Source organism: Bifidobacterium pseudocatenulatum DSM 20438 = JCM 1200 = LMG 10505 (assembly GCF_001025215.1).
Classification (GTDB): domain Bacteria; phylum Actinomycetota; class Actinomycetes; order Actinomycetales; family Bifidobacteriaceae; genus Bifidobacterium; species Bifidobacterium pseudocatenulatum.
The window spans coordinates 1-57,671 of the sequence record NZ_AP012330.1; the positions used below are offsets into that span (position 1 = coordinate 1).

At 57.3% G+C, this 57,671-nt stretch carries 44 protein-coding genes and 4 tRNA genes (1 of these 48 running past the window's edge); 22 read left to right on the forward strand and 26 right to left on the reverse strand.

The genetic code is table 11. The features are described 5' to 3' along the window. The 7 genes from dnaA to BBPC_RS00035 all read left to right on the forward strand — a co-directional run bounded on the left by dnaA (position 1) and on the right by BBPC_RS00035 (position 10,818). On the forward strand, positions 1-1,476 hold the full coding sequence (gene dnaA / locus BBPC_RS00005) for a chromosomal replication initiator protein DnaA (protein ID WP_033524155.1): 1,476 nt from the start codon (positions 1-3) through the stop codon (positions 1,474-1,476). Between the two features lie 561 nt (positions 1,477-2,037). Beyond that, on the forward strand, positions 2,038-3,162 hold the full coding sequence (gene dnaN / locus BBPC_RS00010; protein WP_022244988.1) for a DNA polymerase III subunit beta: 1,125 nt from the start codon (positions 2,038-2,040) through the stop codon (positions 3,160-3,162). 138 nt (positions 3,163-3,300) lie between these two features. Next, positions 3,301-4,560 (forward strand): DNA replication/repair protein RecF, encoded by a 1,260-nt coding sequence (recF, locus tag BBPC_RS00015; RefSeq protein ID WP_004222769.1) that lies wholly within the window; start codon positions 3,301-3,303, stop codon positions 4,558-4,560. After that, positions 4,560-5,045: a DUF721 domain-containing protein gene (locus BBPC_RS00020; protein ID WP_004222771.1), complete on the forward strand. Its 486-nt coding sequence runs from the start codon at positions 4,560-4,562 to the stop codon at positions 5,043-5,045. Before recF ends, BBPC_RS00020 begins: the two co-directional genes overlap by 1 nt. A 275-nt stretch (positions 5,046-5,320) precedes the next feature. Further along, entirely contained in the window at positions 5,321-7,438 is a 2,118-nt protein-coding gene (gene gyrB / locus BBPC_RS00025) for a DNA topoisomerase (ATP-hydrolyzing) subunit B (protein WP_004222776.1), read from the forward strand. Between the two features lie 53 nt (positions 7,439-7,491). Beyond that, a complete protein-coding gene (gene gyrA / locus BBPC_RS00030) occupies positions 7,492-10,206 on the forward strand; it encodes a DNA gyrase subunit A (protein WP_004222778.1) in 2,715 nt (904 codons plus the stop codon). 75 nt (positions 10,207-10,281) lie between these two features. Then, complete coding sequence (locus tag BBPC_RS00035) at positions 10,282-10,818, forward strand: DUF3566 domain-containing protein (protein WP_004222781.1); 537 nt, start codon at positions 10,282-10,284, stop codon at positions 10,816-10,818. Positions 10,819-11,440: 622 nt separating this feature from the next. Here BBPC_RS00035 and gdhA read toward each other — a convergent pair. Then, a complete protein-coding gene (gdhA, locus tag BBPC_RS00040; RefSeq protein ID WP_022244722.1) occupies positions 11,441-12,787 on the reverse strand; it encodes an NADP-specific glutamate dehydrogenase in 1,347 nt (448 codons plus the stop codon). 241 nt (positions 12,788-13,028) lie between these two features. Here gdhA and BBPC_RS00045 point away from each other — a divergent pair, with 241 nt between their 5' ends. After that, positions 13,029-13,532, forward strand: coding sequence for an MscL family protein (locus tag BBPC_RS00045; RefSeq protein WP_004222786.1), 504 nt, complete (start codon positions 13,029-13,031; stop codon positions 13,530-13,532). A gap of 408 nt (positions 13,533-13,940) precedes the next feature. On the opposite strand, the gene BBPC_RS00050 is transcribed toward BBPC_RS00045, so the two are convergent. From BBPC_RS00050 to BBPC_RS00060, 3 genes are all read right to left on the reverse strand, one after another. Continuing rightward, positions 13,941-14,013 (reverse strand) — tRNA-Ala (locus BBPC_RS00050). 1 nt (position 14,014) lies between these two features. Then, a tRNA-Ala gene (locus tag BBPC_RS00055) sits at positions 14,015-14,087 on the reverse strand. A gap of 39 nt (positions 14,088-14,126) precedes the next feature. Then, positions 14,127-14,200 (reverse strand) — tRNA-Ile (locus BBPC_RS00060). Between the two features lie 102 nt (positions 14,201-14,302). On the opposite strand from BBPC_RS00060, the gene BBPC_RS00065 reads away from it, so the two are divergent. Together BBPC_RS00065 and BBPC_RS00070 are read left to right on the forward strand one after the other, a co-directional pair. Beyond that, positions 14,303-15,079: a M48 family metallopeptidase gene (locus BBPC_RS00065; RefSeq protein WP_407921909.1), complete on the forward strand. Its 777-nt coding sequence runs from the start codon at positions 14,303-14,305 to the stop codon at positions 15,077-15,079. 318 nt (positions 15,080-15,397) lie between these two features. Next, entirely contained in the window at positions 15,398-16,381 is a 984-nt protein-coding gene (locus BBPC_RS00070) for an L-lactate dehydrogenase (RefSeq protein WP_033524156.1), read from the forward strand. 129 nt (positions 16,382-16,510) lie between these two features. Here BBPC_RS00070 and BBPC_RS00075 read toward each other — a convergent pair whose 3' ends face one another. From BBPC_RS00075 to BBPC_RS00095, 5 genes are all read right to left on the reverse strand, one after another. Continuing rightward, positions 16,511-17,833, reverse strand: coding sequence for a hemolysin family protein (locus BBPC_RS00075; RefSeq protein ID WP_004222793.1), 1,323 nt, complete (start codon positions 17,831-17,833; stop codon positions 16,511-16,513). A 149-nt stretch (positions 17,834-17,982) separates the two neighbouring features. Further along, the gene (locus BBPC_RS00080; RefSeq protein ID WP_004222795.1) at positions 17,983-18,678 is read right to left on the reverse strand and encodes a carbonic anhydrase; all 696 of its coding nucleotides are present in this window, start codon (positions 18,676-18,678) and stop codon (positions 17,983-17,985) included. A 384-nt stretch (positions 18,679-19,062) separates the two neighbouring features. Continuing rightward, entirely contained in the window at positions 19,063-19,218 is a 156-nt protein-coding gene (locus BBPC_RS10240) for a hypothetical protein (RefSeq protein ID WP_407921912.1), read from the reverse strand. A gap of 53 nt (positions 19,219-19,271) precedes the next feature. Next, complete coding sequence (locus tag BBPC_RS00090) at positions 19,272-20,201, reverse strand: hypothetical protein (protein WP_004222806.1); 930 nt, start codon at positions 20,199-20,201, stop codon at positions 19,272-19,274. Between the two features lie 761 nt (positions 20,202-20,962). After that, entirely contained in the window at positions 20,963-23,719 is a 2,757-nt protein-coding gene (locus BBPC_RS00095; RefSeq protein ID WP_004222809.1) for a phosphoenolpyruvate carboxylase, read from the reverse strand. Between the two features lie 361 nt (positions 23,720-24,080). On the opposite strand from BBPC_RS00095, the gene BBPC_RS00100 reads away from it, so the two are divergent. Beyond that, entirely contained in the window at positions 24,081-25,820 is a 1,740-nt protein-coding gene (locus BBPC_RS00100) for a threonine/serine exporter family protein (RefSeq protein WP_226555244.1), read from the forward strand. 177 nt (positions 25,821-25,997) lie between these two features. Beyond that, positions 25,998-27,626, forward strand: a complete 1,629-nt coding sequence (locus tag BBPC_RS00105; RefSeq protein ID WP_004222814.1) for a sodium/proline symporter — start codon at positions 25,998-26,000, stop codon at positions 27,624-27,626. A 120-nt stretch (positions 27,627-27,746) separates the two neighbouring features. On the opposite strand, the gene trpS is transcribed toward BBPC_RS00105, so the two are convergent. Further along, positions 27,747-28,847, reverse strand: a complete 1,101-nt coding sequence (trpS, locus tag BBPC_RS00110; protein WP_022245036.1) for a tryptophan--tRNA ligase — start codon at positions 28,845-28,847, stop codon at positions 27,747-27,749. Positions 28,848-28,974: 127 nt separating this feature from the next. On the opposite strand from trpS, the gene BBPC_RS00115 reads away from it, so the two are divergent. Beyond that, a complete protein-coding gene (locus tag BBPC_RS00115) occupies positions 28,975-29,355 on the forward strand; it encodes a DUF3073 domain-containing protein (protein WP_004222827.1) in 381 nt (126 codons plus the stop codon). A 111-nt stretch (positions 29,356-29,466) separates the two neighbouring features. Here BBPC_RS00115 and BBPC_RS00120 read toward each other — a convergent pair whose 3' ends face one another. After that, positions 29,467-29,904 (reverse strand): sterol carrier family protein, encoded by a 438-nt coding sequence (locus BBPC_RS00120; protein ID WP_004222830.1) that lies wholly within the window; start codon positions 29,902-29,904, stop codon positions 29,467-29,469. 354 nt (positions 29,905-30,258) lie between these two features. On the opposite strand from BBPC_RS00120, the gene BBPC_RS00125 reads away from it, so the two are divergent. Beyond that, the gene (locus tag BBPC_RS00125) at positions 30,259-32,703 is read left to right on the forward strand and encodes a glycogen/starch/alpha-glucan phosphorylase (RefSeq protein WP_004222834.1); all 2,445 of its coding nucleotides are present in this window, start codon (positions 30,259-30,261) and stop codon (positions 32,701-32,703) included. Between the two features lie 263 nt (positions 32,704-32,966). Here BBPC_RS00125 and BBPC_RS00130 read toward each other — a convergent pair whose 3' ends face one another. Next, the gene (locus tag BBPC_RS00130) at positions 32,967-33,188 is read right to left on the reverse strand and encodes a hypothetical protein (RefSeq protein WP_004222837.1); all 222 of its coding nucleotides are present in this window, start codon (positions 33,186-33,188) and stop codon (positions 32,967-32,969) included. 186 nt (positions 33,189-33,374) lie between these two features. Here BBPC_RS00130 and BBPC_RS00135 point away from each other — a divergent pair, with 186 nt between their 5' ends. Together BBPC_RS00135 and BBPC_RS00140 are read left to right on the forward strand one after the other, a co-directional pair. Next, positions 33,375-34,169 carry a rhomboid family intramembrane serine protease gene (locus BBPC_RS00135; RefSeq protein WP_004222842.1) on the forward strand — a complete coding sequence of 265 codons (795 nt, stop codon included), beginning with the start codon at positions 33,375-33,377 and terminating at the stop codon, positions 34,167-34,169. Between the two features lie 378 nt (positions 34,170-34,547). After that, a complete protein-coding gene (locus BBPC_RS00140) occupies positions 34,548-35,963 on the forward strand; it encodes a class I SAM-dependent methyltransferase (protein WP_004222847.1) in 1,416 nt (471 codons plus the stop codon). A 208-nt stretch (positions 35,964-36,171) separates the two neighbouring features. Here BBPC_RS00140 and crgA read toward each other — a convergent pair whose 3' ends face one another. Then, entirely contained in the window at positions 36,172-36,666 is a 495-nt protein-coding gene (crgA, locus tag BBPC_RS00145) for a cell division protein CrgA (RefSeq protein WP_072043183.1), read from the reverse strand. Between the two features lie 116 nt (positions 36,667-36,782). Here crgA and BBPC_RS00150 point away from each other — a divergent pair, with 116 nt between their 5' ends. From BBPC_RS00150 to BBPC_RS00165, 3 genes are all read left to right on the forward strand, one after another. Further along, positions 36,783-37,586, forward strand: a complete 804-nt coding sequence (locus BBPC_RS00150) for a DUF881 domain-containing protein (RefSeq protein WP_022245029.1) — start codon at positions 36,783-36,785, stop codon at positions 37,584-37,586. A 3-nt stretch (positions 37,587-37,589) separates the two neighbouring features. Then, positions 37,590-38,681, forward strand: coding sequence for a class E sortase (locus BBPC_RS00155; protein WP_004222854.1), 1,092 nt, complete (start codon positions 37,590-37,592; stop codon positions 38,679-38,681). A 245-nt stretch (positions 38,682-38,926) separates the two neighbouring features. Next, positions 38,927-39,571: an anthranilate synthase component II gene (locus BBPC_RS00165; RefSeq protein WP_022245027.1), complete on the forward strand. Its 645-nt coding sequence runs from the start codon at positions 38,927-38,929 to the stop codon at positions 39,569-39,571. 211 nt (positions 39,572-39,782) lie between these two features. On the opposite strand, the gene pknB is transcribed toward BBPC_RS00165, so the two are convergent. Genes pknB through BBPC_RS00200 form a run of 7 tightly spaced genes read right to left on the reverse strand, consistent with a single transcriptional unit; the run spans position 39,783 to position 48,651 of the window. Next, positions 39,783-41,870 carry a Stk1 family PASTA domain-containing Ser/Thr kinase gene (gene pknB, locus BBPC_RS00170; RefSeq protein ID WP_004222861.1) on the reverse strand — a complete coding sequence of 696 codons (2,088 nt, stop codon included), beginning with the start codon at positions 41,868-41,870 and terminating at the stop codon, positions 39,783-39,785. Further along, entirely contained in the window at positions 41,867-42,811 is a 945-nt protein-coding gene (locus BBPC_RS00175) for a serine/threonine-protein kinase (RefSeq protein ID WP_004222862.1), read from the reverse strand. The genes pknB and BBPC_RS00175 overlap by 4 nt, the downstream gene beginning before the upstream one ends. Continuing rightward, positions 42,808-44,274, reverse strand: coding sequence for a peptidoglycan D,D-transpeptidase FtsI family protein (locus BBPC_RS00180; RefSeq protein WP_004222865.1), 1,467 nt, complete (start codon positions 44,272-44,274; stop codon positions 42,808-42,810). Before BBPC_RS00180 ends, BBPC_RS00175 begins: the two co-directional genes overlap by 4 nt. Next, positions 44,271-45,794 carry an FtsW/RodA/SpoVE family cell cycle protein gene (locus tag BBPC_RS00185; protein ID WP_004222867.1) on the reverse strand — a complete coding sequence of 508 codons (1,524 nt, stop codon included), beginning with the start codon at positions 45,792-45,794 and terminating at the stop codon, positions 44,271-44,273. Before BBPC_RS00185 ends, BBPC_RS00180 begins: the two co-directional genes overlap by 4 nt. Continuing rightward, on the reverse strand, positions 45,791-47,395 hold the full coding sequence (locus BBPC_RS00190) for a PP2C family serine/threonine-protein phosphatase (RefSeq protein WP_033524170.1): 1,605 nt from the start codon (positions 47,393-47,395) through the stop codon (positions 45,791-45,793). Before BBPC_RS00190 ends, BBPC_RS00185 begins: the two co-directional genes overlap by 4 nt. Before the next feature lie 5 nt (positions 47,396-47,400). After that, a complete protein-coding gene (locus BBPC_RS00195; RefSeq protein WP_004222871.1) occupies positions 47,401-47,916 on the reverse strand; it encodes an FHA domain-containing protein FhaB/FipA in 516 nt (171 codons plus the stop codon). Between the two features lie 27 nt (positions 47,917-47,943). Further along, complete coding sequence (locus tag BBPC_RS00200; protein ID WP_004222873.1) at positions 47,944-48,651, reverse strand: FhaA domain-containing protein; 708 nt, start codon at positions 48,649-48,651, stop codon at positions 47,944-47,946. 208 nt (positions 48,652-48,859) lie between these two features. On the opposite strand from BBPC_RS00200, the gene BBPC_RS00205 reads away from it, so the two are divergent. After that, positions 48,860-51,262, forward strand: coding sequence for a prolyl oligopeptidase family serine peptidase (locus BBPC_RS00205; RefSeq protein WP_033524159.1), 2,403 nt, complete (start codon positions 48,860-48,862; stop codon positions 51,260-51,262). Between the two features lie 289 nt (positions 51,263-51,551). Here the strand turns inward: BBPC_RS00205 and BBPC_RS00210 are convergent, their stop codons facing one another. The 3 genes from BBPC_RS00210 to BBPC_RS09745 are packed head-to-tail and all read right to left on the reverse strand — an operon-like array spanning position 51,552 to position 53,647. Continuing rightward, positions 51,552-52,784 (reverse strand): sensor histidine kinase, encoded by a 1,233-nt coding sequence (locus tag BBPC_RS00210; protein WP_047749548.1) that lies wholly within the window; start codon positions 52,782-52,784, stop codon positions 51,552-51,554. 34 nt (positions 52,785-52,818) lie between these two features. After that, positions 52,819-53,475 carry a response regulator transcription factor gene (locus BBPC_RS00215; RefSeq protein WP_004222880.1) on the reverse strand — a complete coding sequence of 219 codons (657 nt, stop codon included), beginning with the start codon at positions 53,473-53,475 and terminating at the stop codon, positions 52,819-52,821. Positions 53,476-53,482: 7 nt separating this feature from the next. Then, entirely contained in the window at positions 53,483-53,647 is a 165-nt protein-coding gene (locus BBPC_RS09745) for a hypothetical protein (protein WP_155114916.1), read from the reverse strand. 141 nt (positions 53,648-53,788) lie between these two features. On the opposite strand from BBPC_RS09745, the gene BBPC_RS00220 reads away from it, so the two are divergent. After that, positions 53,789-54,859: an alpha/beta fold hydrolase gene (locus tag BBPC_RS00220; RefSeq protein ID WP_193345785.1), complete on the forward strand. Its 1,071-nt coding sequence runs from the start codon at positions 53,789-53,791 to the stop codon at positions 54,857-54,859. A gap of 98 nt (positions 54,860-54,957) precedes the next feature. Continuing rightward, complete coding sequence (locus tag BBPC_RS00225) at positions 54,958-55,941, forward strand: DMT family transporter (RefSeq protein WP_004222887.1); 984 nt, start codon at positions 54,958-54,960, stop codon at positions 55,939-55,941. A gap of 83 nt (positions 55,942-56,024) precedes the next feature. Here BBPC_RS00225 and BBPC_RS10245 read toward each other — a convergent pair whose 3' ends face one another. The 3 genes from BBPC_RS10245 to tgt all read right to left on the reverse strand — a co-directional run. Further along, positions 56,025-56,246 carry a hypothetical protein gene (locus BBPC_RS10245; protein ID WP_004222890.1) on the reverse strand — a complete coding sequence of 74 codons (222 nt, stop codon included), beginning with the start codon at positions 56,244-56,246 and terminating at the stop codon, positions 56,025-56,027. A 97-nt stretch (positions 56,247-56,343) separates the two neighbouring features. Continuing rightward, a tRNA-Leu gene (locus BBPC_RS00235) sits at positions 56,344-56,429 on the reverse strand. A gap of 465 nt (positions 56,430-56,894) precedes the next feature. After that, positions 56,895-57,671, reverse strand: partial view of a tRNA guanosine(34) transglycosylase Tgt gene (gene tgt / locus BBPC_RS00240; RefSeq protein ID WP_004222894.1) — the 3' portion only. It continues 591 nt past the right edge of the window; 777 of the gene's 1,368 nt are visible here — the last part of the coding sequence; its start codon lies off the right edge, out of view — the gene reads right to left on this strand; its stop codon occupies positions 56,895-56,897.

A 57,671-nucleotide genomic window follows, 5' to 3' on the forward strand; every position in this document is an offset into this window, starting at 1 on the left:
GTGGCCGACACGACAACTGACCCTCTCGAGCAGGCTCGGGGAGTCTGGTCCGACGCGCTGGCGTTGTTGCACCAGAATCCGGCGCTGTCCATCCGAGATAAAAGCTGGCTGGAAAACGTTTTTCCCGAAGGCATGTGGGGTCCTACCATTGTCTTATGCGTGCCAAGCGCGGCCGCACAGCAGACGTTGCAGAACGAATTGAACCAGCCCCTGCTGGAAGCCTTGCGGGAAGCCGCCGAACAGGATATTTTCCCCGCATTCAAGATTGTGGAAAAGAAGGAACCGGCCCAACCTGCCGTCGAGGAATACCCCCACTTCTCCCCCGCGCCACATGCGGAGGAAACCACGCAGGGGCAGCTGCCGATTCCGGTTGTCATGCCGCCGGAGCGCCACAACAACTTCCAACGCGGCCAAAACAGGCCTTTGCTGGATCCTAAGACCCATTTGAATAAGAACGCCACGTTCGACACCTTCGTTCCTGGCGATTCCAATCGTTTCGCACGTACCGTCGCGTTGGCCGTCGCGGAAGGTTCCGGTCACGATTTCAACCCGCTTTGTATTTACGGCGGATCAGGATTGGGTAAAACCCACTTGCTGAACGCCATCGGCAATTACGCACTGGTCAAGGATCCCACGCTGAAAGTCCGTTATGTGACCAGTGAGGAATTCACCAACGAATTCATCGAAGCGTTGGGTGACACCAACCAGAATTCCGGTCAAATCAAGGAATTCAACCGTCGCTACCGCGAAGTCGACGTGCTGCTCATCGACGATATTCAATTTCTGAGCGGCAAGGACGCGACGCTTGAACAGTTCTTCCATACATTCAATACCCTGCATCAGGCGAACAAGCGCATTGTGATCGCATCCGATGTGCCTCCGAAGGATCTGCAGGGATTCAACGAACGTTTGATCTCCCGTTTCGAATCCGGCCTGACCGTTGACGTCAAGCCGCCGGATCTGGAGACGCGCATCGCCATTCTGCGCATGATCGCCCACGGCACCAACGTTCAGGACGATGTGCTCAACCTCATCGCGGAGCGGTTCACCGAGAATATTCGCGAGCTGGAAGGCGCGCTGAACCGCGTGACCGCCATGGCATCGCTGAGCGGCCAGCCGGTGACCCGCGCGTTGGCGGAACAGACGTTGCAGGACTTTTTCTCGACCGATGTGGAGATCAAGCCCACCGACATCATCACCCAGGTGGCCAAGTACTTCTACATTACGTTCGATGACATTGTCGGACGTTCACGTACGAAGAAGATCGCGCTGGCGCGTCAGATCGCCATGTATTTGGTGCGTGAGCTCACCAGCATGAGCCTGAACGACATCGGCCAGGTGTTTGGCGGCAAGGACCACACCACGGTGATGCATGCATACACCCGCATCAGCGACGAGATGCAGGAAAAGCAGGAGATCTACAACTACGTGACGGAACTGACCCTGCAGCTCAAGCAGCGTTCCGGCGAAAAATAACGTTTTCTATGCGACTTTGCGCGTTTGCATGTGTTTTCGTGCGTCTCAAAAAAACGATTTTAGGCGTTTTCTGCCTTTCTCAGGCGATTTTCACAAGCCAAGTATGAGTATCAGTAAATTCTTTATCAGCTGTTTTACCGACCATCCTGACACGCCGGCCTGTGGAAGATTTTTATTGAAGTTATCCACATGGTTATACACAAATCAATGATTTCTCGGTGGAAAACCCGTTGGAAACGCCAGAATCGCCGGTGGATGAATTGTGGACTATCCACATGGTTTTGTGGATAACTTTTTCAAAGCGACGAGGCTGTGGATAACCCGATGATTTGTCCACACTTCGTCCAAAAGTTATCCACAAGCAATGAGATGTTGCGAGCCATTGCAAAACGTGGGGTCTGAGCACTTACCCACATTATCCACAGGCCTTATTATGACGAATGTAGGTTGTTATAAGAAATTCATCATCGTCGTCATAAGTGGGGAATTCCCCACGCTTCGTCAAACGCCGACAGTCTCGCTAGAATGACTTATGGACCGAACGAAACGAGGAAACTAGCCATGAAAGTTGAAGTCAATTCCCAAGCGCTGGCAGACGCAGTAGCCTGGACCACTCGCGTGATCGACGCTCGTCCTGCATCCCCCATTTTGGCAGGCATTCGCTTGGAGGCCATCGACGGCACCCTCCAGCTTTCCGCCTTCAATTACGCCATTTCCGCACGCCACCATATCGAAGCAGGCGTTGATGAAAGCGGATCCATTCTGGTGCTCGGCAAGCTGCTGGCAGATATCACCAAGTCGCTTCCCGCCGCGAAAACCTACCTGTCCACTGACGGATCCACACTGACCATCACGTCGGGCAAGTCCACCTTCACCATGCAGCTCATGCCGGATAACGAATATCCGGATCTGCCGGTGGTTCCCGCCAAACTGGGGCAGGTGGACGCCCAAACCTTCGCACAGGCCGTCGCCCAGGCGTCCGTCGCCGTTTCCCGCGAGGAGAACCGTCCGGTACTGACCGGCATTCGTGTGCAGTTCCAAGGCAACAAGGTGATCATGAGCTCCACCGACCGATTCCGCTTGTCGCGTTCGAGCTTCACCTGGACGCCGGAAAACCCGGACATCAACACCACCGCACTCGTGCGCGGCGCACTGTTGCGCGATGTGGCCCGTTCCTTGGACGAGCATCAAAACATCGTCGTGGATTTCGATCCGGAGAATCCGTCGCTGCTGGGCTTTGAGAACGCCGGACGCGTATCCACCTCGCAGCTGATCGACGGCGAATTCCCCGCGGTGGACCGCCTGTACGCTGACGAATACCCGATTCATGCGGTCATCAACAAGCAGGATCTCATCAGCGCCATCAAGCGCGTGTCCCTCGTGGCCGAACGCAACGCTCCGATCCGCATGGCCTTCACCAGCCAGGAACTCACGCTGACCGCAGGCTCGGTGGATGAAGCCCAAGCCAAGGAGATCCTCGACATCGACATGGATGGCGAAGACATCACCGTGGCCTTCAATCCCGCCTACCTGATCGAAGGCCTGAGCGCCATCAGCGAGCCGTTCGTACGCATGAAGATGACCACCGCGGTCAAGCCGGTGGAATTCAACGGCCAGCAGGAATCGAATTCCGAAGAATCCATGGACTACCGCTACCTGCTCGTGCCGATGCGCTTCAACAGCTGAACTAAGCTGACCTACACGAAAACGCGGATACATCGCAAAAAATAGGGCTGAACATGGCTGTTATTGCCAGTTCAGCCCATTTGCATGATTAATTGCGATTATTTACGTAAGAAATTCGCACTATCTCAAGGATCTTGCATGTATATTTCCCGACTGGCACTCGACCACTACCGATCGTGGGAACATTGCGTGCTCGATTTCAAACCGGGAATCAACATTCTGCAAGGTGCCAACGGACTCGGCAAAACCAATATCGTGGAAGCCATCGAAGTGCTTTCCACAGGATCCAGCCATCGCGCGTCATCATCACTGCCATTAATCGAAAAAGGGTGCACGTCGGCCACCATCCGAGCCAACGTGGAAGACGGTGAAACGCAGCACACCTACGAGGCGACCATCGTGGCACGGGGTGCTAACCGAGCGCGCATTGACGGCGGAAAATCTCAATATATGAGGGATCTCATCGGGCGCACGCCCTCCGTCTCCTTTACCCCCGAAGATCAACGTCTGGTAGCAGGGGATCCCGCAACCCGACGCAACTTCATCAACCAGGCCGCGTCTCTGCTGCTCCCCCACTATGCGCAGACCCTGCAACAGTTCACGCACGTGGCGAAACAGCGCACGGCACTGCTCAAACAACTCGGCGACGGCACGAATCTCGACCCGCAATACGGCCAGCAGGCGGTCTTAAGCGGGCTGGAAATCTGGACGGGGCAATTCATCGACCTCGGCATGCAGCTGACGCGGGACCGCAACAACGTGATCTCACGCTTGGAAGAGCCTTTTGCGCGGATCTACGCGTCTTTGGCGGGAGATGACGAACGGGCGGCGCTCGCCTACGAGCCGTCCTTCGACGAAGTGATGCTGTTCGACGATCCGGCCGCGGAGATCAGCCGCCATTTCCAACGCATCTACCCCGGCGAAGTGGCGCGTGGGCAGAATCTGATCGGTCCGCATCGCGACGACCTGACTTTGCTGCTCAACGATATGAACGCACGCGAATTCGCGTCCAACGGTGAGATGTGGACCATGGCTTTGGCGTTGAAAATGGCGCTATATGAGGCGGTTTCCGCACATTTTGAAAGCAAGCCAATCGTGATTCTCGATGATGTGTTCGCACAGCTTGACGAGGCCCGTCGTGGGCAGATCCTCGATTTTGCGATGCGGCAGGACCAGGTGCTGATCACCGTCGCCGCGGCAAGCGATATTCCGCGCATGGATGCTGGGCGCTTTCACGCGGACGCGCATGTGATCGACGTGGCCGCGTTGCGCAGGCAATCGCAAGATGGACAGCATGACGATTTGACGGCGATGATGGCGCAACTTGTCGCGGGACGGGAATCTGCAACGCAATCGTCTGCAGCGCAACAGTCGGTGAATCGACAGGAGCAGCGCTGATGCCGAATCCTCCAATCTGCGAAACATTGCATCTCGACCAACGCAAGTTGCCCGCCGAAGTATTCGAACGTATCAGCCGACGTGCCGGCCGATATAAGGAACGTGAGGAACGTGCGCGGCAGGCGTGGGAGAATTTCGGCAAACCCGGACGCGACCCGCAGACGGTCGGCAATATTTTCAACGTGATCGCAACGCAAGGTTCTTGGACGCCGCATCTGAAAATCGCGCAGATGCAGAATCATTGGGATCAGGTGGTCGGCGTCGAAAACGCGCGCCACTCCTACCCCGTCGACCTGCGCGACGGCATTCTGACGATCCGATGCGACAGCCCCGCATGGACCACCACCTTGACGTACATGATTCCGCTGCTGACCGACACCATTCGCCGTAGGCTCGAGGGGCTGACCATCAACGAGGTGCGCGTCACCGGCCCGCAACAACAGGGATTCAGCCGAGGACGAATGACACGAAGGCCGCGATATTAGCGCGACACCACGTGCTATCAGACGTTCGTTGAAGGCGCTTCGTCGAAGAATTCCCCCTGCGACGCTTCCAAGCGGGCCGTTCGCAACGGTCGAATGTTGTTTTCCGAAAGCGAAAAAACAGGGGTAAACGGCTGGATTTCAAGGATAAATGCCTCTGGCGCTCTGTCCCCCTCCATGAGTAGAATATCAAGCAGTGTATGTAAACGCCTAGAAGGGGCCTTTATTTGCGTTCTAGGTGGTATCACCTGCGTGAATGACCCTCATTGGCGGGAAAAATGCAGGAAGGAATCTCTGTGGCAGACCTTGATGCGGATTCGCTGAACGAATCAGCTGAAAACACGCAGGAAGATCAGATCCAGAACGATCAGCTCGAAGATGCGCAGCTCGATGACACCTTGGCTCCGGAGCATTACGACGCTTCCGATCTGAGGGTTCTGGAAGGCCTTGAGGCGGTGCGAATCCGCCCGGGCATGTACATCGGCTCCACCGGCCCCCGAGGCTTGCACCACCTGGTGTACGAGATCGTCGACAACTCCGTCGATGAGGCGCTGGCAGGCTACGCTTCGCACATCGAAGTGACGATTCTGCCGGACGGCGGCGTGCGCGTGGTGGATGACGGCCGAGGCATTCCGGTCGACGAAGTGCCGGGCGAAGGCGTTTCCGGCGTGGAAACCGTGATGACCAAGCTGCATGCCGGCGGCAAGTTCGGTGGCGGCGGCTATGCGGTTTCCGGCGGTCTGCACGGCGTGGGCATCTCCGTGGTGAACGCGCTGTCGACCCGCGTCAACATCGAAGTGCGCCGACAGGGCTTCCACTGGACCCAGACCTACATCGACCAGAAGCCGACCGCACGTCTTGCCAAGGGCGAGCCGATGGGCGAAGACGAGTCCACCGGCACTTCCGTGACCTTCTGGGCAGACGGCGCGATCTTCGAAACCACCACCTACGATTTCGAGACCCTGCGCAACCGCTTCCAGCAGATGGCGTTCCTCAACAAGGGGCTGAAACTGTCCCTGACCGATTTGCGCGAACCGGATCAGGCCGGAGACGAAGTCGCGGGCGAAAGCGACGACAATGCCGAACCGAAGCATCAGACGGTCACCTACCAATACAACGACGGCATCAAGGATTATGTCGATTACTTGGTGAAGTCCCGCAAGGCAACCCCCGTCGAACCGGACGTGATCGATTTCGAAGCGGAAGACCTGAAAATCGGCATTTCCGCGGAAATCGCCATGCAATGGACCACCGCATACTCCGAAGCGGTGCACACCTTCGCCAACACCATCTCCACCACCGAAGGCGGTACCCACGAAGAAGGCTTCCGCGCCGCGCTGACCTCGCTGGTCAACCGTTACGCCCGCGAGAAGAACATCCTCAAGGACAAGGATGAGAACCTCTCCGGCGACGACGTGCGCGAAGGCCTGACCGCAGTGGTGTCGGTGAAACTCACCACCCCGCAGTTCGAAGGCCAGACCAAGACCAAGCTCGGCAATTCCGAAGCGAAAACCTTCGTACAGCGTGTGATGACCGACAAGCTCGGCGACTGGTTCGATTCGCATCCTAGCGAGGCCAAGAACATCATCCAGAAGGCCATTGAAGCCTCCCGTGCGCGTCTTGCAGCCAAGAAGGCACGTGAGAATACCCGCCGTAAGTCAATCTTCGAATCTGCGGGCATGCCAGACAAACTGAAGGATTGCCAGTCCAACAATCCTGAAGAATGCGAACTGTTCATCGTGGAGGGCGACTCCGCAGGCGGCTCCGCAATTCAGGGACGCAACCCGATCACGCAGGCCATCCTGCCGTTGCGAGGCAAAATCCTTAACACCGAGCGTGCAAGCCTCGACCGCATGATGAAGTCCGAAACCATCGAATCGCTGATCACCGCGGTCGGCGGCGGCTATGGCGAGGATTTCGACCTGAACAAAGTCCGCTACCACAAGGTCATCATCATGGCCGATGCCGATGTGGATGGCGCGCATATCGCAACCCTGAATCTGACGCTGTTCTTCCGCTACATGCGCCCGATGATCACCGCTGGTTACGTGTATGTGGCCATGCCGCCGCTGTACCGACTCAAGTGGACCAAAGGCGCGCACGACTTCGTGTACACCGACGCCGAACGCGACCGCGTGCTCGCCGAAGGCAAGTCCGCCGGCCGTCAGCTGCCGAAGGGCGAAGGCATCCAGCGTTACAAGGGTCTGGGTGAAATGAGCTACCAGGAACTGTGGGAAACCACCATGGATCCTGACCACCGCATTCTGAAGCAGGTGCAGATCGAAGACGCGGCCGCAGCCGACGAAACCTTCTCCATGCTCATGGGAGACGAAGTCGAACCTCGCCGTCTGTTCATCCAGCGCAACGCCCGCAACGTCAGCTGGATCGACGCGTAGGGATTTCAAGGACTTCAGGCAAGGTTTCATAAGGATTTAGAAGGACTTAGAAGTTGGCAGACGAAAACAACAGCAACGAAGACGGCCAGTTCGTGCCTGACGGCTCCATGGAGCCGTTGAGCCCGCAGGAGGCCGACAACACCGATTACGGCCTGATGGTGGGCGAACGCATCCAGAAGAAGGATCTGCAGCAGGAAATGCGCGATTCCTACCTGGCGTACGCCATGTCCGTGATCGTGGACCGTGCGCTCCCGGACGTGCGCGACGGCATGAAGCCGGTGCATCGCCGTGTGATCTACGCGATGTACGACGGCGGCTACCGCCCCGACCGCGGCTACTCCAAGTGCGCCCGCGTGGTCGGCGAAGTGATGGGTAAGTACCATCCGCACGGCGATTCCGCGATCTACGACACGTTGGTGCGTATGGCACAGTCGTGGTCTATGCGCTACACGCTGGTCGACGGCCAGGGCAACTTCGGCTCCCCCGGCGACGATCCGGCCGCGGCAATGCGTTACACCGAATGCCGTATGGCTCCGCTCGCCATGGAAATGGTTCGCGACATCGACAAAGACACCGTCGATTTCCTGCCGAACTACGATGGCAAGACACAGGAGCCGACCGTGCTTCCGGCACGATTCCCGAACCTGTTGTGCAACGGTTCGTCCGGTATCGCCGTCGGTATGGCCACCAACATTCCTCCGCACAACATGCGCGAGGTGGCCGAAGGCGTGCATTGGGCGCTCGACCACCCGGACGCAAGCCGCGAAGAGCTGCTCGAAAACCTGATCCGCATCATCAAGGGACCGGACTTCCCTACTGGCGCAACGATTCTCGGACATAAGGGCATCGAACAGGCCTACCGTACCGGCCGTGGTCTGATCACCATGCGCGCGGTGGTGAACACCGAAGAGATCAAGGGTCGCATGTGCCTCGTGATCACCGAGCTGCCGTACCAGGTGAACCCTGACCGACTGGTCGTCTCCATCCGCGAAGCGGTGCGCGACGGCAAGATCCAGGGCATCGCCGACATGCGCGACGAAACCTCCGGTCGTACCGGTCAGCGTCTCGTGCTCGTGCTCAAGCGCGACGCCGTGCCGAAGGTCGTGCTCAACAACCTGTACAAGCACTCCCAGCTGCAGCAGACCTTCGGCGCCAACATGCTGGCGCTGGTCGACGGTGTGCCGCGCACGCTGTCTTTGGATGCCTTCATCCGCCATTGGGTGGGCCACCAGCTGGAAGTCATCGCACGCCGTACCGCATACCTCAAGCGTGAGGCGGAGGAACGCGACCACATTCTGCAGGGCTATCTGAAGGCCCTCGACATGATCGACGAGGTCATCGCGCTCATTCGTGCTTCCGAATCCGCGGAAACCGCGCGCACGGGCCTTATGGACCTGCTGGACGTGGATGAAGTGCAGGCCGACGCCATTCTGGCCATGCAGCTGCGCCGACTGGCCGCATTGGAACGTCAGAAGATCCTCGACGAGCACAACGAACTGATGCGTCGCATCGCCGACTACAACGACATTCTCGCCAAGCCAGAGCGCCAGCGCAAGATCGTGGGCGACGAGCTTGACGAAATCGTGTCCAAGTATGGCGACGAACGTCGAACCAAGATCCTGCCGTACTCCGGCGAAATGAACGTCGAAGATCTGATCGCGGAAGAAAACGTGGTCGTAACCGTTACACACTCCGGTTTCATCAAGCGTACCAAGGCCGACGAATACCGTGCGCAGCATCGCGGCGGCAAGGGCATCAAGGGCGCCAAGCTGCGCGAGGACGACGTGGTGGACCACTTCTTCCTCACCAGCACGCACAACTGGCTGCTGTTCTTCACCAACAAGGGACGCGTGTACCGCCTGAAGGCGTACGAGCTGCCGGAGGGATCGCGCGATTCCAAGGGACAGCATGTGGCCAACCTGCTGCAGTTCGGGCCGGACGAGACGATCCAGACCGTGCTGTCGATTCCGAACTACGAAGTGGCCAAGTATCTGGTGCTCGCCACCCGTTCCGGCAAGGTCAAGAAGACCGCGCTCGCCGAATACGATTCCCCGCGTCAGGGCGGCCTGATCGCAGTGCGCCTTATGACCGGCGAGAACGGCGAGAACGCCGACGAGCTGATCGGTGCCGCACTGTGCAACGCCGAGGATGACATCATTCTTGTGTCGAAGCTGGGCATGAGCCTGAAGTTCCAGGCCAACGACGAGCAGCTGCGCCCGATGGGCCGTCAGACCGCAGGCGTGCAGGGCATGAAGTTCCGCGAAGGCGACGAGCTGCTGGCCATGGACGTGGTCTGGGGCGATTCCGACAAGGATCTGTTCGTGGTCACCAACGAGGGCTTCGCCAAGCGCACCGCCATCAGCGAATACCGTTTGCAAGGCCGTAACGGCTTTGGCGTCAAGGCCGTGCAGCTCGCCGAAGGCCGTGGCTCCCTCGTGGGCGCGGTGATCGTTGAGGAAGATGACCAGATCATGGCCATCATGAAGTCCGGCAAGGTCATCCGTTCCAACGTCGACGAGGTCAAGCGCACCGGCCGCACCACCCAAGGTGTGACGTTCGCCAAGCCGGACAAGAACGACGAGATCATCTCCATCGCACGCAACGAGGAGAAGGATGACGAATCCGCGGAATCTGGCGAATCTGTGGAAAAAACGGAATCCGCGGAACATGGGACGAACGCAACCGTGAACGAGGGTGCTTCGGCATCGTCTGAAGCCGCTACTGAAGCCAACGCTGGCAACGGCGATGGCGAGAATGTAGAGGCATGAAGACAAGACAGGCAATCGTCTGCGAAAACTGGTAGCCTCAGCTAAGAACTGGGCACAATCTTGCAAGGAGCAACGATGAGCGAGAACATCGAAGGACAGCAAATGCCGGAGGTTGGGCAGGCACCGCGCGTGGCACGTTCCGCTTCCAGCCAGCCGCTGATTGGTGCGGATCAGGTTCAGGCGCACGAGGGTGCCTCCTCCGCTTCCGGCGGTGTGAAGGTCCGTGAGAAGCGTCGCGGCGGCGCTCCGCGTGCACGCCGTATGAGCCTGTCTCTGACGCGTATCGATGCATGGTCGGCCGCCAAGGTGGCGTTCATGCTTTCCATCGCGGGAGGCATCATTCAGATTGTCGCGGTGGCTTTGCTGTGGGGCATGCTGAACGTGGTCGGCGTGTTCGACCAAGTTACGCAGATTGTGTCTTCCACTGGCTTGGACGCTGGCGGATTCGACCTGACCAACGTGTTCTCGTTGGGCACTGTGCTGAGCGCCGTCACCATCTTCTCCATTGTGGAAGTGGTGCTGATCACCGTGCTCGTGGTGATTTTCACGCTGCTGTACAACGTGGTGAGCACCCTCGTCGGTGGCATCCACGTCACGCTTGGAGATGATTAATAGCGCAGTGCGCTATTAATGGCAGCGAGCGGCGATAGCGTCCGCGAGCGTCGCATGCAATGCTGAAATAGCGCAGTGCGCCGTCAGTAGCGGCGATAGCAAACTCAAACGCAACAAGACGGTCTGTGTCGTGATTCCCATCACGACACAGACCGTCTTCGTATTTTCTAGACCAGTCTGTCTCTTACCGTACGCCAAACCCTATCTGCCTCTCCCCTGCCTGCAATCTGCCCATATCTGCCCTATATATGGCAGATTTTGCCTTCCGACCTGTACCATCTCGCTTATATATGGCAGGTCAACTTGCGAAAAAGCCAGTTCGGGGGTATATTTTGGGTCATTTTTCCTACCAAATCTGCCATATATAAGCGAGATAGCGGAGCTGCGCGAGAGGAAGTTGCGGTTATAGCTGAAACTATTGCGATTTTTAGAGATAGTTTCAGTTATAACCGGAACTATCGTGATTTTGAGTGATTGTTTCAAATGTAACTGCAACTAGATTGGGTGCGCTGAAGTACGTGTTGAAATACGAAAAGAGGGCCTGTCTGGAATGAAACCAGACAGGCCCTCAATGTATTTCGATGAGCCAGCCGTATTGGCTAGATTGGCTAAAACGGCTAGATCAGAGCACGCCCTGGGCGACCATGGCGTTGGCGACCTTCACGAAGCCGGCAGCGTTGGCGCCGAGCATCAGATCACCCTCGTGGCCGTATTCCTTGGCGGCTTCCAGAGAGTTGGCGACGATGTTCTCCATGATGGACTTGAGCTTGCCGTCAACCTCTTCAAAAGTCCAGGAAAGGCGGTAGGAGTTCTGGCTCATCTCAAGGCCGGAAACCGCCACGCCACCCGCGTTCGCGGCCTTGGCGGGGCCATAGAGCACGTTGTTGGCCTGGTAGACGGCGATTGCCTCCGGAGTGGAAGGCATGTTGGCGCCTTCGCACACCACGGTGCAGCCGTTGGCGACGAGAGCCTTGGCGGATTCCTCGTCGATCTCGTTCTGGGTGGCGCACGGCAGGGCGATATCGCACGGAACGGTCCACACGCCCTTGCAGCCCTCGTGATATTCGGAGCCCGGCACACGCTCGGCGTATTCCTTGATGCGGCCGCGGTGGCCCAGCTTGATGTCCTTGACCACGTCGAGCTGAATGCCGTTCGGATCGTAGATGTAGCCGTTGGAATCGGAGGCGGTCACAACCTTCGCGCCGAGGGCCTGAGCCTTCTCGGTGGCGAAGATGGCCACGTTGCCGGAGCCGGAGATGACCACGGTCTTGCCTTCGAAGGAATCGTTGCGCAGCACGCGCATTGCCTCGGCGGTGTAATAGCACAGGCCGTAACCGGTGGCTTCGGTACGAGCCAGGGAGCCGCCGAATTCGAGGCCCTTGCCGGTCAGCACGCCGGAATACTCGTCGCGGATGCGCTTGTACTGGCCGAACAGGTAGCCGATCTCGCGGCCGCCCACGTTGATATCACCGGCCGGGACGTCGGTGAACTGGCCGATGTGACGGCACAGTTCCGTCATGAAGGCCTGGCAGAAACGCATGACTTCGGCGTCGGACTTGCCCTTCGGGTCGAAGTCGGATCCGCCCTTGCCGCCGCCCATCGGCAGGCTGGTCAGGGAGTTCTTCAGGATCTGCTCGAAGCCGAGGAACTTGATGACGCCCTCGTTCACGCTCGGGTGGAAGCGCAGACCGCCCTTGTACGGGCCGATCGCGGAGTTGAACTGGATGCGGTAACCGCGGTTGACCTGCACCTTGCCCTCATCGTCGGTCCATGCGACGCGGAACTTCACCACGCGCTCCGGCTCGACGATGCGCTCAAGCACGCCCGCCTTCTCATATTCCGGATGCTTCGCAACCACCGGCTCGAGGCTTTCGAAAACCTCGCGAACGGCCTGCAGGAACTCCGGCTGGTCGCCGTCGCGCTTCTCGACCTGCGCGTACACGCGCTTGACGTACTCGTCAGTGAGCATATTCTTCCCCTTCGGGATAGTTGGGTTACCAATAGACGGTCTCATTCTATGTGCACGAATATGGACGGCACAAGACCTTGTTCAGGATTTGGAGACGCTTTTTGCGAGTGCTGGTTCTGAACCTGCTTCTTTTTACGGGATTGCCGTGCCTTGTGTTGCCTATAGGATGGAAATGCGGAAAGCGTGGGAGAGAGTACGTCCGCAATAACATCTCACGATCTCACATAATGGGAGAATCATCATGATTGAAGGATTTAAGAAATTCATTGCACGCGGCAACATGATCGACATGGCGGTCGGTGTCGTCATGGGCGGTGCCGTCACCACAGTGGTTAACTCTATTGTCAACAATGTGATTAATCCGTTCATCGCCATGATTTTCGGCAAACCGAATATGGATGGTCTGCTGGCAATCACATTCAATAATGCGACGGTTTCGTTCGGCGCGGTACTTGGCGCGATATTGAATTTCCTGATTATCGCGGCGGCCGTGTATTTCTGCATTCTCGTGCCGATCAACAAATTCCGTGACGTGACCGAGGCGTTGCTCGCCAAAACCAAGCTTGCGGAAGAACGGAGCAAAGCCGAGGAGGAAGCTGCCAAAGAGCCGGAAATCTCCACCGAAGAGCAGACGATCCTGCTGTTGCAGCAAATCCGCGACGAACTTGCCAGGCAGAATGCACGGAATACACAGAACGTGCCGAACGATTCCGACACTGTTGCCGGTGCAGTCGCAGTGCGGTAGTCATCGCAAGCGATCGTAATAATCAATAATTCAAGGACGTTTCAAGCGGTGACGCAAGCCCCGCCTGAGACGGCCTTTTGCAATGGTCTTTCAGCGGGGTGATTCTTCCATGCGCTGGAATAATACGGACTCTGGAAGGTGCCTCAGCGGGTCATATGTTCCAGTGACTGGAGGGATCTGGACTGTGAGGTGCCTGGCTGCGTCTAGTTTTCTCCAGTGACTGGAGGTTTTGGGATGCTGGGAGGCTTGTTGGTGGGAGGATTCCTCCACTCGGTGGAGGTTTTTGGACTGTGAGGTGCCTGGCTGCGTCCGGTTTTCTCCAGTGACTGGAGGAATTGGGATGCTGGTTTGGATTTCGGATTTGGGTATGAAAAAAGGGTTTCCGGAAATCACTGGAAACCCTATCTGTGGAGCTAAGGGGATTCGAACCCCTGACCCTCTCCATGCCATGGAGATGCGCTACCAGCTGCGCCATAGCCCCGTGGAGCTAGCCGGGTTCGAACCGGCGACCCTCTGCTTGCAAAGCAGATGCGCTACCAGCTGCGCTATAGCCCCATAGTTGAAAAAAAGCGGCCGCGCCGCTCTTAATCACCGTGGGCCCGGGAGGACTTGAACCTCCGACCTCATCCTTATCAGGGATGCGCTCTAACCACCTGAGCTACGGGCCCGTTCCTGCTGCACTGTTAAGCACAACGAATTGAAATAATACGCGAATTTCAGAGAAAGTCAATACAAGGTGTGTCTTCGGCGTGTCGTGACATAATGCAGACATGCCGAACAATCATCGTAGCCAGCGTAACAATAGTGGGAGAGCCAGCAGGGGAGTGCGCAACCGTAATCGCACGCTATCCGAAGAAACCACGCAAATCGCTGGAATGACGGTGACCATCGTGCGTAAAGCCATCAAAAACATGTACCTGCGCATCAAACCGCCGAACGCGCAAATCGTCATCTCCGCACCTTCTCGCATGTCGCAAGCGGCAATCGCACGATTTGTGACGGAACGCAAACCATGGATCGAACGTGCGCGACGCACCATGCTGCAAGCCAAGGATGAACAGATCCGTCAAAGCGATTTCAATGGTTTGGACCGTGTGAATGGTTCGCATGGTCCGGATAATCTGAATGGCCTGGAAAATTCGGGCGGCGTGGGCGATCGAAACAATCCAGGCGATCCCAATAGCTTGAATAATCCGCGCGTTTTCGTGTGGAACGACGCGGCGAAGGAACGGGCCGTATGGGCCATCAATGCGCAACTGCCGGTGCTGCTTGCGAAATGGTCGCCGATTATCGGGCGGAAGCCGACGCATGTCACGTTACGCATCATGACGTCGCGATGGGGGTCATGCACGCCGAAAACCGGCCGCATCCGACTCAACCTGCAACTTGGTCTTATGGATCCCAGATTCCTGGAATACGTGCTTGTGCACGAAATGACGCACCTGTGGGAAAACGGGCACGGAGAGGACTTTCAGCGGCGTATGAGCGCATATTTGCCGCAATGGAGGCAATTGCGGCGGGAGCTGAACCGTCATGTTGTGTTGTGATGCTCGCGATGCTGTTGCGTTCGCTGTCACGCTGCCATGCTGCGATGAGCTTGCGTAGGGCGATGTTGTTGCGTTGCCTGTGATGTTGAAATACTTGCGATATCACGCCACTGCCGTCACATTGCGCGGATTGCAATGACTAGCCACGGCTTACGCACGTTTGATAACGACGTATAGGTGATTCGTATAGCTTTTTGTTCATAAGATGTACAGAACGCTTAACATCCGCGATTTGCAAGCCTACAATCGTGACGACTGAAACGTTTGCGTGCAAACAGTCCACGCAGAAAGATCGAATAAGTGAGGGAGGGGTCGATTGTGGCTGTATTGAGAAAAGTCGGCATTATCGGCATCGGACACGTGGGCGCGCATGTCGCAAATGCCGTGCTTTCCGCAGGACTGGCCGAAGAACTGAAGCTGTGCGACATCAACGAGCAAAAAGTAGTCAGCGAATGTCAGGATTTAAGTGACACGTTGGGTTTCTATCCGCATAACTGCGTGATCGGCAACTACGGCACGCAATACGAGCAGCTAGCCGACTGCGACGTGGTAATCAACGCTGCCGGCGACGTGAAAACCAGCGCCAAAGATCGTGACGGCGAACTGTTCGTCACCACCGACATTGCACGCACCTGGATCTCCCGACTGTTCAATGCAGGCTTCCACGGTGTGATCATCACCATCTCAAATCCGTGCGATGTGGTCGCAACCGAAATCTGGCACATCACCGGCTACGATCCGCGCAAAATAATCGGCACCGGAACCGCGTTGGATTCCGCACGACTGCGCAACGCCATCGCGAAACGCGTCAACGTGGATCAGAAATCAATCGGCGCATACATGCTGGGGGAGCATGGCAATTCGCAGTTCGCCTATTGGTCGAACGTGAACATCGCAGGCAAGCCGCTTGATCAACTCGCACAAGACGATCCGCAACGATTCGCCCTCGACAAGGACGAAACCGAGCAGGACGCCCGTCGAGGCGGATACCGCGTGTACGCCGGCAAAGAGTGCACGGAATACGCTATTGCAGCCACTGCGGCACGCCTTACGCAGGCTGTGCTCTGCGATGAACACTATGCGACCGCCTGCTCCACGCTGCTTACCGGCGAACAAGGCGAAAGCGGCAATTACGCCAGCCTGCCGTGCATCATCGGAGCGAACGGCGTTGAAGAAGTCCTCAGTCCCACACTCACCGAAAGCGAACAGGCCAAATTCCATGCGTCCTGCGAGCATATCCGCGCCAATATCGCGCAGCTTGCATGGTGGAACGACGAATGCCATCCCATGCTGCGCGGCTGAATCTGCAATAACTCAGCGGATTTAATAACAGAGCAGACTTGCGATTACTGATGTTGATTGTGTAAAAAATCAGCATTTACATAATCGCAAGTCTGTTTTATTTTCATTTTATTTTCGTTTTATTTTTGATTATTTCGTAGCTTTCGCAGCATCGACGTCAACAGTATGCTTGCGGATTTCCAACGTTTCGATACGACGGCCGTCCACTTGCGTGACGGTCATGTCATAACCGTCGTCGGAAGGCAGCACGTCGCCGATTTCGCCCATCTTTCCAGTATGCGCCAGGAAATAGCCGGCAACCGTCTCGTACGGACCGTCTTCCAGCTCAATACCGGTCAAATCGGCGAAATCCTCAATCGTCATGCCGCCTTCGATCGTGGCGACGCCATTGACGAACGTGGTACGTTCCGTGCGTTCGCCGCCTTTCTCTTCCGGCAGATCATATTCGTCGCGAATATCGCCGACCAGTTCCTCCGTCATATCTTCCAACGTGACGATGCCGTCGGTACCGCCATATTCGTCGATGACCACCGCCAGATGAATGCCGCGCTTACGTAGCAGCTCAAGGCTTGGCAGCAGTTTCGACGTGCCCGGCAGCGAAATGCCCTCGCGCGTCACGTCGGCAACCGTCTTCGCCTCGGGATCGCGAATGTCAAGCAGGTCGCGCACATGCACGAAACCAAGCACATCGTCGAAATCCTTGCCGGTCACCGGATAGCGGGAATACGGCATTTCTCTCACATATGCGGCCGCCTTCTCAATCGGCATATCGCCATCCAAAAAAACCACGTCGGCACGCGGGCGCATCACTTCGGCCACAATCGTTTCGGACGCGTCGAACACGTCGTCGAGAATCGTGCGTTCGTCCTTGCTCAAGTTCGTATTGGTGTTGACGAGTACGCGCAGCTCTTCGTCGGACACTTCGCTGTCGGTTTCGTTCGGGTCGAAACCAAGCAAGCGCACGATAATGTTCGTGTTCTTGCCGATCAGCCAAATAATCGGCTTGCACACCTTCGCAAACACATGAATCGCAGGTACCACGGCACGCGCGATCTGCTCGTTGCGTTGCATGGCGATACGCTTCGGCACCAACTCCGAAATCACGATCGAACAGTACGAAATGATCAACGTCAGCACAATGGTGGTCAGGGGAGCGGCCACACTCGTCGGCACGCCCCAACTTTCAACGATCGGCACAATATAAGGCGAAATCGACGATTCGCCGAACGATGCGGAAAGGAAACCGCTCAACGTCACGCCGATCTGCACGGTCGACAAAAACGTGTTCGGATCTCGCGCGATCTGTGCGACGCGCTTGCCGCGGGCATCCTCCTGTTCCATCTGGTCGATCTGCGATCCACGCAGGCTGACCAACGCCAGTTCGGTGCCGGCGAACACCGATCCGAGCAACAGAAAAACGAAAATCAGGAGAATGTTCAAACCTAGAGACATGGTTCCACTCTATCGGGGCGGTATGTCAAAGTGTCTGTATCTCCTGATTTTCTTGGATTTTCTCAATTATTCTTAGATTGCTTAGCTTCGGATTGTTCTTTTTTGGATCTCTGTTTTGCAAATCTCCGTTTTCCGAATTGTAATCCGTTTCAGAAGCTAAGAACCTCGACTTTGCCGGAGTCCAGCTGGTACCTTGCGCCGACGATCATGAGTTTGTCGGATGCCAGCGCCTGCTGGATCGCTTCGGATTGTTCCACCAAGAGTTCGATGGTGCGCGCGATGTGCACGCGTTCGAAATCCTCGCTGGATTCCAATTCCGACTCGTGCGCCTGCCAGATTGAGAAACCGACGGTGCGCATCATGAGCGAATCCGAAGCGCAGATGCGTTCGTCGATGTCGGCAATGCTGTCGGCGGCCATCAGCGAATCCTCGGCATCGGCGGTCAGTTTGTGCAGTAACGCCTCGTAATCCTTGGAAGCTTGCTTGATCGCACCGCAATTCTGGTGGCCGAGCACCACCAGCAAACGTACGCCGAGCACGGTCACCGCGTATTCTAGGGACGCAATCACGGCTTCGTCGATGATTTGACCGGCCGTGCGAACCGTGAACAGGTCGCCAAGACCGGAATCGAAAATAATATCCGGGCTTACTCGCGCGTCGGAGCAGCTCAGTATGGCCGCTTCCGGTGCGTGTGTGTCCACAAGTGCCTCGCGTGCTTCAGCGCCACGATTCGGATGTTCCGGTTTGCCCTCCGCAAACCTGCGATTACCTGCCAGCATGCGGCTCCAAACGCCGCTTGCCGTGCCTTCGACCTCGTCTTGGTCTACAAACAGTTCGTCTGCCATTGACTCCACCCCTCATTGTTCAGGCTAGCCAACATCATACGTTTTGGTCTGACCGTTCGCTGGGAAATAGAGCGATATCTCGCTTATGTATGGCAGATTTCGTGTTCTGTCCGGTGATATTTCGCTTATGTATGACAGTCCCAAAGGTGAAAAACCGGAAAGATGTACCCCCGAAGTGGGTTTTTCGCATGATGGCCTGCCATATATAAGCGAGAAGGCTCATGACAAGGCTCCGATTCTGCCATATATAAGGCAGATATAGGTATGAAAAAGGGTCCCCGATCGGCAGTGCGAACGGGGACCCTGAAAGAAACTGGCTACAATCAGCCGGTGTTCTGCAAGCCTGCTGCGACACCCGACACGGTGCACAGGATCAGGTAGGTGTTACTGCAGTCTGCAGAAGATGAAAAGAATAAGAGCTAAAACAAGAAAGGCGGCACCGCTTATTCTCATTAAGGATGTGTATAGATTGCTCGGATCTCCTTTTTGAGTCCAGAGGAAATTGCTTATTTTCCAGAGTTGCCTTGGAGAAATAAGCATACATAATCCTAGCAGGGCAAGTGCTGTGAGATATATGTACTGCACTGTTCTCCTTATTTTAGGTAGTCGGAGATGCAAGGGTATGGTCCTTGTTTATTTATTCCGTTGCTTGAATCTTTGAAGAAATCGATACTCTCAAATGTAATCCCTTTATATTGCTTCACGGTAATTACTTTAAAATGAAGGTTAATTCTGTCTTCTTTCTTGTACTTGTTGGTGATATTTCCATTAAATTTCCATTCAATATATTCGTTGTCTAATAAAAAGAAGAGTGATGTATTGTTTTCATTGGGATTGAATTGAATTTTATCTATGATATCTTCAAAAATAATATCATCTCCTGTATTGTAGTCGCGAAGATAATCGACTGATATACCACTTTTTTCGTCATAAAATTGATTGTTAAGTTGTTTGATGTCAAGGGTTGGGGCTTTTGTTGTTCTTGGTTGATCTGGGTTGGCGTTGTATCGGAACGTGGTGCCATCGTTAGCCAGGTAGTCGATTAGATTGGTATTTGGGACGTCGATGATCGTTGGAAGACTTCTTCCATTGCCGTAATATTGGCGGTAATAACACTGCCAATTTTTCCCGCTGTCATCTTCGGTGAAACGAGCGTCCCATGTTCCGGTGCCATCGCTGCTTGATCTGGTGTATGAGACATACTGGTTTGTCCCTACTGTTTTATTGATAACCCTTTTGCCTGAGGTTGTGGACAAGGCTAGAACTATATTGGCTCCAAAATCGACGGGGTTAGCTCTATGCGCGTGCATTTCGAAACTGGTCACACGGCTGGAGACTTGAGGGCGCATATAGAATTCGCCCCCATTGGTGCCATTGTTGAAAACAATGGAAGGTGAAACCATATAGGTGGAATATTGATCATTTGAACTTTGCCCATCGAGATTGACTACCCGGTCGATGACGTTATTGGCGACAATCCATCCAACCTGCCACCAATTTACAGCAAAGGCTGGAGTGGTCATAACTGTGCATAGGCAAACTGAGATAATTGTGGAGAATAAAAAAACTCTTCTGGATTTCATAATTTCCTCCATGTGAAAATTTAATCTCAATCGACAATGATTAAGATATTAAGAGTATTCTAATGGAAAATGAGTAGGGGTGCACTCTAGGGTGTGATTTTCTAGTGAAAATAGCAAAGGTTCTCTCTCGTGGAAGTTGCAAACGAGGGCTTCGCTATGTGTCTGTGTTTCAGGAGTCATGCAGTTGTTACTGAATCATGAGTGGATTGAGGATAAGTATGCTAGTGCTGCATGTTAGGCGCTGAACAAAAACCTTCGAGTGCGGCGTCTTCCGTCAACAACACAACTCGTTCAGAAATACACCCAATATGGTCAAACAGTAAGACAGCGCTATGATGCGAACAATCTTCTTCCAAGACAGTTTGTCATGAAGGAAAGCCGTAACCAAAAGGGTTGTCATTGGGGTTATAAGCAGGACGAGGAAGAAATAGAGAAATGTGGACTAGGCTCAATCTGCCGAGAATATAAGTCTGACCGAACCAGTTGTATAAGCCCACGATGGCTGTCGGTGTCGCGGCGTGGGTAAACGCGGACAGGCACCGGGTTACGTCGGATGATTGGGGGTCTGTCGCTCGGCCTGCGTGCCTGTTTTGTGCGCTGTCGCCGGCCAGGCTAGGGCCGCGCGACGCGAGCGGGGAGGCCCGCGCCGTTTATCGGCACGGAACCTCCCCGCTCGCATCATTCAGGCGGTCAGCCGAAGATCAGCCCGTGTTCTGCAGGCCTGCTGCGACACCGGACACGGTGCACAGGATCAGGTAGGTGTAGTTCTCCTTCTGTCCGTGCGTGAGCTCTTCCTTGTCCACGCGCTTGCGTAGCGAGCCGAGGGCGAGCACCTGAGTGGCGGACAGCGCATCCACGTACGGCGAGCGGATGCGGATGGCCTGGCCGAGCACGTGGCGGTGCTGCAGAGGCCACTTGTCGCCTACGATCTCGAGCACCCACTTGCGGGTGAGCTCCATCTCGTCGAGGACCTTCTTGTTGAGGTCTTCACGGTCTCCGAGGGCAAGGTACATCTTGGCGATGCGCTCGTCAGTCTTGGCCAGCGACATTTCGATGTTGTCGATGAACGTGGAGAACAGAGGCCATTCCTCATACGCTTGACGCAAGGTGTTCAAATCGCCGAACTGTTCGCACGCGGTGCCCAGGCCGTACCATGCGGCCAGATTGATGCGTGCCTGCGCCCAGGAGAAGATCCACGGAATGGTACGCAGATCGTCGAGGGACTTGGCTCCAAGGCCACGTTTGGCCGGACGGGAGCCGATCGGCAGCAGGCCGATTTCGGTCAGCGGCGTGACGGTGGAGAACCACGGTGCGAAGCCGTCGGTGTTCAGCAGGTCGAGGAAGCGGTTATGCGCGGCCTCGTCGAGCTTGTTGGCCATGTCGGCGTACTTGGCGGTCATGTCCGTATTGCGCTTCTCCACGCTTGGAGCGGACTGCAGCAGCGTTGCAGCCGCAACGGACTCGACGTGGCGGATGGCCAGTGCCGGGTTGCCGTAGCGTGCGAAGATGACCTCGCCCTGCTCAGTGAGCTTGAAGCGGCACTTTACGGAGCCGACCGGCTGTGCGAGTACGGCACGGTTAGCCGGGCCGCCGCCGCGGCCGACGGCACCACCGCGGCCATGGAACAGGGTCAGATCGATGTCATGCGATTCCGCCCACTTGGCGATGCGTTCCTGTGCGGAATGCAGGGCCAGGGTTGCGGAGGTCGGGCCAGCGTCCTTCGAGGAGTCGGAGTAGCCGAGCATGACTTCCATCTTGCCGCCGGTGGCCTTCAGACGAGCCTGGACCTCCGGAATCTTGATCATTTCCTCGAGTACGTCTACCGAGTTCTGCAGATCCTCAAGCTGTTCGAACAGCGGGATCACGTCGATGGTTGGAACATCCTTGGGATGGGAGAACGCCAGACGGTTCAGCTCGTACACGTCCCTGATGTTTTGGGCGCTCTTGGTGAAGGAGATGATGTAACGACGGGCGGCCTTGATGCCGTTGCGCTTCTGGATGGAACCAAGGGCGCGGAAGGTGTCGAGCACCTCGTGGGTCATCGGCTGCAGTTCGCCACGCTCACCGTGCAGACCATGTTCGCGGATATCCTCCAGCGCTCGGGAATGCACGACGGAGTGCTGGCGGAACTCCATCTCGACCATATGGAAGCCAAAGGTCTCTGCCTGCCAGATGAGGTCCTGCAGCGGGCCGTAGGCGGAACGTTTGGCGTTGGCTTCGGCGAGGGAGCGCTGCACGACCTTCAGGTCGGCGATGTAATCCTCGCAGGAGTGGTACATGAGATCAGCATCGCGGTCGATGGTGGCCTTCAGACGATCGGCCATGACCAGCATGACGGCACGGTGCAGCTCCTTGGTGGAGATCAGTGCGGCCTTGTCGGTCAGGCGCTCGCTCATTTCCTTCTGATGGTTCCACAGGCTCTTGAGCTCGGCACTCGGCGGAGTGGTCTCAGCTTCCATCGTCAGGTTCTTGCCAACGCGGCGGGTCTCGATTTGCAACGCGCCCAGCACGTGGTCGCTGAACTTGCGGGCTACCTGACGGCTCACCTTGGCGGTGACATTCGGGTTGCCGTCACGGTCGGAGCCGATCCAGCTTCCCGGGTGGAAGAACGCCGGGCATACCGGCGGCACGAGGCCAGCCTTATCTCCGAGGATCCAATCGTCGAAACGACGGTACACCTGTGGAATGGTATAGAACAACGTATTGTCGAAAATATCGAGAATGGTTTCAGATTCCTCAACCGGAGTCGGCTTCTTCAGTGCGATCGGAGAGGTGCGGAACAGCGCGTCAATCTCGTTGAAGAGTCGACGGGAGTTTTCCTTCTTGTCTGAACCGCCAAGCAGCTTGTGCGTTGCGAGCAGCTGGGAGATGCGACGGATTTTGCCTTCCACGGCTTTGCGGCGGGCTTCAGTCGGATGCGCGGTGAACACCGGATGGAACTCGAGCTGGTCGAGCAGTTCCTTGGCTTTGGCCGGACCCATTTCGTTAATGAGCTGGTGGTAGGCGCAGGTCATTTCGTTCACTGGGTCGACGGCTTGGGTGTCATCTACGGCGGCCTCACGGCTGTGCAGCACGGAGACACGGTAGTTCTCCTCGCATAGGTTGGCCAGATGGAAGTAGGTGGTGAAGGCGCGGGCCAGCAGTTGTGCCTCATGCACATCCGTTTTATCGATGATGTCGACGACCTTCTGCAGGTCATCCTGATTCGGATTCGTATCCGTCAGAATGCCGGAGAAGCGTTCGGCGCTAGCGTTCAGTGCGTGTTCGCGCACTTCATCGAACTTGGCCAGCAGCTTTTCATCGAATTCGCCGAGCACCTCGCGAAGAATCTGCAAACACAGATCCATTTCCTCTTTGAGGGAAGCGGGAAGATCGCGCTCCTCGGGGCCTTTGGTGCCGGTGCCGGACGAGACGATAGCTGCGTCGGCAGGCGTGATCTGTTCGTTTTCTATTGTCATCAGACCTCCTTCTCCAAACCATCGGGTTGCCCGGTCTGTCGGTCCTTCGCGGCACCTCCGCGATTGTTTTGGCCGTCTGTTGCGAGCCCACAGCCCTAAGTTCGGTCGGTAATGCACGACCATTGTATGCGCGGCAAATCGACAGTTTGGTTACGGAAATACCGAAAATGTCCGCATCGTGGTCCAGTGGTGTCCACAAGGTGAAATCGACGGAAATTTCGAAAATCCTCCGACCAGCCCACACGTTAGACCTGAACTTGTGAGCGCACAATACGAACATGAACATGAGACGAATTTCGATAGCGCGGAAAAAAGCGCTTCGGCCGTCAGCAAATTCCATACACACTCCATTCCGCTCGATATGGAAGATATCGAACGGGATTGGGACAAGCCGGTCGCTGAAGCGGGAATCGCAGCAAAAGCCAGCGTGATCGTACGCGTCGGCATGCTCGATCTCGGCGCGGGCACCGGAAGCTTCCGCGTACGCGAAATGATGCACCGCATCGCCTATCCGCTGGGCGTGCACGTGCGCGCCGACGTGAACCTCACCGACATCGAAGCCTCCTGCACCGACGGCAAAGACCGTATCACCGAAGTCGTCGACCTGCCAACCACCGGCGTCAACACGGAACGCATTTGGCTGCTCGAACACTTCGCTGACTGGTTCAACGTGAACCTCGGCAAAGGATCGATGTACCACAGCCAATCCGACGTGTCCGAAGGACTTATGCAGCATCTCGACAAGCGTGATGCGTCGCAGGTGTCGGCTGACCTGTCGAAGCGTCTTCGCGAACGTCAGAAAGCCGAACAGAATCAGGAGGGATCTGACGATCCCGTGCTCGACGCGCTTGAAATGGTGACGGAACGCGCCGAAGTGACCGATACCACCGCGCAGCCGTTGCACTTGCGTGACATCGAAGCGGCAAGCGAGCAGCATAATCGCGGTGAACGTGAAGCCGAACGTGAAACCAAGCGTGAAACTGCCGGTACGGCCAACGTTACGTCAAGCGAATCGACCACGAAAAAAGCGCGCAAAAATCGCAATCACAAGCCGCCAAAAGGTCAATACGCCGAACATTTCGACCACGTCGGAAAAGAAGCGGACCAATCGCAAGGCATCACCGTTCGCCAAGCCCACGAACGACTCGACATGATCGAACGACGCAAACCCCTGTATTCGCCGGCGTTCGCGGGATTCGCCTCGGCCTGCGCCTGCGCATCCTTCGTGTTCCTGCTTGGTGGCGGTCCCTTCGATATGATCGGCGCGTTCATCGGCGCGGGACTTGGTCACTGGCTGCGCCGCCGCCTGTTCGCCCACCATCTCAACCAGTTCTTCGTGACGTTCGTATGCGTGGCCGTCGCGGCACTCGCCTGCACGGGCACCCTGCGATTGATTGGTATTTTCGAGCCCGTCGCATTGCAGCATGATACGGCTTACATCGGTGCCATGCTGTTTGTGATTCCTGGATTCCCGCTGATTACGGGTGGACTTGATATGGCGAAAATTGATTTTCCGTCAGGTATTCAGCGCGTTGCGTACGTGTTGTGCATTATTTTGATGGCGACGCTCGCAGGCTGGATGGTCGCTTCGATCGTGCATTTGAATCCGGAAGGATTCGAGCCGTTGGGACTCAATCCGGTTGTCAATTGCCTGTTGCGTTTCGTGTTCGCATTCATCGGCGTCTGGGGCTTCTCCACCATGTTCAACTCGCCGCAGCGCATGTGCCTTGTCGCCGCCACCATTGGCGCCATTACTGACACCTTGCGTTTGGAAATCGTTGACATGGGCGTTCCCGCCGAAGCCGGCGCATTCATCGGCGCACTGCTCGCAGGCCTGCTTGCCTCCGCATGGCGTTCTGCGGTTCATCGCAGCTGGCTCGCTCCGCATCTCGGCTACCCGCGCATCTGCCTGACCGTGCCGTCCATCGTGATCATGGTTCCCGGTTTGTACATGTATCAAGCCATGTTCCACCTCGGCCAATTCGACACCTTGAACGCCCTCGACTGGGCTTTCCGCGCGTTCATGGTGATTATCTGTCTGCCGATCGGCCTAGCCATGGCTCGCGTTATCACCGATAAGTCTTGGAGATACGATATTTGATCCGTTTCGGCATTTGGGCGCGTAAATGAGATAAATGCGATTGTCGCAATGTTCGACCGGTACATTGGGACAATCGCATATTTTTTCAGAAGAGATTCGAAAGAAATTCGTTTCGACAGAGATTTGAAGAAAGAGATTCGAAAGAAATTCGGCTAGCAATCTAAGAAGAGAGAATTCATGGTTACCAAAGATTTTTGGGTGCTGCTGGCGATGGTCATCTATTTTGTGGCCATGCTCACCATCGGCTTCATCTACTCCAAGCGGTCCAATTCCTCCACTCGTCAGTATTTCGCGGGTGGTCGAGGCGTTGGTCCATGGCTGACGGCATTGAGCGCCGAAGCCTCCGATATGAGCGGCTGGCTGCTCATGGGACTGCCGGGCGTCGCCTACTTCACCGGTGCCGCCGACCCGCTGTGGACGGCCCTCGGCCTGGCTCTCGGCACCTACCTCAACTGGAAGCTCGTCGCACGCCGTTTGCGCCGCTACTCCGTGGTGGCAGGTGACGCGATCACCATTCCGGACTTCTTCTCCAAACGATTCCATGACAAACGCAATATCGTCTCCACCATCGCGGCGCTGATCATCCTCGTATTTTTCTGTGTGTATGTCGGTAGCTGCTTCGTGACGGTCGGCAAACTTTTCTCGACCCTGTTCGGCTGGGACTACCACCTGACCATGGTGATCGGCGCTGCCATCGTGTTCGCCTACACCGTGATCGGAGGCTATCTTTCCGTGGTCGTGACCGACTTCATCCAAGGCTTGCTCATGTTCTTCGCGCTGGCAGTGGTGTTCATCGGTTCCGTCGCATCCGTCGGCGGCGTCGACAACACCGTCGCCTTCCTCAAAGGCATTCCAGGCTTCCTTGACGGCACGCAAATGGCCACGCCGATTCTGAACGATGCCGGCGAGCAGATTGTCAAGGCTGGCCAGGCCATGTTCGGCGCGCCTACCGAATACGGCGTGATCACCATGATTTCCATGCTTGCGTGGGGTCTTGGCTATTTCGGCATGCCGCAGGTGCTCGTGCGATTCCTGTCGATCCGCAGTTCCGAAGAGATCAAGAAGTCTCGCATCATCGCCACCACGTGGTGTGTGGTGTCGCTGGCGTGCGGCGTGTGCATCGGTTTGGTTGGCCGTGCGATGATGCCGACGCAGTTCGTCACGCAGTCCGCTGCGGAGAACATTTTCATCGTGGTTTCGCAGGCTCTGCTGCCGAGCTTCATGTGCGGCATCGTGGTGTCGGGCATTTTCGCCGCGTCCATGAGTTCGTCGTCGTCATACCTGATTATCGGCGCTTCCGCGGTCGGTGAGAATATTTTCCGCGGATTGCTCTATCGCAAGGCCACCGATCGTCAGGTGATGATGGTTGCGCGCATCACATTGCTGGTTATGTTCATTTTCGGCATTGTGGTTGCGTTCGATCAGAATTCGTCGATTTTCCAGGTTGTTTCGTATGCATGGGCCGGTTTGGGCGCTTCGTTCGGTCCGCTGATGCTCTGCTCGCTGTATTGGCGTCGTACCAATAAATTCGGTGCGATTGCGGGCATGCTTTCCGGTACTGCGACCGTGCTGATCTGGCATAATTTCATCAAGCCGCTTGGTGGTGTCTTCGCTATTTACGAGCTGCTTCCGGCGTTCATCATCTCGCTGCTGTTCATTGTGGTGGTGTCGCTGCTGACTCCGGCTCCCGATGCTGAAGTGCTGCACGAGTTCGATCATTATCTTGATGATCCCGATGACCGCAAGGTGGATGACGATTTGGTCGCAGCGGAAATCGCTTCCGGCGAAAAGCGCGCGAAAATCTAATCAAACATAATGTGGCACATGCCACTCAAACGCAACAAAGGCCGGATTGTGCAATACGCAATCCGGCCTTTGTCGATGCTGAAACGCTGTTTAAAGCGTGATTATGGTGTTTCTGGAGCTTTAGTAGCGCATGCCCATGGCGTCGCGCACCTGCTCCAACGTTTCGTTGGCGATGGCGTTGGCCTTCTTGTTGCCTTCGGCGAGCACGTCGCGCACGTAATCCATATCCTTGGCGAGTTCCTCGCGACGGGCGCGATGCGGCTCAAGGAAGCTGTTCACCGATTCGATCACATACGCCTTCAGCGCGCCCGCACCGGAATCGCCGATCTCCTCGGCGATCTCCTTCGGATCGCGACCGGTGACCAAACCGGCGGTCGTCAGCAGTGCGGAAACCTGCGGACGTGCGATCGGATCGAACGTGATGCGGCGCTCGGAATCGGTCGGACTCTTCTTGATGAGCTTGGCGGTCTCCTGCGCTGTGGCGCCCAACATGATGGAATTGCCGTACGACTTGCTCATCTTGCGGCCATCCAAGCCTGGAATCTCCGGCGCTTCAGACAGAATCGCGGCCGGCTCGGGGAACACCGGATGCTTCTTGGCGTAGCGTTCGTTGAAACGACGCGCGATGGTGCGCGTGATCTCGACATGCGGCAGGTTATCCTTGCCGATCGGTACCACATTGGCCTTGCAGAACAGAATGTCGCATGCCTGATGCACCGGATAAGTCAGCAGCAGGCCGGTCAGCGCATGGCCGGAAGCTTCCATTTCCGACTTCACCGTAGGATTGCGATGCAGCTCGGCCTCAGTCACCAATGACAGGAACGGCAGCATCAGCTGGTTCTCCGCAGGAACGGCGGAATGCGTGAAAATCATGGTCTTTTCCGGATCGATGCCGGCAGCCATGTAGTCAAGCACCAAGTTGAGCACATTGTCTTCGATGTGCGCGGTCGTGTCACGATCGGTGATCACCTGATAATCGGCGATGATGATATTCGAATTCACGCCGCGATTCTGCATGGCGACGCGCTCACGAATCGAACCAAAATAATGGCCGAGATGCAGACGTCCGGTCGGACGGTCGCCGGTCAGCATGGTGAACTTGCCCGGATTCTGTTCGATTGCGGCGAGCGTTGCGTCGGAACGCTTCTTCGCTGCGAGGAAGCTCGCGCTCATTTCATTGCCGACAGCGGTGATCTGCTGCTCCTGGGTTTCGTCCGTCATACGTGTCCTTTTCTTAAGAAAATCAGCGATTTTATCGTAAAAGTCTGAGCCGACAACGAAATATGGCACAGCAAGTGGTACTCTCTTGTTTGATGAATTGATAGCACAGTAATCCTCAGGGGGTCAGATGGGCCGCGGACGTCAGAAAGCCAAACAGCAGAAAATAGCCCGAAAGCTCAAGTACCTGACCACCGACACCGATTATGATGAGCTCGCCAAGGAGCTCGGTGCCCAGGAGCCTGGTTCGGGTTCTTTTGATCCTTTCGCCGATATCGAAGCAAAATATTCTCACGATGCGGACGCTGAAGATGAGATTTCTGAAGATGCTCAGGAGTCCGCGCAAACCGACGCCGAGGATGACCTCGACGAGTATGCAAAGTGGGCCGCAGAGGCGGCGGCGAAGGCCACGAGCGGAGAGTTCCCGGCAGCCAAGTCCGCCGCGCCGAAGCCACACAAGCCCATCCCGATGCCGATGCCCAGCGCACTGAAGCCGAAGAAGCAGGACTGATCGGCATATCAGGTACTTTGTGAAACCGCGATGCGGATATGCCTGCCAGGTGTATCCACATCGCGGTTTTGCTATGCGTTTTTGCGCCTGTGACGGTCTTCTCGCAGCCTGTCACACCAACGGCAGCAAGCTACTCAAATCGTCGCGTTCGCCAACGGCCGTGATGCGTCCTGCCTCCTTCTCCTCAGCCCAGCTGGTGATGCCCGTGGCGAGTCTCATCCACACGTCCGGTTCCAGTTCGATCACGTCCGGCGGTGTGAGATTATGCGGATCGGATGCCGGTCCGTCGAGAATCTTGATGGCACCCCACGGCGCGACACGAACTTCCACGCCCGCCCCGGGCGCTTTTTTCTCCAGCAGATGCAGCGAGTAGCGCACCGCCATCGCCCACAGTTGGCGTGGCAATCGTGGAGAGAATTCCAGACGGAAATCGCGGGCCGCGTCGGTATTTGCGGGAATATTGTCGGCGATCATGCGATGAGACGTTTGCAGCCATTGTGCAAATGCGTCATGCCCCTTATGCAGATCTTGTTCTCGAATAACAGCCATACGTGTTATTTTGCCGTTTGCGAGCGACTATGATGGGGTGTTGCAGACAACGTAGTCACAACTGAATAGGGGTGTGAAGAGAGGGAAAATACCTGCGATTCTTGACAGCGTTCGCAATGTTGTTGCATGTCGTTTGCATGTTGCTCGCAACGTTTTTGCAGCCGGTTTGCATTATTTCTGCAAACGAATGCTTGCTTGTAATTGCTTGAAATTTCATCTTTTTATGATTACGTAGTATGCTATGTATGAGAACGTATGCATGATGTTACTTAGTGTTCATGCGGCCGCTAATGCAAGGACGCTGGGGTAAGGCATAATGTTCCTGGAGAGTAATCCGTCAAAGGGAGTCGATTAATGACTGAAATTACCGCACCGAAGTCCGCGGTCACCGCGGAGCAGTTCGCAGACGAGATCCGCGAGCAGCTGAAGTACACCCAGGGCGTCACCGTCGAGCAGGCCAAGCCGGCCGACGTGTACGTCGCCGCGTCCGCCGCAGTGCGCCGCCACCTCATGGATTCCTGGTTCAAGACCCAGTCCGACATGGTCAACGGCAACACCAAGGCAGTCGGCTACCTGTCCGCAGAATTCCTGATGGGCAAGCAGCTGCGCAACGCGCTGCTCAACGCCGGTCTGACCGAGCAGTTCGACGCCGCGGTCAAGGAACTCGGCTTCTCCGTGCAGGACGTCGTCGACGCCGAGCACGAGCCGGGCCTCGGCAACGGTGGCCTCGGCCGTCTGGCCGCCTGCTTCATCGATTCGCTCGCCTCGCTGGGCGTGCCGGCATTCGGTTATGGCATTCAGTACAAGTACGGCATCTTCGAGCAGAAGTTCGATGAAAACGGCAAGCAGATCGAAACCCCGGACTACTGGCTGACCAATGAAGAGCCGTGGGGACACATCGATTACAACCGCGACCAGAAGGTTTCCTTCGGCGGCGAAGTCGTTGAGGAAGATGGCAAGAAGGTATGGAAGCCGGCTTGGTCCGTGCGTGCGGTGCCGGTCGACTACATGGTTCCGGGCTACGCCTCCGGCCGTGTGAACACCCTGCGTCTGTGGACCGCCAAGAGCTACGACGAGTTCGACCTGCTCACCTTCAACAAGTCCGAGTACCTTGACGCCGTCAAGCCGCAGGTTGAAGCTGAGAACATCTCCAAGATCCTGTATCCGGAAGATTCCACCCCGCAGGGCAAGGCACTGCGTCTCGAGCAGCAGTACTTCTTCGTGTCCGCCTCCATCCACGACGCCATCCGCGTCTTCTACCCGGGTCAGGACAAGCCGGATCTGACCACCTTCGCGGACAAGATCACCTTCCAGCTCAACGACACCCACCCGGTCATCGGCATTCCGGAGCTCATGCGCGTCCTCATGGACGAGTACGGCTACGATTGGGACACCGCCTGGACCGTCACCAACAAGACCTTCAACTACACCTGCCACACCCTGCTTCCGGAAGCCCTGGAAGTGTGGCCGTCCAAGCTCATCGGCGAACTCCTGCCGCGTCACCTCGAAATCATCGAGAAGATCCAGGACCAGTTCGCAGCCGAGCTCAAGGCCAAGTGCGTCGACGAAGCCACCATCAAGGACATGGCCATCTACACCGGCGACTCCGTGCGCATGGCCTACCTGGCCACCTACGGCGGCTCCCATGTCAACGGCGTTGCCGAGCTGCACTCCCAGCTGCTCAAGGACGTCACCCTGAAGAACTTCTCCGACGTGTATCCGGACAAGTTCACCAACGTGACCAACGGCGTGACCCCTCGCCGCTTCGTCAAGCTCGCCAACCCGCGTCTGTCCGACCTCATCACCGAAGGCCTCGGCACCGACAAGTGGGTGAGCGACCTCGAACTGCTCAAGGGCCTCGAACCGCTCGCAGCCGATGACGAATTCGTCAAGAAGTTCGCCGCCGTCAAGCAGGCCAACAAGGTTGACTTCTCCAACTACGCCAAGCGCGAATACGGCTTCGACATCGACCCGAACACCATGATCAACACCATGGTCAAGCGTCTGCACGAATACAAGCGTCAGGCACTGAAGATCCTCGCCGTGATCGCACGCTACGCCGACATCAAGTCCGGCAGGATCGCCGCCGACGATGTCATGCCGCGCACCATCGTGTTCGGCGCCAAGGCCGCTCCGGGCTACTACCTCGCCAAGCAGACCATCCAGCTGATCAACAACGTCGCCCGCGTCATCAACAACGACCCGGATGTCAAGGGCAAGCTGAACGTCTACTTCCCGTGGAACTACAACGTGCGTCTCGCACAGCACCTCATCCCGGCAACCGACCTCGACGAGCAGATCTCCCAGGCCGGCAAGGAAGCCTCCGGTACCGGCAACATGAAGTTCGCTCTCAACGGCGCCATGACCGTCGGCACCCTCGACGGTGCCAACGTCGAAATCCGTGAGCGCGTCGGCGCTGAGAACTTCTTCCTCTTCGGCATGACCGTCGACGAGGTGGATGCCCTCTATGCCGAAGGCTACGATCCGAAGAAGTACTACGAGGCCGATCCTCGTCTCAAAGCCGCCATCGACATGGTCGCGGACGGCACCTTCTCCAACGGCGACAAGACCGTGTACGAAGACCTTGTCCACGATTGGCTCACCAAGGACTGGTTCATGACCCTCGCCGACTTCGGCGCCTACACCGCCATCCAGTCGGAAATCGAGGCCCTCTACGCCCAGCCGCTCGAATGGAACCGCAAGGCCCTCATCAACGTGGCGAACTCGGGCTACTTCAGCTCCGACCGCTCGATGGAGGATTACCTCGAGCGCATCTGGATGACCGGTCCGCTCAAGTAATGACGGAGCGTTATCTGCGTTGTGGAAGGCTTGACGTATCTTCGTACGCTTTCGCCTTCCACGCCTTGTGATACTGCGCTCGTCATTACTTTCGCTTCGCACGGGCCATATGTGACGTGAATTATCGCGTGATGTATGACTCGTAGCGTTAGATAGGGCGTGATGACGAAGGGACGATTCCGTTTTGGAATCGTCCCTTTTCGTTTTCCAGGGCAAAACAAAAAGCCCTGCGCGTGGGGCGCAGGGCTTGAAAGAAAGAGAAATCAGGCAGCTTCTGGGGTGGCGGGAGCGACTTCGGCTTCGCCATCCTCGGCATCCTTGGTCAGGCCAAGATCGACAGGAGACGAGCTGTTCTCCCATGGCTCCTCCCACGGATCGTAATCCGGATTCTGCTGCTTGTACACATACAGACCGACGACACCGGCAAGCAAAGCTCCGAAGAGCAGTGCGAAGAACTTCCAACCGTTAGAAGACTTGTTCTCCATGACGGATCCTTTCCCAAATATCGGCGAACATTGGCTGACCTGCTCGTTCAAGCCAACTCTGTTCACTATATTAATTCCTTGAATGTGTTGATTGGGTGGATTTACGCGCCGGGGATTCACAAGAATGCAATCATTTGCAATGATTTCGCAGATTCGCGGATTCGCACGTTCCAGTAGGGTTGAAACATGGCTTATCAACGTTTCAGTCTGTTTCCCGATTCCCCGTCGTTCAAAGACTTCTTCTCTGCACGTTCCATGCGATACCGTTGGCGTAACGGCGATCCTGTGATCACCGTTACGATCATGGCGATATGCGTCGCGGTCTGGATTGTCGAAACACTATTGAAAATCGTCTGGCCGACCGGCTGCAACGCATTCGTCGGCTCAGGCGTATTCATGCCCGCGCTGGCGACTCACCGCCCATGGACCTTCATTACGTCAATGTTCCTGCACCAGCCGGCCTCCCTATGGCACATTCTTTTCAACATGCTGACCTTGTGGTGCGTCGGGCCTGTATTGGAACGCATGATGGGGCATCTGCCATATCTCGCGTTATACGTGCTGTCAGGACTCGGTGGAAGCGCCGGCATGATGGTCTGGGCACTGTTCTCGCAAGACGGTTGGCTGACATCCGCATACGGCGCTTCCGGCGCGCTATTCGGCCTGTTCGCGGCAATTCTGGTGGTATACCAGCGCATTGGCATCGACATTCGATCCATGCTGATCTGGATGCTCATCAACTTCCTGATGCCAATCATCACGCCGAACATCGCATGGCAGGCGCATGTCGGCGGATTCATCATCGGAGGAGTGTTCGCCTGGCTGTTGGTTTCCGGTCTGCATGCGTTGCGCGGCAAAAGCCTGCAGCAGCGCACGCTGATGTACGGCGTAATCATGTTGGCCGTGATTATTGCGATTGTCGTCGCATGCAATATGAGCAATCCACTTCGCGCAAACCCCCTTCTTGGCATGTTCTTCTAGTTGGCAGGCAGGAGAAAAAACAGATTTGAGGAATCGCAGACACACACTTATCCACAAATGTGGATAAGTGTGTGGATAAGTGAGGGTTGAGCTGTGGGTAAGTCGGGGATAACTCGGTGCATTATCCACAAGGATATTCACAAAACGGTGGATTCCCCGGCTTTTCAACGGTGGAAAATGTGGATAACCCGACTGTGCATAGTGGAAAAATGGGGAAAAACACCATCCTATATATTGTGGACGGCCATAAAACTGCCTACAAGATATAGACGCTATCCACATTCGTCCACAATAATCCACGACTTATCCACATCGTGTGAAACCAGAAAATCCCCAGAATGACGACGAATCAACACAACGAAATCAGGTACGTCACCAATGACAATCATGAATGACGAGACGCGCGAATTCGTGGCGATGCATCGTAACGAGGACGTGCGCGAACTGGCGTTGAAGGCCAAACGTGTGGAAGGGCTCGACCTGCCGTTGGCGCTCGACCAGATTGCCGGATGGCAGATCGCACGCAAAAAACTGCCACAATGGGCCTCCTGCGAGGGAATCGTATACCCTCCGCACATTTCCATGGAACAGTGCTCATCGCAGTTCACAGCCCAATACAAGTCAGAAGTCGCACAAACACTGCTTGCGCCGGCCGCAACCGTGCGCGCCAGAGTGTCCGATTCTGGAGAATCGGACAACCAAACCACGAAAAGTGAGCCACAGTTGTCCGATTCTGCCGAATCGGTCATGCAAACGGCAAAAAGTGCGTTCCAGTTGTCCGATTCTCCAGAATCGGACACGCAAGAGATGAAAATGGGCGCGTGGATGTCCGATTCGCCAGAATCGGACACATTGGTGGCGAGAAGGGCGATGGTGGATCTGACGGGCGGGTTCGGCGTGGACTTCTCGTATCTGGCGCGCGGATTCAGCCAAGCCACTTATGTGGAACGGCAGCGGCATCTGTGCGATCTGGCCGAACACAATATGGCCGCACTGGGACTCGACCAGGCGCGCATCGTGTGCGGCGACGGCGTGGAATACCTCAGGCAGATGGGTCCGGTGGACTTCATCTACCTTGATCCGGCCCGCCGCGACGAGCATGGATCGCGCACTTACGCGATCGAGGATTGCACGCCGAACGTGTTCGAATTGCGTGACCTGTTGCTCTCCAAATCGCAGTACACGCTGGTCAAGCTTTCGCCGATGTTGGATTGGCGCAAGGCGGTCGCCGATTTCGACGGGACCGTACGCGAAGTGCATATCGTGGCCACCGGCAACGAATGCAAGGAACTGTTGCTGGTATTGGGTCAGCAGGTGCATGAGGAACCATCCGCGCCGCGCGTGTTCTGCGTGAACGACAATCAGCGGATCGACTATGATTCCGCCGCATATACGCAGGGCCTGCGCATTGGCGGCAAACCGCTGCCGGAGGTGAAAAACTACTTGTATGAGCCGAATGCGTCGATTATGAAGGCCGGTTGCTTCGATCTGGTGGAGGAACGATTCGGTGTGACGCAGGTCGGTCCAAGCAGTCACCTTTTCGTGTCGGCAACGCCGGTTGCCGATTTTCCCGGCAGAGGATTCGCGATTGAAGCGATCGGCGGCATGAATAAAAAGGATATAAAACGACTGCTGAATGGCACGAAACAGGCCAATATCGCGGTACGTAACTTCCCGCTTACCGCACCGCAGCTACGCAAGAAATTGAAGCTTGCCGACGGTGGTCCGGTCTATCTGTTCGGCACTACCATGCAAGGCTGCGATCATGTGCTGCTGCGCACGTCGAAAATCTGAAAAACAAACCGGAATCGAAAAAAGAAACAGGCGAACCGGGATTGGCAAGGCAGTCGCGAAAGACCGCGTACGTTTGCGAAAGAGCGTGAAACCTACGAAGAAAACCTACGAAAAGATTGCGAGATAATCGTAAAAGGGCATGCGAAAAGGGCGTCTGACCGCACGTTGTACAGACGCCCTCAAATCGCAGGAAAGGCGAAACTACGCTTTAGCGCCACCACATGGTCATGATGAATCCGATCATGATGATCGCGAATGCGATGGCCAGATTCCACGCGCCGATGTTCGGAATCGGGTAGTCGGAAGTCAGGTAGTAGACGACCGCCCAGATCAGACCGATGATCATCAGCGCGCAGAACAGCGGCACGAACCAGCGTGGATTGGACTTGGTGCCCTTGATGGTTTCCTCCACGCGGCGGGTGTTCTCCGCCTGACGGTTCATCATGCGCTGCATCTGCGGGCTCAGGGAGTCCTTATCGGCGGTAGCGTTCAGCACCGCTTCGACGCGATCCATCGGAATGTCGTGATCGTCATCGTCGTCGGAATCAGCGGATTCGTCAGAAGTGGAATCGACGGTGGTTTCCTCAGCGGCATCCTGAACGGTTTCGTTGCTCTCTTCAACGGCAGCGGTGTCGTCCGTGGACTGCAGATCGTTCTGATCGTCCGCGGTGGTTTCGTGCAGCTCTTCGTCAGCCATCAGCATAGTCTCCTTTAATAGGCTAAAAGTCATAATAGTGGGTAGACTCGAAAGCGGCGAACTCACAGCGCAAAACTGTTCATAATCAGAGCAAATGCTTAATGGGAATCAGGAAGGTCCGCATGGCGAAGCACACCGGCAAGCACACCGCGAAACGGTCGAAAGCGGCCGGAGTGGCGGCATTCCTTGTGCTCATGTTCTCCGGATTCCTGCTCGCCACGAATCTGCGCGTGAACCGTTCCGTCGTGGTGACCAACGACACCGCCGAACTCGTGGAACAACGCGTGAAAAAAGTCAACTCCCTGCAGACGGAAGTCGACGCGCTCAGCTCCCGCGTGAACGATCTGAGCAAAACCCTGAACAGCCAGGACGACGCCGACCAGCAAGACAGCGAAAGCGCCGGCAACGGCACCATGCTGCCCGCGGTGGAAGGCCCCGGACTCGTGGTGACGCTCGACGATTCGCCACTCTGGGAAAACATGGTCGATTCCAGCGGCTCCACCTCCAACATCAACGATTACGTGGTGCACCAGCAAGACGTCGAAGCCGTGGTGAACGCGCTTTGGGCGGGCGGCGCGGAATCCATGATGATCATGGATCAGCGTGTGCTGTTCAATTCCGCAGTGCGCTGTTCCGGCAACGTGCTGCTTTTGCAGGGCAAAAAGTATTCGCCGCCATTCACCATTTCCGCGATCGGCCCGGTCGAGACAATGAAAAAGGCGCTCGACAATTCGCAGGAAGTGACCATATACCGGCAGTACGTCAGCGCGTTCGGCTTGGGATGGCAGGTCGACGAAAAAGAAAAACTCCATTTCGACGCGACCGACGCATTGCAACAGCCGCTGCAATACGCGCAGGCGATGAACAACGAAACAGACGGATCGCAGCAAACGGACGAAACGCAGGAATCGCAAGAGGGGAAGTAACCGATGAAGCACGTGGCACCAAAGCAGCGTCGCAAAAGCGTGGTCTGGACGATACTTGGCATCCTCGCCGAACTCATGCTGACCGCGGCGGCCGTCTGCGCGCTCTACATCGCATGGCAAATGTGGTGGACGGGCGTGCAGGCCGAACACAACCAAATCGAAACACGCCAATCCGTATCATGGTCCGACCCCGGCCAATCCGACAGCGTCACCATTGCGCAAGCGCAGGAAGGCGACCCGCCAACGCAACCGCAAAGCGCACAGGAAGGCGAGCTCATCGCCCAGGTCTACATTCCGCGATTCGGCAGCCAATGGCAGCGCAACCTCGTTGAAGGCACCTCTCTCACCGAACTCAACAAGCACGGACTCGGCCACTACAAGGATTCGCAAATGCCTGGCCAAGTCGGCAATTTCGCCTTCGCAGGGCACCGCAACGGCTACGGACAGCCACTCGGCGACGTCGACAAACTGCAGGAAGGCGACCCGATCATCGTGCGCACGCAGGATTACTGGTACGTCTACCACTACGCCAGCTACAAAATCGTGCTGCCGACCGACATCGAAGTGGTCGCCGCCAACCCCGAAAACCCCGGCGCGACGCCAACCAAACGCATGCTGACCATGACCACATGCGAACCGAAATACTCCACGCCGACACACCGCTGGATCAGCTACGCGGAATTCTCATACTGGGCGAAGGTGTCCGACGGCATCCCCCAGGAGCTCGCCTCCACCGACTCCAACGGCAAAGTCAAATTCGTCAACAACGAAAAATCGTCGATCGTCGCATCCGTCAGCTCACTCAAACCGTGGATTCTCGGCGCGCTCGCCGCATATGCGATCATCTTCCTTTCCGCGCTGGTGGCATGGCGTTGGCCGTATCTCGCCGACGTGCGCGCAGGACGCCGCGAAAAGCCGGAATTCAGCTTGTACGGCGGATTGATGCGATTGCAGCCGGGTGTGCTTCCGATTCGACTTGTGCTCATGGCGTTGCTGATTTTCGCGGCGGCCGCATCGTGCTTTGAATGGCTGTTCCCGTGGGCTGCGACGAATATTCCGGCATTGCAGGAAATGTCGAATTACACGGCCATATAAAGCTGTATTCAGGTGCCTTCCGGCGGTCTGCCGGAAGGCTTGCTGGCAGTTTTGCTGGCAGACGTGAAAGCGATTGCTGCGATTGCTGCGATCTGCGATTATCACGATTGCTGCGATTGCTGCGTGAGACGCGCGCCGCGTCACGACATGTTGCGCACGTACACTGCTATGCAAACGCAAATATTCGCGCAACGTAAGTATTCGAAGCATTCGAACGCCGACATTCCGACGTTGATAGGAGCATGATGACCGATTCCGCACGCATTTTGGTCGTGGACAACTACGATTCGTTCGTTTACACGATTGTCGGCTATTTGAAGACGTTGGGTGCCGCGGTGACGGTGGTGCGCAACGATGCGATCGATCCGGGCGAAGCCGATGTGATCGACGAATACGACGGCGTGCTTATTTCTCCCGGCCCGGGCGCTCCGGCCGATTCCGGTGCCAGCGAAGGCATGATTCGCCTGTGCGCGGAGCAGTCCAAGCCCATGTTCGGCGTGTGCCTCGGCATGCAGGCGCTGGCCGAAGTGTTCGGCGCGACCGTAAGCCACGCGCCGACCATCATGCACGGCAAAACCAGCTTGGTGGAGCATATCGACGATGAGATCTTCGAAGGCGTCGCCAATCCGATGACCGCCACCCGCTACCATTCGCTGGCCGTGGAGCCCGATTCCGTGCCGGAAGAGCTGGTGGTGACCGCGTGGACGCAGGTCGACCACATCGTGCAGGGCATCAAGCATTGCAGCAAGCCGATGTATGCGGTGCAGTTCCACCCCGAATCCGTGATGACGCAGGACGGCTACCGTCTGCTTGCGAACTGGCTGAAGGTGTGCGGCCAGGAGAACGCCGTGGAACGTTCCAAGGGATTGCAGCCCAAGGTCGCGGCCTAAGGTCGCAGCAAGAAGACGTGGGAAGTGCGAAAACGCATGGTACAAGCGATGGTACAAGCGTGGAAACGTAAGTCGCGCAATCTCAATCGCAAGAAAATACAAAATCGTAAGAAAACACGAATCGCAAAAGAACATAAGACCGTAATGAGGAAGGCCCAGCTGGCATTTCAGCTGGGCCTTCCTTGTGAATGATGGCGGTTATCTCGACCGATCAGTTGCCTTCGGGAGTGTTGTTGCCTCCGTCGGTGTTGCCGCCATTGCCGCCGTTGCCGCCGTTGTTGCCGTTGTTGCCGCCATTATTGGTGCTGGACGACTTCGTGGTCAACGTGATCGTGGCTCCGCTGTCGGACTGGGTGCCGGCGGTCGGTGACATGCCTGTGACCGTGCCATCCTCCGGGCCGGAAACCGTGACCTGGAAACCGTAGCTTTCCAACAGGCTCTTGGCGCCCGCATAGCCCATGCCGACCACGCTGGGCACGCTGATCTGCTGCTTGCCGGTAGACACCCAAATCGTGACCGCGGTACCGGCCTCGACCGTGCTTCCAACACCCGGCTCGACGCGGGTGACGGCGCCGGAAGCGATAGAATCGGAATATTCGCTTTCGATGGTGATCTGCGTCAGACCGGCCTGCTTCAGCTGCTCGATAACCGTGTCTTTCGGCTGTCCGATCAGATTGTCGGGAATCTTGGTCATGCCGGACGAAATGTACAGCGTGATGATCGTGCCCTTGGTCTGCTTTGAATGGGCGGCAGGATCCGTGCTTACCACCTTGTCTTTTTCGATGGAGGCATTGTCGACCGTGCGCACGTTACCCACCTTGAAGCCGGCGGCCTCAAGAATGGATTTCGCGTCATCCTGGCTCTTGTTCGACACATCCGGAACGGCGACCGACTGAGGGCCGGTGGAGAACCACACGGAAACCGTGGAGCCCTTGGCGACCTTCTTGCCGCCCGCCGGATTCTGCTTGGTGATGGTGCCCTTCGGCTCGCTTGAATCGGAATCCTCTCGGGCATCGAGCTTCAGACCCTTGGCCGCGAGCTGCTCTTCGACGCGCGCCTCGGAAATATTCGCCGTGGCGGTGAAATCAGGAACTTCCACCATGTCGGCGGTGGAGTCGCTCTTGTTCAGCATGAAGAACACACCCAGAATGACCAGCAGCGCCACCAGACCGCCCACCACGGAGCCGATGATGATCTGCTTCTTCTTACGCGCCTTAGCGGCCTCGGCACGCTGTTCCGCGCGGGTTTTTGTGGATACGCCGTTCTGTGGGTTCGGCACGGCCTCGAACTGGCCCGTAACGGGATTGAACGCCTGCGTCGCGGCGGTTTCACCGGCAGGAGTCATGGCCACGGTGTTCGCGTCCATTTCGGCCTGTTTGCGTGCCTTCATATTGGTCAGATCGGTCAACGGATTGAACGCGGCCGCCATCGGCACGCCGCCGTTCATGAACGTCAGCAAATCGTTCTTGAATTCGGAAGCCGTGGCGTAACGGTTCTGACGATCCTTCGCCATCGCCTTCGCGCAAATCGAATCCCACATCTTCGGCAAGCCGGGAACGACCGAACTTGGGGGAGTGGCGACCTCCGAAACATGCTGGTAGGCGATCGCAACCGCGGAATCGCCGGTAAACGGCGGCCTTCCGGTAAGCATTTCATACAGCACGCAACCTGCGGAATACAGGTCGGAACGCATGTCGACGCTTTCGCCGCGTGCCTGCTCGGGAGACAGGTATTGCGCGGTTCCGACCACACCCTGCGACTGCGTCATCGTGGCGGCGGAATCGTCGAGCGCGCGGGCGATGCCGAAGTCCATGACCTTGACCACGCCCTGCTCGGAAATCATGATGTTGCCGGGCTTGATGTCGCGGTGGATGATGCCCATGCGATGCGAATACTCAAGCGCGTTGAGCACGCCCATCATCACCTGTTCGGCGTCGCGCTGGCTCAGAGCGCCATTCACTTTGAGAATGTCGCGCAAGGTCTGGCCCTTGACATATTCCATCACCAGATACGGCAGATGTTCGGTCTGGCCGGTTTCCGTGGCGACGACCTCTTCGCCCGAATCGTAGATGTTCACGATATTCGGATTGTTCATCTGCGCCACGGAATGGGCTTCGCGACGGAAACGCTCAAGGAAGATCTTGTCGTTGGCGAAGTCGGCGCGCATGATCTTGACCGCGACGGTACGCCCAAGGCGCGTATCGAGCGCCACGTGCACTTCGGCCATGCCGCCACGGCCGACCAGTTGGCCGAGCTGGTAACGTCCACCAGCCAAAGAGGTAGGCATGTTGATGTTCATCCCTGTTCCTTCCCATCAGTGCTCAAGGAGATATGAGGTCTGCTGACCACGCGTCGCGGAAGTCTTCCGCCTGTAGGCACCACCATCGTGTCAGCCAATTGTGTCTGCTGGTCGAGCAGACGGCGTTCGATGCGGGACAACGTGCGCGACACCGTCAACGCGTCCTTCGGACGGTCAAGCGGGTCTTTGGACAGCATCGACATGACGAATTCACGCAGCTGCACGTCGACGGAGTCTGGCAGCGGCGGAACCGGATTGTTGACATGTGCTGCGGCGATGTCGACTGGCGTGGCACCCGTGAACGGACGATGCCCGCACAGGCCCTCGTAGGCGACGATGCCAAGCGAATAGATATCGGATTGAGGCGTGGCATGCTGGCCCTGCGCCTGCTCCGGGGAAATGTACTGTGCGGTGCCCACCACCATGCCGTCCTGCGTGATCTGCTCCTGATTGGTGGAGTAGGAGACGCCGAAATCGGTGATTTTCACCTCGCCGGAATCGGACACCATGATGTTCGCAGGCTTCACGTCGCGGTGGATCACGCCATGCGAATGCGCGACGAACAGGCCACGCGCGGTCTGGATGAGAATCGGCAGCAGACGGGTCGGCTCCATCGGGCCGTTCTGCTCGTGGAACAGGTCGGCCAGCGACTTGCTGGGCACGTACTCCATAACGAGGAAGCCGATGCCGTCATGTTCGTAATATTCGAACAACGCAGCGATATTCGGGTGTGCAAGATTGGCGGAATTATGCGCTTCCGCACGCAGGCGAAGCAGCTTGGCCTCCTGCGTGACGCCCAAGTCGCCGCGCAACGCCTTAATGGCCACGGGACGACCCAACTGGATATCATAGCCTTTCCATACTTCGCCCATGCCACCCTGGGCCAGACGGGCATCCAACCTGTAGCGTCGGTGGATGAGCTGTCCTTCAATCAGTTTCACTCTGCCAGCGCCTCCTGCATCATCGCCTTCATAATCGGACCCGCCGCGAACGAGCCATACAAATCCACATTGTGCACCACCACGGCAACAGCGATCTTCGGATCGTCCGCCGGGGCGAAGCCGACCACCCAGCCGTCGATGGACGTATTGCCGTCACCGATCTGCGCGGTGCCGGTTTTCGCAGCCACCTGCACGCCGTCGATGGCCAGATTCGGGTTCTCCTTGGTGACCACCGCCTCCATCATCTGCGTGAGCTTGTTGGCGGTGCCCGAACTGAACGCGCGGCTCATCACCTGCGGCTTGGTCTGCGAAATAACAGACAGGTCGGAGGAACGCACGCGATCCACCAGCGTCGGCTGCATGACCTTGCCCCCGTTCGCCACGGTGGCCGCCACCAGCGCGTTCTGCAGCGGAGTCACCACGGTGTCTCCTTGGCCGATGGACGCCAAAGCGAGCTTGTCGTCGGTCGTGTCGGTCGGGAACTTCGACGCCACGCTCATCCACGGCGTGCCCGTGGAATCGGATCCGTCAACCGTGATCGGACTGTCGAAACCAAGCTTCTTGGCCATGGACGACACCTTGTCATCGCCTAAAGCCACGCCCAGCTGGGCGAACGCGGTGTTCGACGAATACGCCATCGCGTCTTCCAACGTGATCTTGCCGTCCGAACCGTCGGCCTGCGACACCGCGTTCGTCAACTGTGTGACCGTGCCCGGAAGCGTGTAGCTCGATCCGGCCGGAATCTCGGTGTCGGTCTGGTATTCGCCAGTTTCCAGCGCGGCCGCCGCCACCACCGTTTTGAACGTGGATCCCGGAGGATACAGCTGCGAGGTGGCACGGTTGAGCATCGGATTCGACTCGTCTTGCGAAAGCGTGGAATAATTGCCGTTCGCTTCGGACGTGTCGTGGCTCGCCAGCTGGTTCGGGTCGTAGCTTGGCGTGCTTGCCATGGCGAGAATACGACCGGTTTTCACTTCGATGGCCACGGCCGCGCCGTCATTGTTGGCAAGACCGTTGTAGGCGGCCTGCTGGATTTTCGGATCAATGGACGTTTCGATGGTCGCGCCCTTGTTTTCCTGGCCGGTGAACAGCGATTTGAACCGCTGCCATACCAGCTGGTCGGATTGGCCCGACAGCAGCGAGCTACGCGACGCTTCGATACCGTTCCAGCCGCGTTGGCTGATCGAGAAGAAGCCGGTGACCGGCGCGTACAGTTCGCCGGCGGTATAGGAACGCTGGTAGGAGAACGCGTCGTTCGAAGGGTCGGATTTGGCGATGACGGAGCCGTCCGAAGCGAGGATCGCACCGCGCGGAGCGCCATACTCGTGGTAGAGGGCGCGGGTGTTGCGCGGGTCGTTGTTGAGCTGGTTCGCGCGAATCGCCGTGATGATGGTGGTGGACATGCCCAGGATGACGAACAGCGCCACCACGATGGTGAAGAGTTGGCGGAGTGACTTATTCATGCTTGGCTCCCCTCTGACATGCTGTCCGATACGTTCGGAGTGCCCGATGGGGGAGCGGGTGGTACGACTGGCGTGCCTGAAACCGGCGTCTCCGTGGAGATGATTTCAGTGGCCTGCGCGGAGGCCTGCGCGGAGGCCACGCTTCTGCGGGCGCGGCTCTGCTTGCGGGCGCGCAGCGCCTGCATCGCCTCATATTGGAACGTGTCGCTATCGATATCGGATTCGGGTTTGTTCGCCGAGTTGGAAATCACCACTAGGAGTGCTGCCAACATGTAATTCGCTATGAGTGAGGATCCGCCGGCGGCCATGTACGGAAGAGTCAAACCCGTAAGTGGGATGACTAACGTGATGCCTCCCACCACGGTGAACACCTGGAAGGCCATGGTGAACACGAGGCCCGATGCGAGAAGCTTGCCGAACCCATCCTTGATTTTCATCGCAGTGATCATCCCGGCGGCGATGATGAGCAGATAGAGCATCAGAATGGCCATCAGACCGGTGAGGCCCAGCTCTTCGCCAAGTGCCGCGTAGATGTAGTCGGAGTTGGCGATCGGAGTGAGCGACGGGTGACCTTGCCCAAGGCCGGTGCCCATCAAGCCGCCTGATGCCAGGCCGAAAATACCCGTGACGAGCTGGTAGGATCCGCCGTACTCCTTGTTGTACTGCGCCGAGTCGAACGGGTGCAGCCAGGCGTCGACGCGCGCGCCGACATGGCTGAAAATATTGGCCGCGGCGAACGCGCCCACGGCGAACGCGATGAAACCAATCACAATCCAACTGGTGCGCCCCGTGGCCACGTACAACATGGACACGAACATGGCGAAGAACATCAACGACGTGCCCAAATCATGCTGCACGACCAGCACGCCCATCGACACGATCCACACCACGATGATAGGCCCAAGATCCTTGATGCGCGGCAGCTGCAGGCCCAGCACCTTCTTGCCACCGACCGCCAGCTGATCGCGGTGGTCATACAGGTAGGAGGCGAAGAAAAACGCGAGGAACAGCTTCGCGAACTCGCTTGGCTGGAACGATCCCAAACCGGGAATCTTCACCCAAATGCGCGCGCCATACTGTTCGGAACCGATCACCGGAAGCATCGGTGACAGCAGCAACACCAAACCGATCACCATGCTGACGTACGAGAACCGCCTCAGCACACGGTAATCCTTCATGAAGATCACCAGCAGATTCGCCAAAACCAGCGCTATCGACAGCCAAAGCAACTGTTTGAACGCGACGGACGTGTTCGAATCCTGGTCGATGCGGGCGATCATCATGATGCCGGTGCCAGTCAGCACCATCACACAACACATGATCGCCTGGTTGGCATACGGCTGGAAACGCAGCGGCAATCCCCAGGAAGTCAGGAACAATGCGCCGACAAAAGCGAGCATCCACAAATAATTCTGCGGAAAACCGCCGGTGGTGCGTTCGAACATCTGGAAGAACGCGACGCCGCAAATCAGCATGCTGAACAGCAGCAGGCCGAATTGCTTCAGACGGGTTGCCATCATGACTGGTCACCGCCTGACTTGTTTGCCGAAGCGTCGTCCGATTTGTCTGATTTGCCCGACGACTTGTCGGAAGTCGTACCAGAGGATTTGTTGTCGGATTCGCCGTTTGCCTTGTCTTGTTCCTTCTGCGCGGCTTCGTCCTGCTGTTGCTTCAGCTGCTTTTTGATCAGTCGCGTATGCGTTTTCGCCTCGCCGTACGTGTCGAAGGAAATGCCCTGCGCAAGCTGTTCCTGCCAGCTTGGCGGCAGTTCGCTCGTCTTCATATGGGTGTCGGTGACGGCGTGCGACAGCTGGAAGCCGAACAGGCTTGTCGGCACGCCTTGGAAAATCGCCACTTCGCCGTTGTCGTCGCCGATGTAGTACTTGGTTTGGCTCCAACGGTAGGTTGCGAACGCGCCGCCCGCCAGTCCCAGCAGTACCACGATGGTGACGATGATGGCGATCACACGGTTGCGTCGGGTGCGCGTGCGCTTCGTTTTGCGCTGCTCGATATGCTCGTTGCGGATGGCTTTGGCGACTTCCGGATCGTTCGGATCGGCGGAAATGCGGCCGTCGTCCTTCTGTACGACGGGGATTTCACCGGTGTCGGGATTGGTGCGGTCGCCGTTCTCCTCGCGTACCGTGGACGGTTGCGCCACGCGCTGTTCCGGAGGATTGTCGTCCTCGTTGGGATTCTTGCCGTTGCGCAGTGCGGCGGCACGGGCGGCCGGCGACTTCTTGCCCTCGCGCAGTGCGGGAGCGGATGCGACCGGCTCGTTGATGATGTCGGCGATCGGCTCAAGGCTTGCGCTGGCCGCGCCGCCAACCAATGGCGTCTGATGCGGCAGATCGAACGCGTCCGCGTCAAGGGCGAGCGTCGCGTCGGCGATGACCGCGGTGACGTTGTCGGTGCTGCCGGCACGAAGCGCCATCGAAACCAGCTGTTGCGCGCACTCCTCCTGATCGGAGCAGGCGGACAGCACCTCCTGCAATGTGGAATCCTCAAGCACGCCGCACAAACCGTCGGAGCAGAGCAGCCAGCGGTCGGCCGGATGTGCCTTGCGTATGGCGATGTCCGGACTCGAATCGATATCGAAATCACCCAGAACGCGCATCACGACGTTGCGCTGCGGATGGTTGCGCGCCTCGGCCTCGCTGATGCGGCCGGTGTCGATCAGATGCTGCACGTAGCTGTGGTCGGACGTCATGCGGATCAGACGGCCGTCATGCAGCAGATATGCGCGGGAATCGCCGATATGCGCCAAAACCCAATATCCGGCCACCAATGCGACCGACGTGACGGTGGTGCCCATGCCCGCGAGACGACGTTCGCGCTTCGCTTTGCCAACGATCGCGTCATGCGCGGCCATAACCGAGGTTTCCATCATGTGGGCGATAATCTGGACATCGCCCTGCACGTTGTCTTGCTCGATATGCGCCAATGAACGGATGGCGATGGTGGAGGCGGTGTCGCCTCCCGCATGGCCTCCCATGCCATCGCAGATGGCGATCAGATGCTCGCCGGCGAACGCGGAATCCTGGTTGTTGGAACGTACGGTACCCACATCGGAAACGACGGTGGAATACATGAACAGCGGTTGTGAAGCGGGAGAAGTCGGCAAACGGGTCACCTCAATTCAAAGGTGGTTGCGCCAATGCGTACGGGAACGCGCGATCCGAGAATCATCGGAGCGTTCAGACGCTGCTGGTTGACCACAGTGCCGTTGGTGGAACCCAGGTCTTCGATGGCCCACTTGCCGGTGGCGGGATCCGTATAGACGCGCGCATGGTGGGACGAGACGAATTCGTCGTCCAGAACCACGGTGTTCGAAGCGGAACGGCCAAGCGTGATGGTGTTGCCGGACAAAGGGACGGAACTGCCGGCAAGGGGGCCATCGATGATGACCAGCAAGGTGGGTTTGGCGCTTGATGTGGCGCTGACGACTGGTGCCGGGACGGCCACGGGCGCGGGCGCTTCGACGGCCTTGCGCGCGCGACGCTCCTTACGGCGATGAGCCCGCGACTTGCGCGGGCTGAGCGTTTCCACATCCCTGTACAGCGAACGCACCGTACAGGCCACGAAGATCCAGAGCAGTACGAGGAAGCCGTACTTGAGGATCGCGAAAGTAAGTTCAGTGAGCATAGAGGCAACTCCCGAGGTTGGGGTTGGTTACTCCTGATCCTGCGAAGAGGCCCAATACAGGATTCGGGTGCGGCCGATGGTGATCGTGTTGCCGTCGAGCAACGTGGCCGCCTCGACATGATGGCCTTCGACATACATGCCGTTGGTGGAGCCCAGATCGCGTGCGATGACGGTGTTGCCGTTGTCGGTGATGTCGATCTGCATGTGGCGGCGGGAGATGCCCGGATCGTCGATCACGATATCGCAGTCGGATCCGCGGCCGATGATGGTCTTGCTTTCCGTGAGCAGATACTGGTGTTCGCCGATTTCCAGCATCGGGCAGTCTTCGGTCTGCGCGTCGGTGGTGACGGGCACGGTATTGCCTTGCACGGATTCGCTCGTCAGCTTGAAATTGCTCTTGGTGAGGTCAAGGTCCTCTTCGAAGATCACCACGACCGGACCGACGAACGCGTAATGCTGGTCCTTCGCGTACTGGGTGAGGTTGTCGGCCAGCTCATTGGCCAACGCTTCCGCGCCCCATTCGACGATGTTGTTGAAATCCGGCGTGCTCAGCTTGAAACGGTACTCATTCGGCGCCACGGTACGGTCTCGCGTGACGGGCATGGCCTCTTTGTCAATCTCACGTTCCAGAGCGCTGGAAAGGTCGACGGGCTGCAGGTCCTTGGACCCGAACTTGGCGAAAACCCCGTTGACGGCGCCTTCCACGCTTTTCTCAAATCGGTCGAGAACACTCATGCTTGTCCCTTTCTATCCTCACCCATCCTACGCGGTAGAGCGCCGAGCGCCAATTCGTAAGTCCTTTAATTGCAAAAAATTCATGCATAAATCCATCCCCAGCATCATTTAGGGGGTATTTATCCGCGAATATGACTACCTTCGCCCCCGATTTCCACGATGCACGAATTCACGGAAAGTGGAATTGGGATGGTGCTAGGTTGGGAGCATGACAGATGCGATTCGACAGTTCCCCCGTAAAAAAGCACGTACCTTGCGATTTTCCTGCGGCGCTCCGCGTTCGGCGCGCGTGATTGCAGACGGCTCCCGCGCGCTGTTCCTGCGTTCCGACGGTCCGGAAGACACCGTCACCTCGCTGTGGATGAGCGTGATCGACGAAGACGGCAACATCGGTGAGATTCCGCTCGCCGATCCGCGCGTATTGCTTGCCGACGCCGACGCGGAAGACGTTCCGGCGGAAGAGAAGGCGCGACGCGAACGTGCGCGCGAAGGCGGATCCGGCATCGTCTCGTATTGCGTCGACGGTGCCGGCAACCGCGTGACCTTCACCATCAACGGGCAGCTTTTCCTCACCGACCTTACGGCGGGCGCGACGCGAGCCATCACGATAGAGGAAGATGAACTCAAACCGGTGCTGAACCCGCGCATCAGTCCCGACGGACGGCACATCATGTACACCACCGGCACGTATCTGGTGGACGTGGATCTTGCCAACGATGAAGAAACCGGCGACGCGATTTCGGTGGTCGCCTCGGCACCGCAGAACGGCGAATGGAAAATCGGATTGGCGGAATTCGCCGCAGGCGAAGAAATGGACCGCTACGACGGCTTCTGGTGGTCACCCGACTCCAAATACGTGCTCTTCGAAACCTACGACGAATCCCCCGAACCGATCTGGCATCTGTCGGACCCCGCGAATCCAACCAATCCGGCGCAAGCCAACCGCTATCCGCAAGCGTTGACCGCCAATGCCGACGTGCGGCTGACCCTGCTGGAACTCGGCTACGACAGCGACAACTGCTGCTACGGGGCAATCGCCAACGAAGTGCAGTGGGACCATGAATCCTACGAATATCTGGCCGCCGTAAGCTGGAGTGAAGGCCACGATCCGATCATCCTTGTGCAAGACCGCCTCCAGCAGCACGATCAGGTGCTCGCCATCCATGTAGGCGAGCCGATCGCCACCATGCGTGACGCGGAAAACGGCTTCACCGACGACAATGGCGACGAGGTCGAAACCTTCTCCATCGCCATTCCCGAATACGCGGAAGGCGAACGCCCCGGCACCACGCGCGTGCTTGAGGAACACGGCAACGACTACTGGCTCGACCTCATCCACGGCACCCCTGCATTCACTCCGGATGGACGCTTGATCTGCGCGATGAACGACATGGACGTCGATACGAACCGACTCACCGTTGATGGTACGCCCTTCACTCCGGCCGGACTGCAGGTGCGCGAAGTGCTCGACGTGACCGACGACGACGTGCTGTGCGTGGTGCAGCGCACCCCTGAAATCCTGCCTGAAAGCGACCTGCCGTTCCTCTGGCAGTCGAATGCCTCCGACCATGACGCCCGCAGCTTCGACGTGGTGTCGATCCGCTATGACGGCACATGGGAACCCCTCACCTACGCGCCCGGCCAGTGGAGCATGTCTCGCGCCGGCAACGGCTGCGTGGTGACCGGACGGGGCATGGACGACGCAACCGTGCAAATGCAGCATTGCATGAACATCGCCACAACCGACGAAAATGGTACGGACGTGGCGTCAATGGTGGTCGCACCAATCGAAAACCATGCCGAAACCCCCGGATTCACGCCGAACGTGCACTTCACCCGACTCGGCGAACGTGAGCTGTACACGGCGATCGTGCTGCCCTCATCCGATAGTGAATACGCGCACGAAGCCATCCTGCCGGTACTCATGAAACCCTACGGAGGCCCCGGCTTCCAACAGGTCATCGAAAGTCAATCCTTCTATTGGGACGCGCAATGGTGGGCCGACCAAGGCTACATCGTGGTCACCACCGACGGACGCGGCACCACCGGACGCGGCCCGCAATGGGACCGCGCCATCTACGAAACCATGAAATCCGTAACGCTCGAAGACCAGATCGACGCCGTGCGCGCGTTGCCGGAAGCGTTGGAAGCGCTGGCTGGCGAGAATGCGGCAGCCAACGTTCCGCAACCCGATCTCAGCCGCGTCGCCATGATCGGCTGGTCGTACGGCGGATTCCTCTCCGCGCTCGCCGTGTTGGAGGCGCCGGAAACGTTCGCCGCGGCCTGCGCGGGCGCGCCTCCGACCGACTGGACGCTGTACGACACGCATTACACCGAACGCTATCTCGGCCTTGACTCGGCCGTGTACGAACGCAACAGCATCATCGCCGACGCGCCGCAGCTTGATCGCCCGCTCATGCTCATCCACGGGTTCGCCGACGACAATGTGACGATCGCGCACAGCCTGCGCCTGAGCCAGGCGCTGATGGCAACCGGACGTAAGCACACGTTCCTGCCGCTGACCGGCATCACGCACATGACCAACGACGAGACGGTTGCCGAAAATCTGCTGATCCTGCAGCGCGATTTCCTTGCGGAAGCGTTGGGGTGACGGCACCGTGACGACAGTGCAGTAACGGTAACGGCAACATCGCAAACGAAAGTGCTGCAAAGCGCCGTAGGAAGACAAAACGCGTTCCCCTGCGATTCCCGGACTGCCAAGCATCCGAACGTCGTGGGCGAACGCGTTCCCTTCTCGAATGCCAACATAAAACAGGCGAAAACGACTTCGCAAGCGAGGGGGTACCACATTTGTGTACCCCCCCCCAAAAAAAATCTGGGCTTGAAAAAGACGGAAATCGGTGGATCGGGCTCGTCCTAACCCTGATCCGCAGCTATGGTCAAACCTGCACTTGTTCAAGCAAACCGGGCGAATCGTCGATGACGGTCACCGGAATGTACGCAAACAACGTCCAACTGCCGTCCTGCGCAGACGTGGTGAGCGTGCCCTGATACGATTCGAGCTGCTTCTTGAACGAGGCGAGCCCGTGGCCGCCCGGTAGTTCGTCATCGCGCTCGTCAGCTCCAGCCATGTCCTCTTTCATGGGATTGATTTGCGTGATTTCGATGGCATTCGGCCGGAGCATCACCGAAAGATCGACCTTGCTTCCCGGAGCGGCATGGCGTGCGATATTCGCATAGATCTCGCGCAGCAGATTATTGGCAAGTTCGGCGATTGCTTGCGATGCGCTCGGCTTGCCGCCCGCGCAGTGCCGGATGGACGTGATATTGAAGCCAAGCTTGCGCAAGCGACGATCGCCGTCATCCAGTGTTGCTCGCAGCAGATTGGCCAACGCTTCGCCGTCGGCGTCGCCGGGGAGAGTGGTGGCGTCCATATTCAATTCGTCGATGACGCGATGCACGTTCGTCAATGCGGAAAGAATATATTCGTTGATTTGACGCCAGTCTTCGGCATCGGCTGTTGCGGTTGCCGTAGTTGTGGTTGCGTTGGCAGGGTCAGCAGCGACGCCAGGACTGCTAGAGTTGCCACCGATATGCCGTTGCGCTACAAACGTCGCCGCTGACAAATCGCCCGTCACCGCATCGTGAATGGCATCGGCAATGCGTGCGCGGCTTTCCAATTCCTGCAGACGATTCTTGTTCTGCGCCGCTTCGAAGCTTTTCTGCGTTGTTTTTTCGCTCCAACTCAACGCCCGACCAAGCAGTAGCACCATGGCATACATGCTGACCATGGCGACGGGGTTGGTATTTGGGCCAGGGGGGTCAATCAGCAGAATGTTAACAACGTAATATGTGAGTAACGTTGCCACGATAATGGCATTAGTGCTGTATGCGAGCATGCCATAGGCGTAAAGCTGCGCGGGAAGAGAATTTCCCAAATGCGCGTAGGGAGTAAACAGATCGCCTATGGAGGCAATCACGAGAATCGCCACCGATGTACTTTTCAGAAACAGCGGAGACGGTACGAGCGCCGTAACCAGCATCGCAACCCATATCACGCCAAATATGTCGGTAGGAGGCTCGTAGCAAACGCCGTATATGGTCCATGCAAGCACGATCAGCATAATGGCGAAACGGATTGGATGCCACAGGTTCGGATGCTGCGTGCGCATACGGTTGCGCCACGCAATGTACTGAGTTGCGGGTTTAGAGCGCATTGGACCTCACCCACAGTGCCACTGCCTGACGCGAGGTCTTGCAGTTAAGTTTTCTTAAAATACTTTGCATATGTTTGCGGATGGTGGCTTCGGAAATCCCCAAATGCTCGGCGATGTCCCGGTCAAGCATGCCCTCCGCGCACAAGGAAATAATCTGCTCCTCACGAACGGTAAGCGCGGGAGTGGTATCAGCCTCCCTGCTGATACGCAGATTGGCCAACGCAGGCGGCTCAAATCCCTCCATCACCTCGCCATTGCACATACGCATAATAATCTGCGCCAACTGGTCGGCATTCTCCTTACCAACCAACCCTTGCGCACCAGCCTCAACCAGCTTGTCCCGATAACTATTGATGGAAAAACTGGTTGCACCGAGAATCGGCATGCGCTGGCCCATCAAACGCAACCGATGACACGTGGCGGGGCCTTGCAATCCCTCCATCGACATATCGAGAATCAATAAGCTGACATGGCCGTTCGCATCCTGGCAGCGCTCTATGGCCTCACCGCCTGAAGTCGCCGTCCACACCACATACGCGGTCGGCACTTTGCTGGCAATGACGGCACTGAGCGAATCCAACGCTCGCGGATCATTGTCGACCAGCGCGATGCGATGAATCTTAGGATGCTTTTCCGACGTGGTCATTATGCGATCACTTTCCTTTCCCACACAGCCATTGCAGCCATGTTGGGCAGTTGGAATCTTTGGCAGCGGAGATATCACCGTTGTTGTCAACGGGAGTTGCCGCCGCGTGCGCATACGTTGGTGTGCCGGTGAGAGACAGCGTTACTACCATCAGCAGTGAAACGAACTTCATACCTCCATAGTATGCGAGGATGGCGCGCGGGGGTGACGATTCGGTTGTTCCGGTACGCCGTTGATGCACTGACGCATCGCTATACAGCGCACATGCTTGTGCTTGGTTTTGTCTTGGCTTTGTTCGCCTAAGATGGAATTTATGACTATCACGCTCATCGATGAGGCGCGTTACGACGCCGAAATGGACGAAACGGTACTGCCTGCGCTGCGTAACTGCATGACGGAAGGCTGGATGGAACCTGCCACCGTTGATTGGGACGATAATATGCTGCCTAAGCTGGAGCATCCTGGACGGTTACATTACTACTGCTACGACGCGCACAAATTCGACGCATTACGTGAAGACGGCGCATCGGGCGTATTCCGCGGTGCGGTGGTGATTTCGCACGGATTCACCGAATTCGGTCGCAAATACAGCGAAATGGTGTGGTACTTCCTACTGGCCGGCTACTCCGTATGCGTGTTCGAACATCGCGGGCATGGCCATTCCACGCACGACATGAGCAACCCGAGCTTGGTGTGGATCGACGATTGGCGCCGGTATGTGGCCGATTTCGCCACATTCGCGCAGACCGTGGGACGTGAGACGGCCGGTGATGGCCCGATGTACTTGTACTGCCATTCCATGGGCGGCGGCATCGGCGCGGCTGTGCTGGAACGCTACCCGTCGCTGTTCGACAAGGCGGTCCTGTCCGCGCCGATGATCGCGCCGGTGGTTGGCATGCCAACGTGGATCGCGCGCATTGTGGTCGGCGTAATCTGCGGGCTTGGCTTCGGCAAATCACGCGTGTTCGGGCATGCCGATTTTGACGGCAATCTCAATCTCGACGATTACCACGGGGCTTCCGAAGCGCGCATCCGCTGGTTCCACAAGCAGCGCTTGGCCGACAAATCATGCCAGACCAACGCGGCCACGTTCGATTGGGCAAACCAGGCGATGGCGCTTTCCCGAGCCGTGCTCAAACCCGATATGTGTGGAGCTATCGAATCCCCGGTATTGCTGTTTCAAGCCGGACGCGACGTGTGGGTGCTCAACGGACCACAAGATGACTTCGTCGAACGCGTGAGCGAAGGCGGCGGCTTCATCGAAAAAGTGCGATACAGCCAGTCATTGCACGAAATTTTCTCCATGCCAAATGCCGTGTTCGGACCATATCTCGACAAAATCCTCGATTTTTTGGCGGCGTCGAACGCAAGCTTGGCGGAATAAATCTGTTTTGCATAACTGACGTTTAGTATGCGCACTGTGTGCGTTACAATCGCCGTGAATTTGCCGTGAAAGCCGTGGAGAGAGAGCGAGGATAGGCCGTGGCAAAGCAAACGTCGGGACAGACGTCGCAATCGCAGAAAACTTCCGAATCGCAAAAAACCGCGAAAAAAACCGCGAAAAAAACGGAACATATGCTGGAGCAGACGCCGAAAAGTCTACTCATCGGCACTGGCATGACACTGCTGGGCGGTGCCATGTGGGGTATGAACAGCACCGTGGCCAAACTGCTGATGCGTGACTACCAGCTGGATCCGATCTGGCTTTCCTGCGTACGCGCGCTATTCGCCAGCCTGATCTTCCTGGTCGGATCGGCCATCACCACACCGCAGAAACTCGCCGGAGCGGTCAAAGACGTCAAATCGTATCCGAAATATTTGGTCACCACACTGATCTGCGTGCTTCTGGTGCAGGTCTCCTACCTGATGACCATCGACTGGACGAACTCCGGAACCGCCACCGTATTGCAGACGCTCAACCTGATCTTCGTGCTCGCCTGGGTATGCCTGCGCGGCAAACGACTGCCCCTCAAGCGTGAATTGGTCGGCGTGCTTCTGGCGTTCGCAGGCACGTTCCTCATCGCCACCGGTGGCAACTTCGCCTCGCTGTCGCTGCCATGGCAGGGGCTCGCATGGGGACTGGTTGACGCGGTGAGCACCGCGGCCATGTCCATCCTGCCGGTCATGCTCATGCTCAAATGGGGCAACATGACCATCAACGGCATCACATTCCTCATGTCCGGACTCATATTGTGCCCGTTCGCGCAACCGTGGGCGAACATTCCCGCACTGGACGCGCGAGGTATGCTCCTGCTGCTCTATACCATCGTATGCGGCACGTTCCTCGCGTTCTGGCTCTACATGGCAGGCGTGATGCGCGTTGGCGCGGTGCGTGCCACCATGCTCGGCACCAGCGAACCGGTCATGGCCACCGTCACCGCAGTGGCATGGGCTGGCGAAGCGTTCACCTTCACCGACCTGACCGGCTTCGCCATGATCATCATTATGGTCTTCCTCGTGCGCTAACCATTCTCCACAAACTGTCCGATTCTGGAGAATCGGACAACTGTAGAGTGTTTGGCCTAGTCTGGTTGTCCGTTTCTCCAGAATCAGACATGCACGGCACAAGAGAAGGAAGTACTACTTGGCGTACACGGAGATGGCTCGCCCACGTGCGCGGCCTGCTCGGCCTCATCCACCACGGCGATCGCGTAATCCGCGTAGCTGATGTAGCTCTGCCCGGCGGCATTGACGGTGAACTCCTCACCGGCGAGTCCGTACTCCGTGCAATCCGCCGAAACAACCAATGACAGATGAAAGGGATTCGGCATCCTGGAGCATTCCTGCCGGAAATGTTGGGAGCTGCTGAGTCCTACTGCTGCTTGGAAAACGAAAAGGCCGGAACCTTTCGGCTCCGGCCTTTCATCATGGTGCGAGCGGGGGGAGTTGAACCCCCACGAGCATACACTCACTGCCACCTGAAGACAGCGCGTCTACCATTCCGCCACGCTCGCAGACAGTGAGCTAATCTACACCAAAACCCACACAACCTCAAATCGGCGTGTCGCGCCGCCATTTTCCGTAGGAAAATTCAAGCGGCGCGACGCGAGGAGGGAGGAAGCTCTGGGAGCTTCCGTACGACGGAGCCATCCTTAAATTCCGCCATTTTCCATAGGAAAATTCAAGCGGCGCGACACGGCTCGTCCGATTCTGACGTTTCGGACATTCGACGAATGTTTTAGGGCGCTTGCTTGTCCGATTCTCCAGAATCGGACAACCGGGAGGGGCGGTATGGGCATTAGATGTCTGATTCTGGAGAAACGGACACATGGGGTGGTGGATGGGGCGAGACGGCTGGGTGTACGCATGACACGCGCGACACGCATGAAAAAAGACGCCGACGGGTCTGTTCGTCGACGCCTTGGAACGCGGAAGTGTGGCTCAGCATTCGTTTGGGCGGAAGGCCCAAGTGAAATGCATTATCCGCGGGATCCGTTGGCGTAGAAGCGGGTCAGGGTTTCGTCGCGGAATTCGTTGAAATAGCCGCCGTCGATCGATGCGCGGATATCGTCCAGCAGCTTCACGAAGAAATGCTCGTTATGGATCGTGGCCAATGTGAAACCGTTGAATTCGCGGGCTCGCAACGCATGATCCACGTAAGCACGCGAATAATGCGTGCACGTGTAGCAATCGCAGCCCTCTTCAAGCGGGCCAAAATCATGCTTGAATTGCGCGCGCTTGATGTTGTAACGTCCGCCGCGCGTGAAAATCGCGCCATTTCGGCCGCAACGCGCCGGAGCGACGCAATCGAACGTGTCTCCACCATTCTCGACACATGCGAAAATATCGTCGACTGCGGCGATGCCGAGCACGTGGCGCGGTCGGCTTTCCGGCATCGCATCGCAAATCCAAGCGCAAGTGTCGCCGATAATGCGCTTCTCGATCGCGCCTCCGATACCGACGCCGTCGAAGTCCAACGAAGCGATCTGTTCGGCCGCATGCCTGCGCAAATCCTCATAATTCGCGCCCTGCACCACGCCATACAGCGCCTGATACGGCTTGCCGACGCGCTCTTCGGTAAGTCTCTTATGCTCGGCAACGCAACGCTGCGCCCAACGGTAGGTGCGTTCCACGGAACGCTCCTGGTAGCCGCGCGTGTTCATCAGTGTGGTCAGCTCATCGAACGCGAACATGATGTCGGCGCCGATCTTATGTTGGATTCCCATTGAAATTTCGGCGGAAAAACGGTGCAGTGA

Excerpts from the sequence above, each read along its gene's own strand:
- dnaN (WP_022244988.1), top strand. The coding sequence starts at position 2,038 with ATGAAAGTTGAAGTCAATTCCCAAGCGCTGGCAGACGCAGTAGCCTGG.
- recF (WP_004222769.1), top strand. The coding sequence starts at position 3,301 with ATGTATATTTCCCGACTGGCACTCGACCACTACCGATCGTGGGAACAT.
- BBPC_RS00020 (WP_004222771.1), top strand. The coding sequence starts at position 4,560 with ATGCCGAATCCTCCAATCTGCGAAACATTGCATCTCGACCAACGCAAG.
- gyrB (WP_004222776.1), top strand. The coding sequence starts at position 5,321 with ATGCAGGAAGGAATCTCTGTGGCAGACCTTGATGCGGATTCGCTGAAC.
- BBPC_RS00035 (WP_004222781.1), top strand. The coding sequence starts at position 10,282 with ATGAGCGAGAACATCGAAGGACAGCAAATGCCGGAGGTTGGGCAGGCA.
- gdhA (WP_022244722.1), bottom strand. The coding sequence starts at position 12,787 with ATGCTCACTGACGAGTACGTCAAGCGCGTGTACGCGCAGGTCGAGAAG.
- BBPC_RS00045 (WP_004222786.1), top strand. The coding sequence starts at position 13,029 with ATGATTGAAGGATTTAAGAAATTCATTGCACGCGGCAACATGATCGAC.
- BBPC_RS00065 (WP_407921909.1), top strand. The coding sequence starts at position 14,303 with ATGCCGAACAATCATCGTAGCCAGCGTAACAATAGTGGGAGAGCCAGC.
- BBPC_RS00075 (WP_004222793.1), bottom strand. The coding sequence starts at position 17,833 with ATGTCTCTAGGTTTGAACATTCTCCTGATTTTCGTTTTTCTGTTGCTC.
- BBPC_RS00080 (WP_004222795.1), bottom strand. The coding sequence starts at position 18,678 with ATGGCAGACGAACTGTTTGTAGACCAAGACGAGGTCGAAGGCACGGCA.
- BBPC_RS10240 (WP_407921912.1), bottom strand. The coding sequence starts at position 19,218 with ATGCTTATTTCTCCAAGGCAACTCTGGAAAATAAGCAATTTCCTCTGG.
- BBPC_RS00090 (WP_004222806.1), bottom strand. The coding sequence starts at position 20,201 with ATGACCACTCCAGCCTTTGCTGTAAATTGGTGGCAGGTTGGATGGATT.
- BBPC_RS00095 (WP_004222809.1), bottom strand. The coding sequence starts at position 23,719 with ATGACAATAGAAAACGAACAGATCACGCCTGCCGACGCAGCTATCGTC.
- BBPC_RS00100 (WP_226555244.1), top strand. The coding sequence starts at position 24,081 with ATGGAAGATATCGAACGGGATTGGGACAAGCCGGTCGCTGAAGCGGGA.
- BBPC_RS00105 (WP_004222814.1), top strand. The coding sequence starts at position 25,998 with ATGGTTACCAAAGATTTTTGGGTGCTGCTGGCGATGGTCATCTATTTT.
- trpS (WP_022245036.1), bottom strand. The coding sequence starts at position 28,847 with ATGACGGACGAAACCCAGGAGCAGCAGATCACCGCTGTCGGCAATGAA.
- BBPC_RS00115 (WP_004222827.1), top strand. The coding sequence starts at position 28,975 with ATGGGCCGCGGACGTCAGAAAGCCAAACAGCAGAAAATAGCCCGAAAG.
- BBPC_RS00120 (WP_004222830.1), bottom strand. The coding sequence starts at position 29,904 with ATGGCTGTTATTCGAGAACAAGATCTGCATAAGGGGCATGACGCATTT.
- BBPC_RS00125 (WP_004222834.1), top strand. The coding sequence starts at position 30,259 with ATGACTGAAATTACCGCACCGAAGTCCGCGGTCACCGCGGAGCAGTTC.
- BBPC_RS00130 (WP_004222837.1), bottom strand. The coding sequence starts at position 33,188 with ATGGAGAACAAGTCTTCTAACGGTTGGAAGTTCTTCGCACTGCTCTTC.
- BBPC_RS00135 (WP_004222842.1), top strand. The coding sequence starts at position 33,375 with ATGGCTTATCAACGTTTCAGTCTGTTTCCCGATTCCCCGTCGTTCAAA.
- BBPC_RS00140 (WP_004222847.1), top strand. The coding sequence starts at position 34,548 with ATGACAATCATGAATGACGAGACGCGCGAATTCGTGGCGATGCATCGT.
- crgA (WP_072043183.1), bottom strand. The coding sequence starts at position 36,666 with ATGCTGATGGCTGACGAAGAGCTGCACGAAACCACCGCGGACGATCAG.
- BBPC_RS00150 (WP_022245029.1), top strand. The coding sequence starts at position 36,783 with ATGGCGAAGCACACCGGCAAGCACACCGCGAAACGGTCGAAAGCGGCC.
- BBPC_RS00155 (WP_004222854.1), top strand. The coding sequence starts at position 37,590 with ATGAAGCACGTGGCACCAAAGCAGCGTCGCAAAAGCGTGGTCTGGACG.
- BBPC_RS00165 (WP_022245027.1), top strand. The coding sequence starts at position 38,927 with ATGACCGATTCCGCACGCATTTTGGTCGTGGACAACTACGATTCGTTC.
- pknB (WP_004222861.1), bottom strand. The coding sequence starts at position 41,870 with ATGAACATCAACATGCCTACCTCTTTGGCTGGTGGACGTTACCAGCTC.
- BBPC_RS00180 (WP_004222865.1), bottom strand. The coding sequence starts at position 44,274 with ATGAATAAGTCACTCCGCCAACTCTTCACCATCGTGGTGGCGCTGTTC.
- BBPC_RS00185 (WP_004222867.1), bottom strand. The coding sequence starts at position 45,794 with ATGATGGCAACCCGTCTGAAGCAATTCGGCCTGCTGCTGTTCAGCATG.
- BBPC_RS00195 (WP_004222871.1), bottom strand. The coding sequence starts at position 47,916 with ATGCTCACTGAACTTACTTTCGCGATCCTCAAGTACGGCTTCCTCGTA.
- BBPC_RS00200 (WP_004222873.1), bottom strand. The coding sequence starts at position 48,651 with ATGAGTGTTCTCGACCGATTTGAGAAAAGCGTGGAAGGCGCCGTCAAC.
- BBPC_RS00205 (WP_033524159.1), top strand. The coding sequence starts at position 48,860 with ATGACAGATGCGATTCGACAGTTCCCCCGTAAAAAAGCACGTACCTTG.
- BBPC_RS00210 (WP_047749548.1), bottom strand. The coding sequence starts at position 52,784 with ATGCGCACGCAGCATCCGAACCTGTGGCATCCAATCCGTTTCGCCATT.
- BBPC_RS00215 (WP_004222880.1), bottom strand. The coding sequence starts at position 53,475 with ATGACCACGTCGGAAAAGCATCCTAAGATTCATCGCATCGCGCTGGTC.
- BBPC_RS09745 (WP_155114916.1), bottom strand. The coding sequence starts at position 53,647 with ATGAAGTTCGTTTCACTGCTGATGGTAGTAACGCTGTCTCTCACCGGC.
- BBPC_RS00220 (WP_193345785.1), top strand. The coding sequence starts at position 53,789 with ATGACTATCACGCTCATCGATGAGGCGCGTTACGACGCCGAAATGGAC.
- BBPC_RS10245 (WP_004222890.1), bottom strand. The coding sequence starts at position 56,246 with ATGCCGAATCCCTTTCATCTGTCATTGGTTGTTTCGGCGGATTGCACG.